Genomic DNA, 57671 nt, shown 5'->3' with positions numbered 1-57671 from the left:
AGGTGGCCGACAATCTGCCGAAGGTGGTCGCCTTCGCCGATTGGCTCCAAAACGTCGGGGCGACGCAAAAGCGCGGGGAGCTCAAGATCACCGCGGCGCGCGACAACCTGAACTCGGTCAATCACAACGTGGCCACCGAATGGGCCACGATTCCGCAGTACCAGCAGAAGAAGAACGACGGCACCATCGTGAATGCCACGCCGGCCGCGGCCGTACAGTTCGTCTCCTACAACGCGCCCGTCGGCGCCGCCGACGACAAAATCTGCGGCCGTGCGGTCTTTACGGATCTACACGTGTCCTCGGGGGCGCGCAAAGACCATGCAGGGGAGGGCAAGTCCTTCCCCGATGGATGCGAGAACGCCGATCTCTCGCCCCAGGAGAAGGCGCTCGAGTTCATGCTGTTCGACCTCGCGTCCTGCGTCTCCAACGACCGGGTGCCCCCACCGCCCATCGTCAATTGAGCTCGCCACGCGGTCGTTCATTGATGACGGATACGTCACTTGTTGCTTACGAGATTCCGAAGTAGCAAGTGGCGCATGCCGGAGCAAACATCGGAGCAGCAAGAGGTCCTGACCCTCGACGAGCTACGGGATGTCTGGGTCGTGCTGTCCGGCACCGAGCGTCAGGAAGGATTCCACCTTCTGTCCAAGATGGAGGCCGAGGACTTCTTCCTCGCGCTGCCCGCGCTCGATATGTCGGAGCTCGTTCTCGCGTTGCCCGCCGAGGAGCGGCGCTCCTGGATCCGGCTGGCCCCGCCGGACGACGTGGCCGATCTCGTGCAGGCCTCTCCGCCCGAGCAGCGCGAACACCTGCTCGCGTTGCTCGACGAGCCGACACGCAAGGAAGTCGCCGCGCTTCTCGCCTACCGCGAGGACGTTGCGGGCGGGCTGATGAATCCGCGCTATGCGCGCGTGCGGCCGAACATGACGGTGGACGAGGCGCTGGTCTACCTTCGGAACCAGGCGCGGGCCCACCTCGGCACCATCTATTACGTGTACGTGATGGACGAGACGCAGCGGCTCGTCGGCGTGGTGTCGCTCAAGCAGCTCTTTGCCGCCGCGCCGGACAAAACGGTGCGGGATGTGATGCGCACGGATCTCGTCCTCGTCGAGGAGCAAACCGACCAAGAAGCCGTCAGCCAGCTCTTCGCCGAGCACGATTTGCTGGCCATCCCCGTCGTCGACGGGGAAGGGCGGATGAAGGGCCTCGTCACCGTCGACGACATCGTCGACGTGGTTCAGGAAGAGGCCACCGAAGATGCGCAGAAGTTCGGCGGCATGGAATCGCTCGATGCGCCGTACATGAAAATCGCATTCCTCCGCATGGTCAAAAAGCGCGGCGGCTGGCTCGCGGCGCTTTTTCTCGGGGAGATGCTCACCGCCACGGCCATGGCCCATTTCGAAGACCAAATTGCCCGCGCGGTGGTTCTTGCGCTCTTCGTCCCGCTCATCATCTCGAGCGGCGGAAACTCGGGCTCCCAGGCGTCCACCTTGGTGATTCGCGCCATGGCGGTCGGCGAGGTGAGGCTGCGCGATTGGTGGCGGGTCATGCGCCGCGAGCTGGCGACGGGGCTGGTGCTCGGCATCGCACTCGGGTGCATCGGCTTTCTGCGCATCTTCCTTTGGCAACAGGTCGCGCCCACCTACGGCGAGCATTACATGCTCGTGGCCTTTACCGTATTCTTCAGCCTCATTGGCGTGGTGACGTTTGGGACCTTGGCGGGGTCGCTTTTGCCGTTCGTCCTTCGCCGCGTGGGGTTCGATCCGGCGAGTGCGTCGGCACCGTTCGTGGCCACGCTCGTCGACGTCACGGGTTTGATCATCTACTTCAGTGTCGCCGCGGTCATGCTTCGCGGGGCGTTGTTGTAGCACTCTCGGGAAGGGTCACCACGATGCAGGCGCCCGGGCCATCGGATACGGGCTCGCAGGCGATGGATCCGCCGTGCGCGTGAATGATCTCGCGGGCGATGTAGAGGCCGATGCCCGAGCCATGGACATCCGAGCCGAGGCGATAGTGTTCCACGCGAAAGAACTTGTCGAAAATGCGCTCGCGAAATTCCTCGGGCACCCCCGGACCGCGATCGGCGATGGTGACGCGGAGCTTCTCGTCCGCGCGCGCGACGCCCACGTCGATGGCGCTTCCGGAGGGCGTGTATTTTAGTGCATTTTGAAGGATGTTCGAGAATACGACGGTCAGCCGCGCCAGATCGCCGTGAAGTGCGAGCGGCGCAGTATCGGTTGGCAGATGCAGGCGAATGCCTCGGTTCGATTCATCGGCGCGGGGTTGGATGGCGGCGAGGGTTTGGCGAAGGACCAGCCCGAGATCGAGCTGCTCGGATTGCAGGCGAAGTTCGCCGGCCTCGATGCGCGTCAGATCCAAAAACTCCGCGACCGTGCCGGCGAGTTGCTCCACGCCCATGAGCGCGGTGAGCACGAGCTCTCGATTCGTTTCATCCAGCCGCCCGGCGCGCTCCTCGAGCATGAGCAGCGTCATGCGCAACGTGGTGAGCGGCGTGCGAAGCTCGTGGGAGGCCACGGCGACGAGCTCCAGCCGCAATTCGTCCAGGCGCGCGAGCTCGGTGACGTCGGAAAGAAGGAGCACCGCTCCATGGCGCCCGTTGGGGAGTCCCTCGATGGGCACGATGCGCGGCAGTACCCGTCGATGCTCTTCGCCCACCCGTACGACCAATGCGCGCGACAAATCGAGCGGCAGCGAGACCACTTCGCCGCGCAAGGAAGCATCCAGCGCGGTGCGCACGGCCTCCGGAAGCGACAGGTTGCGCATCACTTCCGTGGCGCGTGCATTCGCCGACGAGACGTTCCCTCCGGATTCGACCACGAGCACGGCATCGGGAAGCGCCGCCAGGGTGGCCTCGAGCGTCTCTTTCGCGGCGATGACTTCACCGATGTTCGCGCGGCGGAATTCCTCGAGGTCGTCGGCCATGCGGTTGAAGCCATCGGCAAGCTGCCCGAGTTCGTCGCCGTGGCGGGCCCGAACGCGCCCGGAGAAGTCTCCACGGCGGATGGCTTCGACGCCGCGCGAAAGCTCTCCGATGGGCAGGAGCACGACGCGGGCCAGATACAGCGCCACCAGGATCGAGAGCAGCAACGCGGCGCTGAAGACGACGGCGAGGATCTGCGTGGCCTGGCTCGCCTGATCGCGCGCCCATGCGGCCACGCTCTGCGTCGAACGAAAGTCGTCCTCGCGGAGGCGCGCGCTGTCCGATACCGCGCGCCGCAGGAGCGGGTTCACCTCCTCGTGGTAGCGAATGCGGGTATCGGCATCGTGGGCGTGGGCCAGAAGAGCGTCGCCCGCCTCGTGGTACGCGCGCACGTCGACACGGAGCGCGGCCGTCTTCTCGCGCTGCTCGGGGTGCTCGAGCAGCGCATCGAGGTGGGAAAGCGAGCGCTCCACCAACGCGCGCCGCTCGTGAAGCTCACGCCGCCCGCGCACGGCATCCGCCAAGGTCAAGAGAAGCGCGTCGTCTTCGCGCTCCAAATCGCTCGCGAGCGCGCCCGTGGCCGCCACCGTTTGCTCGCTCGCCCGCACGGCGGAATCGACGACCAGGCTGACCCGGCGAAAGGCCAGCGCGCTCCACGCGCTGGAGGCGGCCGAGGTTGCAACGAGGAGAACGCCCGCGACGAGAAAGCGCCCCCCGAGACCGAGCGCCTTCATGTGAGGCCGTAGCGCTTTCGTTTTCTCTGCAGCGTGGTGCTGTCGATGCCCAGGGTCCTCGCCGCGGTCTCCAGCGTCGGTGCGCGTGCGATGACCCGGGCGATGTGCTCGCGCTCGAGGGACTCGAGGCTGACGTCGGCGCCCAATGCGACCTCCGCGTCGGGGCGGCGTCCTTCGGGGTCTTCGGCGACCTCGGGAATGCCGAGATCCTCCGGCTCGATCCGCGGCCCGGGGCTGAGGATCACCGCGCGCTCGACGGCGTTGCGAATTTCCCGAAGATTGCCCGGCCAAGGGTGCGCACGAAGGCCGCGCACCGCGGCGTCCGAGAAGGTGAGCTCGGGCCGATGGAGCCGGATTTTCGCGCGCTCCAGGTAGTATCGCGTCAGGCCGGGCAGGTCCTCCCGCCGCTCGCGCATGGGCGGCAACGTGAGCGTGACCACGTTGAGGCGAAAGAGGAGATCTTCCCGGAAGCGCCCCGACTGGACTTCGGTCTCGAGGTCTCGATTGGTGGCCGCGATGATGCGCACGTCCGCGCGCCGCTCCTTGCTCTCGCCGACCCGCTCGTAGCTTTGGTCGTTCAAGAATCGCAAGAGGCGCACCTGGGCTTCCGGCGAAAGGTCGCCCACCTCGTCCAGAAAGATGGTTCCACCCTCGGCCTCTTGAACTTTGCCCCGCGCATCGGAGACGGCGCCGGTGAAGGAGCCCTTTCGGTGCCCGAAGAGGGTGCTGTTCATGAGCTCCTTCGAGAGCGACGGGCAATTGACCGAAATGAATGGACCGCCCGCGCGCAGGCTCCTCGTCCAGATCCATCGGGCCATCACGTTTTTGCCGGTGCCGCTCTCGCCGCGCAACAGAATGGGCGCGTCGGTCTTGGCCGCCCGCGAGGCGAGCTTCAGGATCGCGGAGGCCGCGGGGCTTTCCGTTTCGAAAAAGTCGTCGTCCGCGCCGGCCAGCTCGAGCCGCACCTCGGCCTCGGCGAGCTTGCGTTTGAGGCGCACGGATTCCCATGCGCGGGCCACCGCATGGCGCACCTGCTCCGGGGTGAAAGGCTTGGGCAGGTAGTCCACCGCGCCCCGCTTCATGGCCTCCACCGCCGTTTCGAAGGTGGCAAATGCGGTGATCACGATGATGGCGGCATCGGGTTGCCGACGCACGATGTCGGGGAGCGCTTCGAGCCCCGAGTCGGATCCCAGCCAGAGGTCGAGCAGCACGACATCGAAGTGACCGTGCTCGAGTGCGTCGAGTGCGGCCTTCGCGCTGCCGACACCAAGTACGCGTGCGCCGTCGGCGGCCAAGCAGAGTCGAAGGGACTGACGAACACCCGGATCGTCGTCGACGACCAATACCGACCAGGACGCTATCGAATCCATCTCCGACAAAGATACGAGCGATGAGGGGCCCCGCGCTGAGGAAAACATCACGGCAAATTGCCGGGTGCTCGGTGCGCGCATCGGGCGATTTGCGGCCACGACGAAGGCTCGACGCTTAGATCGTCGCCGCGATGCATGGGGCCCGGCCTTTGCCTAGGGCCGGCCGCCCCGATGTCTCTTTCAAAACTGCGCGCCTCTCTTCTCATGGCTTGTGCATTCCTCGGCCCGCTGATCGAGCCGACCGCGGCTGCTGCGCGGGATGCGCCGTTGCAGCCTCCGGCGGTGCCTCTCGCCCTCGCGGACGTCATACGCCTTTCCATACTTCGCGATCCGCAAATCCAAATCGCCCTCGCCCATGTCGAAATGGCGAAGGGCGCCTACACCACGGCATCGCTCCTTCCCAATCCAGGTTTCACCGTGGATCGCGTCTTCGGCGCCCTGCCGGGCCGGCCCTTTAGCGAACAAAGGCCCGGCGGGCCCACGCAATACGACGTCATCGTCAATTATCAACTAGACACACTCCTGTTCGGCGAACGGTCCACGGCCATGGAAAGGGCCATGCGGGCCGTGGACGTTGCGACGGCGAATCATGCCGACGTGATCCGCCAGCGCGTGCTCGATGCGATTGGCGCTTACTACGATGTGCTGCAAACGAAGCTGGAGCTCGATCTTGCCCGAGATGCCGAAACGCAGACGCAGCGGCTTCGCGATATCACGCGTTCACGCGTCGCCCTCGGCAGCGTGGGATCCATCGAGGCGGATCGGACCGAGCTCGCGGTTCTCGCCGCGAACCGTGAGGTGCTTCGAGCCACCGCGGAAGTGGACAAGGCGCGGGCGCGGTTGCGCGCCCGCGTGGCCGTGCGTCCCGACGAGCCGGACGTCGACGCCGTCGGAAACCTCGACGTGGTCGCACCGCGGCCACCGCCCACCCTTGCGTTCGTGCTCGAACGCGCCGAGCACGCACGCCCGGACTTTCTCGCTTCCCGACGCGGTGTGGATCTGGCTTCGGCCAACGTCGCCGCCGAGCGCGCGCAAGCCTTTCCGCAATTGGCCATTGGCACCGGCCTCAGTTACCAACGACAAATAGGCGTTCCGGACGCGCCAGGCTGGCAGATTGCACTCTCGGGAACCATACCGCTCTTCGATCGGAATCAGGGCAACATCGCGGGGGCTCGCGCCGGTTTGCAGCAGGCACGCGACCAACTTCGCGCCGACGGTCTGGCCCTTCGCGCCGACGCCGAGCAGGCGCTTCGCGAGTATCAAGTCAGCTACGACATCGTCTCGAGGGACGACGCCCCCACGCTGGCTGCCGCCGCCGCTGCGCGCGACAAAGTCCAAGAGTCGTATCGATTGGGGGGACGCACCTTGCTCGAGGTACTCGATGCCCAGCAAGCCTACCGGGACGCTTACCGCCTCAGTATCGAGGCGCGCGCCGGTTTCTTCAAGGCTCTCCATGCCCTCAATGCGGCGATTGGAAACCAGGTATTGCCATGACCGAACGAATCACCCATCTCGTAAGTTGGGTCATCACGGGCCTCGTGCTCGCCGCGCTCATCGCGTTCCTCGCACGAAGCAAGCCTCCCGTGCTCGATGGGACGGCGCCACCACCGAATGCGCTCGGTGCGGTTCGCGTCCTCGGGCCTGGGCGGCTCCACATCGAGGCCTCGAGCCCGCTGCGTGCCAAGCTCGCCGTGCGCGAGGTGACGGCCGAGCGCTCGACGGCGCCGTTGCTCGAGGTGACCGGCTCCGTGCTGGCGCGTCTGGAGCAGGGACACGGGCCGCCGGAAACGCGATGGCAATTCGCCAGCTCGGAGTTGCTTGGCGCTTACGCCGAGTGGAGCAAGTCGGGGCACGAGGTCGCGTTCGCCGGCAAGCAGCTCGACACCACGCGCCGCCTCGACGGTGCGAAGGTCGACGCCCAGACCAAGGTCGTCGATCGTCTGAGCAAGTTGGTCCAGGCCGGGTCCGACTCGCCGAAAGACTTGGCCGTCGAAGAGACCAACTTGATCCAGACGCGGCTTGAAGGACAGAAGGGCGTCCACGAGGCCGAAACGGCGCTGCGAACCGCCGAGCGTGGCCGGGCTGCCCTCGCGCGGCAGCTCGAACAGGCGGGGCTCGACCCCGAGCTTCTCGGCACCGTCGCGAACGGGAGCGCCGTCCTGGTGGCCGAGGTGCCGGAATCGAAGGCCGAGCGTGCGCGGGAGGGCCAGACGGCCACGGCAAGCTTCTACGGCGTCCCCGGCGTGTCGTTCACCGGCAAAGTGCGGCGCATCTCGCCCACGGTCTCGAAGGAGCAACGGACCCTGCGCGTTCTCGTGGAGCTCGACGATGCCCAAACGCGGCTTCGCCCCGGGATGTTCGCCGACGTGGGGCTCGGCACCGACGCGCGGACCGCCATCCGCGTGCCCGCCGACGCCGTCCTCCACGTGGGCCGCTCCGACTATGTGTTGATCGCCGCCGGCCCGGAGCAATGGACCGTGACCCGCGTCGTGGCCGGCGAGTCGCGGGGGGCCGACATCGAGATTCTCGACGGCGTTCCCGCGGGCGCGGGTGTGATGGGCGCCGGGGCCATTTTGCTCAAACCGTTCGTGGTCGAGGCGGCGAAGAACCTATGATTCCGTTCATCATCCGGCAGGCACTTCGCTTCCGGGCCCACGTCGTGACTCTGGCGATGGCCATCGCCGGTTGGGGCGTGTGGGCGACGACGCAGCAGAAAGTCGACGCGTATCCGGATATCTCCGCGCAAATGGTCCAGGTCATTACGACCTATCCTGGTCGGGCATCGGAGGACGTCGAGCGCCAGGTCACGATTCCCGTCGAAATCGCGATGCGCAACGTGCCGCGCGTAGCCACGGTTCGTTCGCGCACGATTTTCGGTTTGTCGGTGGTGCAGATGATCTTCGAGGAGGGAGTCGAGAATTATTGGGCGCGCCAGCGCGTCCAAGAAAAGCTCGGGACCCTGCAGCTCCCTGGCGACGCGTCACCGGATCTGGGGCCGATGGCCACCGCGTACGGCGAGATCTTTCGATATGAAATCGTCTCCGACGGGGGCCAGAATGCGATGGACCTGCGGACGCTGAACGACTGGGTGGTCATCCCGCGGCTGCTTCGCGTTCCCGGTGTGGCCGACGTCTCGAACTTCGGCGGCTACGCCAAAGAGTACTCCATCGTCTTCAAGCCGGCGCAGCTGCAGCGCTATGGTCTGTCGGTCCACGACGTGGTGGCCGCCGTGCAGTCGAACAATGCGAGCGCCGGAGGGAGCGTCATTCCCCGCGGCAGCATGTCCTTCGTCATCCGCGGCAAGGGCGCGCTGCAGAGCCTCGAGGAGATGCAGACCATCTTCGTGAAGTCCGTCGCCGGCACCCCGGTCTACGTGCGGGATGTCGCCGACGTGCAGCTCGGCTATCCGGTGCCCTCGGGCATGTTCAGCAAGGACCGCGTCGACGAATCCCTCGAAGGAATCGTGCTGATGCGCAAAGGCGAGAACCCCTCGGAGGTGCTCGCGAGCGTCAACGACGCGGTCGCCGAATTGAACGCGTCGCGCTTGCCCGAAGGAGCTCGCATCAAACCGTACTACGACCGCACCTTGCTCGTGCGCAGCACCATGTACACGGTCACGCACAGCGTGCTCACGGGCGTCACACTCGTCGTGCTGGTGCTCGTCTTTTTCCTCGGGCGCCCCGCGGTGGCTCTGCTGGTCGCGCTCACCATTCCATTTTCCTTGTTGGTGGCCATGGCGCTGATGCGCATGGCCGACATTCCCGTGGGCCTTCTGTCCATCGGGGCCATCGACTTTGGCATCATCGTCGACGGCTCGGTCATCATGGCGGAAAATATCGCGCGCAGGGTGGGGGAGCTGCCCAAGCCGGTGTCGCGGCGGAGCGTCCTTCGATGCATCCGCGAGGCCGCGCTCGAGGTCGAAAAGGCGCTCTTTTTGTCCATCTTTCTCATCATCGCCGCGTACTTGCCCTTGCTCACCCTGCGGAGCATCGAGGGCCTCTTGTTTCGCCCATTGGCGCTCACCATCATCTTCGCGTTGGCGGGCGCGCTGTTCTTTGCCCTGGTGGTCACCCCCGTGCTGGCGACATTCTTACTTCGGTTTGGATACGACGAATGGGAAAACCCTATTCTGAAATGGTTCAAGCCCATGTACGCGCACTGGGTCGAGGTGTTGCTCCGATGGCGCTACCAGGTGGCGGTGGGGACTGCGGGCGTATTCCTGGTGCTCATGGCCTTCGTGGCGCCGCGTCTCGGCACACAGTTCTTGCCGTACATGGACGAGGGGGTCATCTGGGTTCGGGTGAATTGCCCGGAGGGAACGTCCTTGACGCAAACCGCGTCGTACGGTGGCCGCTTACGCGAGATCGCGCTCGAGTTTCCGGAGGTGGACTTCATCGTCGTGCAGACGGGACGCAACGACAGCGGCACCGATCCGTTTCTCCCCAGCCGTATGGAAATGATGATCGGCCCCAAGCCCGTCTCGACACGCTTTCACACGAAGCGAGAGCTCCTCGCGGCCTTGAGAAATCGCTTTGGCGAGGAATTTCCCACCCTTCGATTCAATTTCACACAGCCGATCATCGACAGTGTCACCGAAGACACGAATGGCACGTCAGCCAACCTGGCCGTCGAACTCTTGGGCGACGATCCGGCCGTGCTCCTGGTTCTTGCCGGAAAAGTACGCGACCTCCTGAGAACTGTGCCCGGGGCCGCCGATGTGGCCATCGAGCAAGAGGGCCCGCAACCGCAGCTGGTCATCGAACCCGATCGCGCGCTCTGCGCCCGGTACGGCGTGAACGTCGACGACGTGAACCAGATGATCACCACCGCACTCGGCGGCAGCCCGATTGGCGCCCTCTACGAAGGCGAGCGGCGGTTCGACATCACGGCAAAGTTCGACCGGGAGGCGCTTCACTCGCCCCAGGCCATCGGGCGCCTGCCGGTCTACGCGGTGGGCGGCACCCCGATCCCGCTCGGGCAGATCGCCCGCATCGACATCCTCGACGGTCAGACAATCATCGCGCGCGAAAACGGCCGGCGCCGGATCACCGTGCGCACCGACATCGTGGGGCGCGATCAGGGGGGCTTCGTGAAGGAGGCTCAAGCGCGCTTCGCCAAGGAGATCGCCGTGCCCTCGCACTACTCCGTCGAATGGCTCGGCATGTTCGAAAATCTGGCGCGGGCGCGTGAGCACTTCACCTTGCTCATTCCCGTGACGGTGGGTGCCATTTTCGTCGTTCTGCTGATGTCCTTTCGCTCGATCCGGACGGCGTTGATTCTGCTGTTGCCCATTCCATTCGCGCTGATGGGCGCCACCGTGGCCCTCTACGTGCGCGGCATGAACATCGACGTATCGACCGGGGTCGGATTCGCCACCGTGTTTGCCGTCTCGATCATGGACGGCGTGCTCATGGTGCGGGGCATCCTCGCCTATCGGCAGCAAGGCCACTCCATCGACGAGGCGATTGTGCTGGGACGGCTGACACGCCTGCGCCCGATTTTGATGACGTCCACCGTGGCCATTCTGGGCCTGCTCCCCGCCTCGTTGGCGACCGGATTGGGATCCGATGTGCAGCGGCCGCTGGCCACGGTGATCATCTGGGGACTCTCCAGCTCCACGCTTCTCACGTTGTTCGTGGTCCCCGTCTTTTACCGAATCTTCGTGCCGGTCACGTTGCTGCGCATCGAACGACCGCCGCGGTGAGCTTTGCGAGGGCGGCTTCCAGATCGGGAATGCTCATGAGGCCGAACCCCACGCGAAACACGCGGGCCTCGTCCCCGAACCAGGTGCCGTTGGCCACGCGCACGCCCTCGGCCGAGAGCGTCTCGTAGAAGCGCCGCACGCGCGCCTCGTCGAAGGCCGCGGGGGAAAGGCGCGCGCAGCTGAGGGCACCGGCGCTCGGGCGAACCCAATCGACGAGGCCCGCATTGGCGCGAGCCCATGCGGCGGTGCGCTCGAGTCCCTCCGCCAGCACGCGCCGGCGTGCGCCGATGATGCGCTCGCGTTGCTCGAGGACCTTCACGGCCAGCGCTTCGTCCAGCGCCGAACACGAGATCACCGTGTTGAACTTGCCGGTGACCAAGCGTTGGCGCAGGTCGCGGTCGCGCGTGATGGCCCACCCGATGCGCAAGCCGGGCGCGCCGTGGCACTTGGAGAGCGCGGCGACGGTGACGACCTTGGGGCCGAGCGCGATGGCCGGCGGAGCCAGCGGATCGTCGCCATAGACGGCCTCGCGGTACGTCTCGTCGACGAGCAGGTGCGCGTCGGGGCATCGCTCGCGCATCGCGGCGAGAACGGCCTCCAGCGTGCTCCGTGCGATGGCCACGCCGGATGGATTGTGCGGGGAGGCGAGGCTGACCAGCTTCGTCTTTTCCGAGAGCTTTTTGCGAAGCTCCTCGACGTCGAGCACGTAGCCGCACTCGAACGACAGCCGCACCGTGTGAACGTTCGCGCCCACCGCCTCGAGGACATTGCGCGCCAGCGGAAAACAAGGCGTGTTGATCACAGCTTCGTCGCCGCGGTTCACGAGCAGAAATGCCAATAGAAAAAGCGCGTGGATGCTCCCCACCGTGATCACCACGTCGTCGGGGCTCACCCCGTGCAATTCGGCAATGCGTGCGCGAAGCCGCGCATCGCCTTCGGGCGTCGTGTATGCGAGCAAAAGCTCGCGCACGCCTTCGCCACCCTCGAGCAGCTCGCCCAGTCGCAAATCCGGCCCCACGCTTTCGGCGAGTTCGTACCGCGGTGCTTCACTGAGCAGGGAGATGAGATCGTTATCGGGAAATCGTGCCATCGGGATTTCTCCTCCTGCTCTCCGGTGTACGGCTTCGAGTGCCTCGATAACAGTTACAGTTTATTGAAATTGTACCCATAACAGTTATCCTGGGAACCGTGCGCGCCGATCCCGTTCATCGCTACGAAGAGTTGGCCAATTTCATCACCCGCCTCGTGGACACGGGCACCTTGCGGCCTGGTTCACGTGCGCCGTCGCTGCGGCAGATCAGCGAGCAACGCAAAACGAGTCTCTCCACCGCCCTGCAGGCGTATCGCCTGCTCGAAGATCGCGGCGTCCTCGAGGCGAGGCCGCAGTCGGGCTTTTACGTGGCGCGCCGAGGAACCGTCGTTTCCCTGAAAACGCCCGCGCCCTCCAAGCCACCGGGCAAGGCCGTCCGCGTGGCCGTCTCCGGCGTGCTGCTCAAGCTTCTCGAATACGCGTCCGATCCGCGCCTCGTCCCGTTGGGGTGCGCCATCCCCAGCAAGGAGCTGCTCGGGGCAGGCCGGCTCGATCGCTTCCTCGCGCGCGCGGCCCGCCGGAAGGGCGTCGAGTACAATGTGTATACTGCACCCAAAGGCGATGCCGACCTGCGGCGCGAAATTGCGCGCCGGGCGATGCGCTGGGGGCAGGCGCTCTCGCCGGACGATATCCTCATCACGAATGGCTGTACCGAGGCGCTCACCATCGCGCTGTCCACGGTGGCGCGCGCGGGAGACGCCGTGGCCATCGAGTCGCCGACGTATTTCGGCTTGCTCCACCTTCTCGAGGCGATGAACCTCAAAGCCCTTGAGCTCCCGACGGACGCGGTCAACGGGATCGATCTCGGCGCGTTGGAGAAGGCGCTGGCCAGCCAATCGATCAAAGCGTGCCTCTTTGCGTCGAGCTTCAACAACCCGCTCGGGTGCACCATGTCGGACGGCAAAAAGCGCGAGGTGCTCGAGCTGCTCGGCCGCTACGGCGTCCCGCTCATCGAGGACGACATTTACGGCGACGTGTACTTCGGCAAGGAGCGCCCGCGCCCGTTCATGGCGCTCGATAGCAAGGCCAATGTCATTTACTGCAGCTCCTTCTCCAAGACGGTTGCGCCGGGCTACCGCATCGGCTGGCTGGTGAGCAACCGGCACATGGAGAGGGCGCTCGAGCAGAAGTTCGCCATCTCGCTTTGCGGTCCGGCGTTGCCGCAGCTCGCCCTGGCGGATTTTCTCGCCTCGGGAGGGTACGACAGCCATCTGCGGCGGGTGCGGCGCACCTTCGAGGACAACGTCGACCAGATGATTCGGGGCGTCGAGCGCAGCTTTCCCAAAGGGACGAAGATCACGCGGCCCGCCGGCGGGTTCGTGCTCTGGTTGGAGCTGCCCAAGGGCCTCGTCGCGCGCGAGCTATTCGACGCGGCCCTCGCCAAGGGCATTTGCTTCGTGCCCGGGGACGTCTTCTCCGCGAGCACGCGCTTCTCCAATTGCCTTCGACTGAGCTGCGGCTACACGTGGTCCCCGCGCATGGAGAACGCCGTGAAGACGCTGGGTCAGCTCGCGCTCAGTCTTTTGGCGTAACGAAGACGACGTCGATGCGCGCATTGCGTGCGCGCAGCTTGGCGTCCGTGGGATCGACCACCGGGGTGCGGGTGCCGGCAACCTCGCCGCGAACCCGCGTGGAGCTGGCCGCCGAGGCGATGGTCTTGGCGGCGGTGTCGGCGCGCTGTTTGTCCTGGCCCGCCTCTTGTGCGCTCGGCGCCGTGGCATCGTGCACGACGACCTGCACCGCGAGGTTCGGATGCGCGCCGAGGACGCGGCCCAGCTCTTTGAGCTTGCCCTCGCCGTCGGCGTTGAGCGCGCTCTTCGAGAAAGCGTCGCGCAAGGTGACGACCACGCCGCGTTCGTCCCGTACGGGCGACCAAGTGCCGGATGCGGAGAGCTCGGAGAGCAGCGCATCCGCTTGCCCGGCGCCCGCGCGCTCGGCGGAGCGTCGCACCTTGGTGAGCACGGCCAGGCACGCGACCCGCGCATGCGTGGCGGCGTCGATGGGGACGGGGCGCGGAGTGCCCTCGAGCTTTTTCTCGATGTCCGACGCCTCTTTTTCGGCCTCCGCGAGGCCCTCCAAGGTCGGCGACAGGAGCCGCGCCGCCCCGCACAAGAGACGGGCTTGCGTGGCCAGCGAGCGCGCGGCCAAAAGACGCGCGGCCTCGCGCTGCGGATCGGCCGGGCGGCTCGAAGGGACCAGCGACTCCTGCGCGAGGGTCAGCCGTCGATCGAGCTCGGCGCCTTCGCGATCCACGTCGATGCGGGCCTGCGCCAGGCGGCGGGCATCGGCCTGCGCCGTCGTGCGTGCGGTTTGCGCTTTCGTCTCATCCGACTGCGCCCGTGCAAGTCGCGCCAGCACGGTCGCGTGCTCGTACGAGGCGAGGGCATGCTCGGCGTAAAGGCGCGCCGCCGTGTCGTCGCCGTCATCGTGCGCTTTCTTGGCCAGCGCCCGATCGCGCTCGGCAACACCGTATTCCTGAGGTGCAAGGGTCGCTGCTTCACGGGCGCCCGGGGTGCTGCGTGCACGCTCGACGGCATCGAGCACGCCCAGGGCACCGCGTTGGGAGCCGCTGCCACCGCACGCCGCCGAGAAAGCCAGCGGCCACGCCAGGAGAATCCATATCGATCGCTTCACGGCTGACGTCCTTTCGCCGGGGCCTGCGCCTTCGACGCTTTGGGAGCGCCCGCATCGCGCGTGGCGCTGGGGGACGTCTTTTCCGGCTCTTGCTTCTTCTCGCGTTCGGCGGCCTCGACCTGGGCACGCAGACGGCCGTTCTGCGCGATGCCCTCGTCGAGAAGGGCGCGTTCCCGTTCAACCTCGGCGCCCGCATCGTCGGCGGCACGGCGCGCCTCGATGGCACGCTTTTCGAGCTCGACCGTCCGGACCAGATCGCGTCCGACCTCCGCCCATTCGCGGGCCACGCTGTCGGCGAGCTTCGCGTGGGGCTCGTCGCCCTCGGCCCGCATTTTCTGGCCTTGTTCCAGGTATTGCCGGGCACGGCGGACGACGTCCGCGGTCAGCGCTTTGTTGGCGGCATTGCCCTCGAGCTCCGCGATGAGACTCTCGGCCCGCGCGCGGTCACTTTGTCCCGATGCAGCATGGGCCACCGCGGCCAGCAATACCAATAGGACCATAAGGCCTGCCCACGCCCACCAAGGGGGGGGCTTCCTTCCTCGTTTTCCTCGACCGCGTTGCTCGCGCATGGCTCCGGATGTGCCCTTCGTTCCGACATCCGTCAATGGGGTCATTGGGCGGAACTTGGACAATGCATCCGATGACCGGGAGACATCGCGCGTTTTTTACGAGAAATCTTGCGCCGATTAGGCCGATGCAAGCAATCCGTGGTATCCCATGAGGCAATGTCGGTTGGGGCCGAACAAGGCCAAGAGGGCGGAATGGAGGCGCTCGGGGTGGGCAGCCCCACCTCGACCTTCGGGAAATATCATCTGTTCGCGACCCTTGGCCGCGGCGGCATGGCCGATGTGTTTCTCTCGATCGCCCGCGGTCCGATGGGTTTCAACAAACTCGCGGTCATCAAGCGGCTGCGGTCGAACCTGGCCGACGATCCCGGCTTCCGCACCATGTTCCTCGACGAGGCCCGCCTCGCCGCGCGGCTGAATCACCCGAACATCGTCCACACGTACGAGGTCGGTGAGAAGGACGGCAATTACTTCATCGCGATGGAATACTTGGAGGGCCAGTCGCTCAACAAGATCATCCGCGAGGCCGTCAAGCGCAACGACGTGTTCGACCAGTCCTTCTGCGCCCGCATCATTTCGGACGCGCTGGCCGGCCTGCAATGCGCGCACGACTTGGCCGACTACGACGGCCGGCCGCTCAACATCATTCACCGCGACGTCAGCCCCCACAATGTGTTCGTCACGTACGGCGGGCAGGCCAAGCTGGTCGACTTTGGCATTGCCAAGGCGGCGCTGAGCTCCACCGAAACGGAGATTGGCGTTCTCAAGGGCAAGGTCGCGTACATGTCGCCCGAGCAGGCCGTGGGCGGCCACATCGATCGGCGGGCCGACATCTTCGCCATGGGCATCGTGCTCTGGGAGCTGCTCACGCGGCAGCGCCTCATGACCGGCGACTCGGCCGCGAGCACCTTGCACCGGCTACTCCATTTGCCCATTCCCGCCGTGTCGTCGGTGCGGCCGGACGTCGATCCGGAGCTCGACGCCATCGTGGCGCGCGCGCTGGAGAAAGAGCCCGAGTTTCGCTTTCAGAACGCCCAGGAAATGCGCGATGCGCTGGACAGCTTCCTGGTCTCGACGGGCAAGCAGGTCCGCCAGGACGAGATTGGCCGCAAGGTCAGCGCGATGTTTTCGCGGGTGCGCGAGGAAGTGCAGAAGCAGATCCAAGCGCACATGGCCAAGGTCACCGCAGCGACGACCACCGAGGAGCTCGCGGCGCTCAATGCCGAGGCGATTCGCCGCTCGGGCAACGGCGGAATGGGGGCCTCGCCGTCCACCGCGCACCTGATGAAGCTGAGCACGGGCGGCGGCAGCGGCAGCGGCATCGTGCCGAACTTCACCGGCAGCGGCTTCGGACACGAGCGCGCGAGCAATCCCTCGCAGCTTTCGCATCCGTCGCAGCTCTCGCATCCGTCGCATGCGCACTATTCGCGATCGTCGCACTCGCACCCCGCCTACGCGCAAGAGCAACTGCCGCAGAAGAAGAGCCGTGTGGTGGTGCTGCTGCTCACCGTGCTCGTGGCCGTTCTCAGCCTGGCCGTGGTCTTTCTCTACGTGCAGAAGGACAGCGGCTCGAAGGGGGCCAAAGAGGGCGACGCACCGGCGAAGACGGCAGAGACCACCGCAGCCGGTCCGGTGACCGCACCGAGCGCCGTCACCGCGGCCACGCCCGTCATCCCCGCGCCGGCGGCCACGCCCATCGTGCCGGGCATCGTGGCGCCGGACGCCAATTCTTCAGGTGCCAAGGGCGGCGAGGTCGCCCGCAAACCGGTTTACGGTGGCGGCGGGCGCAAGAGCAACCCGCAGCCGCAGAACAATCCGCAACCGCAGAGCAACCCGCGCGCGCCGCCAGCCCCGACGGCGCCAAGCGCGCCGGAAAAAGCGGACGACGGCTTTCTCTCGCTGGATACCATTCCGTGGACCAAGGTCAGCGACGGCGGGCGAACGTTGGGGACCACCCCCATCCTGCGCGTACCGCTCTCCGCAGGTTCGCACACGCTCACGTTGGAGAACCCTGACGAGGGCATCAAGCAGACGTTCACCGTCACCATCAAGGGCGGGGAGACGGTCAACAAGCGGCTCGGCTTGAAGTAACGTGGGCTTCATGTCCACGGAAAACACGAACAAGAAGCTGCGCGTTGCTGTCATCGAAGGAGGGCCCTCGTCGGAGGCCGGCGTGAGCCGTGCGTCCGCGGCGTCCGTGCGGGAGGCGCTCACGGAGGCCGGTCACGACGTGACCCGGCTCGAGCTCGACACCGGCATTTTCGAGGCGCTGCTTCGCGGCAAGTTCGATGTGGTGCACCCGGCGGTGCACGGCGCCGTGGGCGAAGACGGGTGTCTGCAGGGCGTGCTCGAGGTCCTGAACCTCGCGTACGTGGGCTCCGACGTGCGGGCGAGCTCCGTGGCCATGGACAAGGTCTTCGCGCGCAAGGTGTTCCAATTGGCCGAGCTGCCCGTGGCTCAGGGCATCGCGCTTCATCGCGATCAAGAGGAGTCACCGCTCGCCGCGGCCGAGTTTGCGCGCAAGCTCGTGGGGCAAGCCGTGGTGGTGAAGCCCGCGGCCAGCGGCTCGGCGGTGGGCGTCAACCGTCACGAGGCCGATGCTCCGCACGAGGAGGTGGCCGCGTCGATCGACGGCGTGTGGCAGCTCGGCGACGTGGCGCTGGTGGAGCACTTCGCGCGCGGGCGCGAGGTCACCTGCGGGGTGGTCGATCTGCATGGCGAAGAGGCGTATGCGCTCCCGCCGACCGAGATCATGGCCCCGAACGACGCGTTCTACACGTTCCAGGCGCGCTATGCGCCGGGGCGAAGCGTGCATGCCTGCCCGGCGCCGCTCGGCGACGAGCTCACGAAGCGCGTGCAGGATCTCGCGGTGCGCGCCCACAAGGCGCTGGGCTGCAGGGATCTGTCCCGGGTCGATTTCGTCGTGGGCGATGGCACCGATGCTTCGGCCGTCATCGTGCTCGAGGTGAACACCTTGCCAGGCTTCACCAAGACGAGCCTCTACCCGGAGGCGGCGGCGGTCGTCGGCATCCCGTTCCCGCGCTTGTGTGACGCCCTCGTCACCAGCGCCCACCGGCGTGGACCAAGCCGCCGCAACGCGCCCTTGGCCTTCCCCGGAGCATAAGGCGCTCGCTCCGTCGACGAAGCACCCAAGCGTTGGCGCGCTCCGTGCGTCTCAAGAGCGGAGCCGTTTTTCCCTGCTATATCGTAGGGTAGGCGGCGACTGCCTCGAGCTTCGCAGGCCTTGCCATGCAGCGCGACTCCCTTTTCAACGAAGCGATCCTCTGGCACGGGCGTCCACGCATCGTGCGGGCGCCCTTCGCCGCCCGGCTGCTCGCCGTGGTCAGCGCGGTCGTTTCGTTGGTGACGCTCTCCTTTGCCATCACGGCGGCGCTTTCCCTGCGGGCGCACGTCGGAGGGATGATCCTCTTCGCCGTGTGGTGCGCCTCGATTGCGCTGCTTGGCTGGAGGCTCCCGCTCGTGTGGCGCGGCGGCGTGGAGTACTTCATCACGGAAAAGCACATCATCTGGAAGCGCGGTCGCATGCGGCGCACCATGGATCGCTCGGCGATCAGCTACGCCGTCATCCGCTGGGATCCGCGCGAGCCCGACGTGGGCGATCTCATTTTGGTCCGCGCGGTGCCCACCGGTGCCTTGCGGCGCACCTTGAAATTGACCTTGTCGGGCGTGACGGCGCCGGATCGGCTCTGGGCCATCGTGCGCGGCATGACGCCGTGCGCGCCCCTGGGGCAGGGAACGCGCCCGCTGGGCCAGCGCCTCGATCCGGACGAGCGGGTCGTGTGGAGCGGCATTCCGCTGGCCTCACCCTGGACGGCCCGGCGGGTCGGAACGGCGATCATCTCGCTCGTCGTGTCCATCTCCGCGGTGCACGTGCTCGTGCGCGCCGTGCCCTCGATCGGGCGCGTGTTGCGCCTGCACACGTTGCCGCCGGCCATGGCCGCGCTGCTCATTTTCGGGGTGGGGCTCACCGTGCTCCTGCTCGCGGCGGTGGCCCTCGGCGTGGCCTACGCGTCGCTCGTGCGCCCCGTGCTCCTCGCGCGAAAGACGCTGTACGCCGTCACGGATCGCCGTGTGCTCATCCGCCGCGATCGCGAAGAGTTGCACCTGGAGCGCGGCCGCATTGCCTACGTCATCGCGGCGCCCGCGCGCGGGCTGCACGACGTATTTCTCGTGCTCGATGGCCCGCAGGCGCGCGCGCTCGCATCGAGTGGCGCATTTGCGAGCTTCGGCCGCGAGGAAGGCGAGGGCTCGCTGGTGCCCGTGTTCGCGCGCATCGAGGATGCGGAAACCGTGGGGGAAATCCTCACGCCGCCGCTGCCTGGCCTGCGCGACGCGGCGTGAGCCCGAGAAAAATGACCATCGCGGACGCGGCGGCGAGCAAGGCCATCTGCCACCCGAGCGCCTGCGGGCTCTCGCCGCCGACCTTGGCCACCACGTAGCCCGAGAGCGATCCGGCGGTCATCTGCAGAAAGCCAATGATCGCCGACGCCGTTCCCGCGATGTCGGGCACCGGATCCATCGCCATGGCCGCGGCGCTGGGGCCGACGAGCCCGAGGCCGAAAAAGCAGCCGAGGACCGGCGCCATCAGCCCGAGCACGCCTGACCATGGCGCGTGAACCAGCGCAAGCAGCAACAGCGCCGCCCCCAAGAGCACCGCGCCTCCGATCCGCACCACGCGGCGCGGCGTTCCGCCCTTCAGAAGGCGCGCCCCCGTGGCGGATCCGGCCATGAGCGCGAGTGCGGTTGCGCCGAAATAGAAGCCGTAGTGTGCGGGTTTCACCTGGTAGCCGCCAATGAGCACGAAGGGCGATCCCGAGATGAACGCGAACTGCGCGGCGAAGCCCAGGGCGATGACCAGCGCCGGCCGCGGCGCCTCCTTGGTGCGAACGAACCGCGCGAATCCCGGCGCAATCGCGGCGAAGGAGAAGGGCTTTCGCTCGGGCAGCGTCTCCTCCAGCGAGAGCACCGTCATGGAGGTCAGTCCGACCCCGAACACCGCGAGGGTCGTGAAAATGGCCCGCCACCCGAGGTGCGTGAGCAAAATTCCGCCGATGAGCGGCGCGACCATCGGCGCGATGGCCAGGACGGCCATCATCGTGGCGAAAAGGCGGGCCGCAGCCGACCCCTCGTGCGTATCACGGACCATGGCGCGTGCGATGACGGTGCCGGCGGCGGCGCCGGTACCCTGGACGAAGCGAAAGGCCACCAGAACGGTGAGGCTCGTCGTGGCGGCGCATGCGACACCGGCCAAGGAAAAAACGACCAACCCCGTCAAAAGCACCCGCCGGCGCGCCGGTCAGGTAGGCGCGTCGGAAATGTATCCCATGATGAGCTGGCCGACGGCATACCCGAGCAGGAAAAGGCTCAGCGTGAGCTGCGTCCGGTCCGAGGGCACCGAGAACTCCCGCATCAACGTCGGCTGCGCGGGAAGGCTCATGTCGATGGACATGGCCGTCGTGGCGGTCAACGCCGACAGCGAGCCGATCCAGCGCGGCGATCCGACGCGCGCTGGGAAACGCAAGGATGTCGTCATTCAGGAGCCTTTTGCCCGCTCCCGCTCCCCCTTCCGCTCCCGAGGTCGAGAAGATCGGGCGCGGGATCGGGATCGGGAGGGGGAGGGAACGGGGTCTGAGGTATAACGCGATGGTGGCCGGAGTTGGATACCTCGTCAGCTCGAAGTACCGCCTCGTTCGTCTCCTGGGCGACGGCGGAATGGGATCGGTTTACGAGGCGCTGCACGAAGTCCTGGGCACGCGCGTCGCGATCAAGTTGCTCCACCCGGAGCTTGCCCATCGGACCGGCCTCATCGACCGGTTCATGCAGGAGGCGCGGGTCGCCGCGCAGATCCAGAGCCCGCACATCGTCCAGGTGACCGACGTCGACCGCACGCCGGAGGGCGTGGCGTACATCGTCATGGAGCTGCTCCAGGGCGAGGCGCTGTCGAGCGTGCTCGAGCGCGAGCGCAAAGTCCCCATCGCGGTAGCTTGCGAGTACACGAAGCAGATCCTCGAGGCCCTGGAGGTCGCGCACGCGTTGGGGGTCACCCATCGCGATCTCAAGCCGGAGAACGTGTTCGTCACCTTCGTGGCCGGCAAGCCGGTGCTGAAGTTGATCGACTTCGGCATCGCGAAGTTCCGCACCAGTGAGCCAGGCGTGACGCCGAAAAACCTCACCGTGGCCGGCGTGGTGATGGGAACGGCGGAGTACATGGCGCCCGAGCAGGCGTATTCGGCAGACCGCGCGGATGCGCGTTCGGACATCTACGCCGTGGGCGTCATGCTGTACGAGATGATCGCGGGGGTTCGTCCGGTCGAGGGCGATGCGGACGCGCGCATCATCGCCGCCCGCGTGGAGCAGGGTGACGTGAAGCCCTTGGTGCACGCCGCGCCGGACGTGCCGCGCGAGCTGGCCGGCCTCGTGCACCGCGCGATGGCGGCACGCCCGGAGCTTCGTTTCGCGAGCGCGACGGAAATGCGCATCGCGTTGGAAAAGGTGTCCCTCGCGCCGGACGCGGGGCGCGTGCCCACGAAGAAGGTGGCGGCCGTGCCGGCGCCTGTTGCGATTCCCGCCGGCCCCGGGACCGTGCTGGGCGCCCCGGCCGAAGCCGTGTTCGCGGCCAGCGCAGGCACGAGCGCGCCGGGGTCGACGGTCCTCGGGCCGCCGCTGCCCGCTCCCTATCCGGCGCAGGCGGTGATGCAGGCTCCTCCGCCGTATTCGCCCCCGCAGGGTTACGAGCGGCAGGTGCCGGCGCCGCGGCATTCGGGAACCCGGGGCAGCCGTGCGTGGCTTTGGGTGCTCTTGCCGGTGGTTCTCGGGGTGGGCGGCGTCATCGCGTATGCGGCCACCTCGTGGCAGGAGGAGAGCGCCTCGCCCAGCGTGCCGACCACCCCGCCGACCTTGCCGGTCACCGCCCAGGCGTCGCTTTCGGCCACGGCGCCGGCGGCAACGACGACCCCGCCGTCGAACACCGTGGCCCCGTTGGTCAACGCCACCACCGCCGCACCTCGACCGACGCCGCATCCCTCGAGCAAACCCTCGTCCACGCCGCCGCCCTCGGCGTCGGGCAGCGGAGGCGCGGTCCCGTTTCCGTCGGTGTCGCTGCCGCCGATCACCTTGCCGAGTGGCTTCCCCACCACGCTGCCGAGTGGGTTCCCCACGACGTTGCCGAGCGGCTTTCCCACGGCCATTCCGAGCACGCTTCCGCCCATCCCGCCGGTGCCGCCGCCGTATCCGCCGCCGGCCTCTTCGTGACGGACATGAAGGCGCCCGAGTCACCGCCGTCGAACCTCTTTTCTCCCTTGCGCCCCCTCTCCGAGGCATGGCTTCGCGCCGTGCGCACGCCGCGCGAGCGCGCGGTGGTGGGCTTCGTGGTTCTCGCCGTCGTTGCGGGGATGCTCGTCGCGCGAAAAGGGACACTGGGATGGCGCGGGGCGGCGGCCGCGTTGATCGTCGGCGTGGTGGGCCTCGTCCTTGCGGCGCGCCAGCGCGAGAAGCGCATCTGGTCCGATCCCGCGCGCATCATCCGCCGCATTGCCGTACCCGTCGATCCAGACCGCGCCCAGCGCGCCCTGCGTGCCCTCTCGCTGGTCACCCGGGACGGTGACACGGCGAGCGGCACCTCCGCCCCCCTCGCGCGGCTGCACGTGGAGCGCACCATCGCGGCCTTGCCGAGCGATCGCATCGTCGTCGGGGCCGCTCGGCAGGCGCTTCATTTCGGCATCGCATCGGGCGTCTTCGGCGCGGTCGTGCTTGCGCTGGCCATCTTTCGCCCGTGGGCCATCCTCGAGGGGGCCGACGTCCTCGTGGCCAGGCGCGGCGTGGCCCCGGTGTCGATGCAGTGGCTCGACGATCTGCAAATGGTGGCGCGGCCGCCGGAGTACCTGCACCTCGAGGAGTACCACGAGCGCGCGTACGAGCAGGTCTCCCTGCACCGGGGCACGCTCGTCACGTTCATCGGCATGCCGGCACACGACGGGCGCCGCCTCTTTTTGACCGATGGCGCGAACGAGATCCCCTTCGCCGACGACGGTCACCATCGCCTGGTGGCACGCTGGCCGCTCGGCGAGAGCGTCACCCTGCGCGTGGTGGCGCGCTTCGGCGACGTCATCATCCAGGAACCCGACGCGACCGAAATCGTATCCATTGCGGATCGCGCGCCCGATGTGGTCCTCGAGGGCGCCCCGCGCAAGATCCTCCTCGCCTCCGAAGAGGTCAGCGAAATCCCCATTCGCTACACGGTCTCCGACGACCACGGCCTGCGCGAGGTGCACCTCGTGCTCCGCTCGGGCGCCCGCGAAGAGCGACGCGTGCTCGCGCGCCTCGATGGGGAGACCCGCAGCGATCGCGGTGGCCACGTGCTCAAGACGACCGATCCGTTCGTGAAAAAGAGCCACGCCCCCGTCGAGGTGCGGGTCGAGGCGAAGGACAACGATCCGGTCACCGGCCCCAAATGGGGCTCGAGCGCGGCCATCACCTTGATCCCGCCCGAGGTGGGCGAGCCCGAGGCACGCCGCATCGATTCGCTGCGCAAACTGCGCGACATCCTGGTCGACACGCTCGGGTGGCGCATCGGGCACGAAATCCCCAAGGCCCCGGCCGATCGCAAAGTGTACACGCGCGATCTGCTCAAGGGGGCCGACGACAGCGCGGATTTCCTGGAGGCCACGTTGAGCGGCTCGTACGCCGGGGCGCGCGTCCCGTCGCGCTTGCAGGCGATTCTGCGCGGGCAGATGCGCAAGGTGCGCTTGGCGGTGGACGCCGAGGTGCGCGCGCCCAACAAGGCGAAGCACGATGCAACGGTGAAGGCGACGGAGCGCATCGTCTTGGTGGTGGACGCCGTGCTGCGCGGCCTCGGGCAACGCGACGCGCGTGAAACCGCGCGCCAGTTGGCCGATGTCGCCGAGGAGCTTGCGCTGGGCATCGCCGAGATGGCGCGGCACACCGATCCGGCGCCGGGCAAGGTCCCCTCGGATCGGGTGGACGCGGCGGCGGAGGTGCTCGCGGGCGGAGGCCGGTCGCTCGTGCAACTGGGCACGCTGGGGCACGATCTCGGCGAGATCGTCGGCGCGTACCTGCTGCGCGTGGCGCGCGCCCGCAAAGAGGGCGATCTGCACCATGCCGAGCTGGCCGCGCGCGATTTGGCGGCGCGCTTGCGGCAGCCGGATCCGTCGTTCGGTGCGAAGGGGCGCTCGGGCCGTGCCGGCGGTGAGTCGGGCGGTGGGCGCGGCACGGAGGCCGGGGATCCGGGGGATTCACCCGATGATGCGGAACAAGCCTTCAACGAGGCGGCGCAGGAGCTCGAGCGGCTGGCGCAGGATCACGCGGGCGGGATCAACAACGTGGAGCAGGCGCTCGCCGGCGCAGGGAGCGACGAAGAGATGAAGCAGATGGCCGAGGAGGCGAAGAAGCACGCCCAGGCCGTGCGCGAGGCGACGAAATCGCTTCCGACCATCGGCGCGGGCAGCGACTCCTGGACGAGCAAAGGCGCGGCGGCGCGCGAGCACGGCGAGCAGATGGCGCGTTCGCTGGAGCACGGAAACCCCGCGGATGCGGTGGCGAGCGGCCGCAATGCGCTGCAAGCGCTGGAGGAGGCCAAACGCACCGCCGCGCGCGAGCGGTGGTCGATTTTCTCGCCGGCGGACAACGAGGCCGAGAAGAAGATCGACGAGGCGCAGAAGAAGCTGGAGCCCGAGGTGAAGTGGGCCGAGCAAAAGCTCGAGGCGATGCGTCAGCGCGCGGCCGAACGCGCGCGCGAGCAGCTCTCCAAGGAGGGCGACGAGGAAGACAAGCGCGCCGAGCGTGCGCAGAAACTGGGCGAAAAAGGCCGCGACCAAGGCGTGCCGCCGCCGGCGCTCGACTCGCTGGATGCCGCGGAAAAGGCCGCGCGCGAAGCCGCGCGTGCGCTCAAGCGCGGCGAGGCCGACAAGGCCCTCGAGCGACAGCGCGAAGCGCAGCGGATGCTCGAGATGGCCAAGGAGGCGCTCGGCAGCAACAGCGGGGAAGGGGAGCGCGAAGGCCAGGAGGGAGAGCCCGCGAACGATCACGCCGACATCCCCAAGGCGGACGCCCACAAGGGGCCGGAAGAGTTCCGCCGCCGGGTCATCAAAGGATTGGGCCAAACCGGCAGCGGCAAGAACCGCGACGCCGTTCGCCGCTACGCGGAGGGGCTCTTGCGATGAAACGAAGCGCAGCAGCTTTCTTCGTCTCGGTGGCCGTGCTCGCGGCCGGCAACGGTGTGCGGGCGGATGGGCCGGACGAGCACGCGGGGCGGGCGCAGGAGTACATCCTGGCCAACGACTTCGACGAAGCCCGCAAGGAGCTCGCACGCGGCAAGCCCGACGACGTGGGCATCGCCACCGAGCGCGCGCGCCTTGCGCTGTACGAGGCCGATTGCGACGGCGCCTTGGTCACCCTCAGCTCGCCCGACGTCGCCAAGACCGAGCAGGGGGCCATGCTCGCCGACATCGCGCGCGGCTGCGCCCGCGTCACGGCCGCCAACGTGCTCGAGGAGGACCACGACCAGGGCGTGTGGATCCGCTACCAAGACGAAAATGATCGCGCCCTCACGCCGCTGATCATCGAGACCGTGGTCAAAGCGCGCGAGGCCCTCACGCGCGATCTCGGTGCGACGTGGCCGAAGCCGACGCGCATCGTCGTCGTGCGCGATCTCTTGTCCCTCTCGGCGATGACCGGCCTCCCGTACGAGTCCGCGCAAACCACCGGCACCGTGGCCGTGGCCAAGTGGGGCCGCGTGACCTTGCTCTCGCCGCGCGCGAGCATCCATGGCTACTCGTGGCGCGACACCGTGGCGCACGAGCTCACGCACCTTGCGGTCACGCGCGCCACCGTCGATCGCGCACCGCTTTGGCTGCAGGAAGGCGTGGCCAAGCGCGAAGAGGTGCGCTGGCGCGAGCCGGGTCCTTTCGACGACCGCCCGTCACCCGATGCCATCGCCGCGCGCGGCATCGAGCTGAAACTCGATCTACCGCTGGACAAGCTCGGCCCATCCATCGCCATGCTCCCCAGCGCCGATGCCGCGCTCGTTGCGTTTTCCGAGGTCGCCAGCTTCGTCCGCTTCTTCGCCTCGAGCACGCCCCCCGGCTCGCTCGAGCGCCTCTTCGCGGCGCTGCGCGATGGAAAAGAGCCCGATAGTGCGCTTGAAATCGCGAGCTCCGGCAATTTGAAGCAGTGGGATACCAAGTGGCGCGCCTATCTCCAATCGAAGCCCAAGGAGCCGTTGCCGCCGCTTCTCTCGCTGGGCAAAGAGCCGGCGCCGAACCCGAAGGCGCCGTCCCTGCGCGAGGTGCGCGAGCGCATGCGCCTGGCCGAGCTGCTCCTCGCGCGCAAGCACCCGACCGAGGCCCTGAGCGAGCTCGAACGGCTGCAGCTCGTAGGGGCTGCTGGCGCTCCGCAGGACGATCCCAGCTACCGCTACCTCCGCGGGCGCGTGCTCATGGCGCTGGCCGACCCGGGTCGCACGAAGGAGGCAGAGGTGCTCTTTCAGGATCCAAAGGAGGTCCTCTCCTCCTACGGCCCGTGGTGGGCGCTGCGCGGAGTGCTGGCGCGATCGCGCAACGACGAGGCGATTGCGGAGCCTTCTTTTGCCGAGGCCGTGGCCACGGACCCTTTCGATGTCGAGGCAGCCTGTGAGACCCTCGATGCCGATTCTCCTACCCCCCCATCCAAGGACCCAAGCCCCTTATGTCAGAGCGCGCGCGCATGGAAAGTTCCAAGTGGAACAGAGGATTGAGGCATTTGACCGACTCGGTGACGGGAAGGTACCATCGTAAGCAAGTGGATTCTTCGCCGGCTCACTTCACGGGCGCGGTGCAAGGCTTCGCGGAAATACTGCGCGCCTGATGATGAGTGCACTCACCTTCGCCACCGCACAGCTTCTGCGAGTCCTACCGCGCGCTGGAATCAGCCGCGTGATGGGAAAGCTCGCAGAGCATAGCTGGTCCTCCCCCGTCGGCCGCGCCGTGGTTGGCCTGTATTCGCAGGCGTACGGCATCACGCTCGACGAATGCACGAAGACCGACGGCTGGTCCTCGTTCGACGAGTTTTTCACCCGCACCCTGCGCGACGGTGCTCGTCCGATCGACCCCGATCCGCGCACGGTGGTCAGCCCGGCCGACGGCCGGCTCGACTCCATCGCGCGCGTCGATCCCGGGCGGCGCTACCTCGTCAAAGGGCGTCCCTACAGCGTGGATGAGCTGGTGGGCGATGCCGACGAGGCCAAGCGTTTCGCGGGTGGCGGCGGATGTGTCGTCTATCTCTCTCCGCGCGACTACCACCGCGTGCACGCGCCCGTGGGCGGTGTCATCCGCGAGATCCGTTCACTGCCGGGCGATTATTACCCCGTAAACGCGATCGGCATGAAGCATGTGCCGAACCTGTTCGTCCGCAACCGCCGCGTGGCCATCGCCATCGACACCCCGCCCGAGACGGGGCTGGGCCGTGTGACGGTCGTGATGGTGGTCGCCATCGTCGTGGGCCGCATCACGGTCACGGGCATCGATGCGAAAGACGTTCCGCTGGGCGTTCACACGTTCGACCCACCGCTCGAGGTGAAGAAAGGTGACGAACTCGGTATTTTCCACCTGGGGTCGACGGTCGTGATGTTTTTGGAGCCTTCCGCATTTGGCTTCGTCGCCAAGGAAGGCCCGATACTCTATGGCCAGAGCTTGTCTCACGGGTCCTTGTCGCCCGAGAACGGCGCGACAGACGGCGTGCCGGCCATAAGGGAGTGACCTGAGAGTGAACGACGAACTTCCCCCCTCGATCAAGGCTGCTGCCGGCACCGGTGCGAGTGCATCGGAGGCGCTTGGCGACGGCATCGAAGTGGCGTTGGAGGACGATTCTTTGCCCACGCCGATCGCCCCGCCCGTGCGCGCTGCCGCTTCGGGTGCGAGGGCGAAGTTGCGCGATGTGGACGAGGATGCGCCGGCGAGTCGCCGGGTGCGTCCGCGCATGACGCTCCGCATCCCCGACGATGAGGTGGCGCGCCCGCTGAGCGCACCGCCGCCGGAGCCGAGCCCTCCTTCGAAGCCCGAGATCGCACCGCCTCGGCTCGAGCCGCCGCCTCCGCCGCCTCCGCGCCGCACGCTGGAGACGGATTCGCAGCGTCCACCTCCGCCGGTCGTCCCGCGAAGCGAGATCCCGCCGGCGCCGACCTCGGTGCCGCGGGTCGAAATCGCGCCCCAGCGCATCATCACCATCAATGCGCCGCAGCGCGCGGATCTGCTGGCCGGCGTCGTGCCGTCGGGGAGGATCATCGCGCGCGATGGTCGCCCTCCGTCGTCCACCCCGCCCGATACCGAACCGCTTCCGTCGAGCGAAATCGCCGCCGAGCTCACGTTGGACGACGAGGTGGAGCCCATCGCCGAGGACTTCGCGCCCACGCCGCGCGATGCGTCTGCGATCGCTTCGCTGCCGACCATCTCGTTGGGCGGCGCCCCGGAGAGTGCCCGGCGTGGGCCACCGTCGAGCGTTCCCTCGCCGCCGCCACCTCCTTCGCCGCCGCTCCCGGTCATCGTCATGGACGAGCCGCCCCGTGCCATGCGGGGCAACATGGTCACCATCCCGGACAGCGACGGCGCCGTGGACATCCCCGTCGTCGAGGACGAGGAGTTCGCGCGCCCGTCGGCACCGGAGCTCTTGCCCGATGATCTGGTGAGCGTCGAGTCGGAGCCCAGCATGGAGAGGGCGCGTCCACGCATCCCTCCGCCGGCGCCGCCGGTTCCGCCGCCGGGGTCGAACCCCGCGCCGACCATGACGCCCATCGTTTCGCTGGATCCTCCCATGGTGGACAGCGGCCGATCGGCTCCGACAGGTGCCTTGGCGCCGCCGGTTCCTCCGTCCTCGGGCCCCGTGGCACCGCCCGCCTCGCCGCCGGTTCCCGCGACGACGGTAAAGCCATCGCATCCGCCGCCGTCGGGGAACTCGCCGCCGCCCGTTCCGGTCATCCCGAACCGCGGCATGTCGTCGACCCCCGACCTCGACGAGCGCGGCATCGCCTCCGTCCCCTTCGTCATCGGCCCCGCGCAGAGCGAGCTCGCGCCGCCCCCGCTCAACGATGCCTCGGTGCTGCAGCGCAAGCGCTCGCGCCCGTGGTGGGAAGAGCTCTTCAACGACGACTTCATCCGCACCATGGCCAAGCTGACCGACGCGCAAATCGCGGCGGAGGCCGACTTCATCGAGGACAGCCTGGCCGTCGCCAAGGGCGCGATGGTGCTCGACCTGGCCTGTGGAACGGGCCGCCATGCCATCGAGCTCACCCGCCGCGGCTACCAGGTCGTGGGCTACGACTTGAGCCTGTCGATGCTCGCCCGCGCCGCCGACGAGGCGCAGGATCGAAACCAGAAGCTTAACTTCGTGCAAGGTGACATGCGCGAGATGACCTTCGAAGAGACCTTCGACGGCATCTATTCGTGGAACACCAGCTTCGGCTACTTCGACGAAGACCGGAACGCGCAAGTCATCTCGCGCGTGCACCGCGCCCTGCGAAAGGGCGGGCAATTCCTGCTCGACGTGGTCAACCGCGACTTCATCGGCCGCCAAGCACCGTCGCTCGCCTGGTTCGAGGGCGAAGGTTGCGTGTGCATGGATGAGATGACCATCGACTGGATCACCAGCCGCATGCGCATCAAGCGCACCATGATGATGGATGACGGTCGCTCGAAAGAAATCGAGTACTCGATCCGCATCTACTCGCTGCACGAGCTCGGAAAGATGCTGCACGACCACGGCTTCCGTGTCGCCGAGGTGAGCGGCCGCATCGCCACCCCGGGCGTCTTCTTCGGCACCGATTCCCCGCGCACGCTCATCCTGGCCGAAAAGCGGGGTTAGCGCCTAGAGTAGTCGGCGATGCATGCATTCTTCGTCGACGGGGAGGCCGTGTCGGAAACGTCGAGCATCGACGAGGTGCGGAAGCTTCGCGCCGACGGACGGATGCTCTGGATCGATCTCGGCGAGAGCGACCGAACGACGGATCGCGCGGCCGTGGACGAGATGCTCACGGCCGATTTCGGTCTGCATCCACTGGTCCTCGAGGACATCTGGGAGGATCGCGCGCTGCCGAAGATCGAGGACTTCGAGGCCTACCTCTACGTCCTCGTTCACGGCGTGCGCATTCGCTCCGCCAAAGACGTGCACTCGGAGCTCGAGTTGCTCGAGGTCGACATCGTCATCGGGCAATCGTGGGTCATCACGCATCATCACGGCGCGGAGTGCATCGGGCAGGTGCGCCAGAGCCTCCTGCGCTCGCCGAAGAGCCTGAAAAAAGGCCCCGCGTGGGTGCTGCACGGAGTGCTCGATCATTTGGTCGACGACTACATGCCCGTCCTCGATGCCCTCGATGCGCAGCTCGACAAACTCGACGAGGCGGTCGTCCACCACGCGGGCACGCCCACCGGGCATCGCATCCTGTCGCGGTTGCTCTCGCTCAAGCGCACCTTGCAGGGCCTGCGGCGCATCTGCGTGCAGCAGCGCGAAATCCTGCTGCGCCTATCGCGCGGTGAATTCGACGAGGTGCCGCAGCAGGCGATGCCGTTCTTCCGCGACGTGTACGACCACTTCGCGCACGTGACCGATTTGACCGACAGCCACCGTGAATTGGCCGGCAACGCCATCGAGTCCTATTTGAGCATGCAGTCGAACCGCATGAACGAGGTCATGAAGACCTTGACCATGATGTCGACGGTCATGCTGCCCCTCACGTTCGTGGCCGGCGTCTACGGCATGAACTTCGAGCACATGCCCGAGTTGAAATGGCAATACGGCTACGCATTTGCCGTTGCCAGCATGGCCGCCGTGGCCATCGGCATCGTGCTCTGGTTCCGCCACAAGAAGTGGTTGTAGTTCTCCAGCGTGCTAGATCGGCCGTCATGGCCATCCGCAAGATTGCGACCCTCGGGCACCCCGTGCTGCGCCAGGTGGCGCGCACCCTCACGCGCGACGAGCTTGCTTCTCCCAAGATGCAGGCGCTGGTCGACGACCTCATCGAGACCATGCGCGACGCGAACGGTGCGGGCATCGCGGCCAATCAGGTGTACGAGCCGGTGCAGCTCTGCGTCATCCACATCCAGAACAACCCGCGCTACCCGTACAAGCCCAACTACCCGCTCACGGTCCTCGTCAACCCCGAGGTCACGACGCTCACCGAGGAGACGTTCGACAACAACGAGGGATGCCTCTCCGTGCCCAACCTGCGCGGCCAGGTGCCCCGGTTCACGCACGTGCGCGTGCGTGCGTGGAACCGGCAGGGGGAAGATCTCGATTTCGAGGTGAAGGGTCTCACCGCGGGCACGTTCCAGCACGAGATCGATCACCTGCAGGGCAAGCTGTTCGTCGATCGCGTGACCGACACGCGCACCTTGTCCACGTGGGCCGACTTCGAGCGGTTCCACCTCGCGGGCTTCGCGGAGCGCGCCCGCGCCTTGGTCGCGCGCTACGGTAGCTAGGGCGCGACGTCGGTTTCGACGGGCGCGCAGGTCATTTCCACCGGGTGATGGTTGTCGAGCGGTCGCGGGATCTCGGATTTTTGGGTGACGAGGTCCCAGATCTTGCCGCGGAACGTGATGCGGTAATGGCCGGCCTTGGAGAAGTCGTACGCGCGCGACAGATCGACGTCGGCCTCCAGGGGCTTGTTGGCCTCCAAGGTGAGGTAACTCTCCGCGCCGGGATTGCCGCGCTTCATCATCGGGCCCTTGTACGGAATCTCCGTTCCGTCTCGGACGACGGAAAAGTCGTCCCCGCGCAATCCCTCGAGGGGCGTGCGCCAATTGAGCACGTAAATGGGGTGTGCGGAGCGCGACGCGAGGCGAAAGTGCACGGTCGCCGGCTGCCCCAGTTTGATCTTTGGCTCGACGCGGATGGAGCAATCGAGCGCGTCGATGCCCGAGGGGGCTGCGGGCGCCGCGGACTCGGCGGCCGTGGGCGCGGGTGCGGACGAAACAGGGGCTTCGGCGGAGGGGGCGGCTTCCGGTGGCGTCTTGGCGCAGGACACTGTGGCCACTATACCGAACCATGCGAGAACACCGAAGGACCGCTGCCCGCTTCCGTTGGCTTTCATGCCGGAATGTTTACCAAGGATAGGAACGGCATGACGCGCGAAGATGGTGCAACTTGGTATTTCGCGTACGGCGCGAACATGAACCGGCGCATCTTCGTCGAGCGCCGGGGCATGCGACCGCTCGAGAGCGAGACCGCACATCTCGACGGCTACCGGCTCGCATTTGCCATCAAGGGCTTTGCCGTGGTGGAGCCCGCGTTTGCGACGCTTCTTCCGGATGCTGCCGGCACCGTGCATGGCGTGCTGCATCGGCTCGGCGCGGGCGACCTCGAGCGGCTCGAGAAGCTCGAGGACGAGTACGCGCGCCATGAGCTTTCCGTGGTGGGGGCCCGCTCGGGTCGCACGGTCGCGCAGGTGTACCTGGCGTCGCGTACGACCTTGGGCCTGCGCCCGTCGCGGCGGTACCTGGCGCTCCTCTGCCAGGGCGCCCGGGAGGCGGGGCTGCCCGAGGCGTACGTGGCCTGGCTCGCAGCGCATCCGTCGGTGCACGTGCCGGTGCTCTCGAACCTAGCGGGCGCGAGCGCAAAGCTCTACGAGACGTATCTCGCCGTACGGAAGCGCCAGGGCTGAAGACGCGCTTGACGTTACGGTAGGGGCCCGTATGATGCGCGGCCTTTCCCCTGCCTGACGGCGTCGGGGCCCACCTCGGTGGTTCCCCACGGTCACCCGGCACTTCGCACCGGGTTTCGACCGCTCCGAACGGAACGCCAACGGGTTTTTCTCACGGTCCTTTCGCGCGAAGAAGGAAATCTGTCTCGCATGAATACGAACCCCGGCATTTTCGGGATTAAGCTCGGCAACACGCAGCTCTTCAAAGAGGACGGCACCGTCCAGCGCGTCACCGTCGTCGAGGCGGGCCCGGTCACCGTGGTCGCCAAGCGCACGATCGAGAAGGACGGCTACTCGGCCCTGGTTCTCGGCCTGGGTGAGCGCAAGGAGCGCCACACCAACAAGCCGCTCGCGGGCTACTACAAGAAGGCCAACACGACCGCGAAGCGCACCCTCAAGGAGCTGCGCGTGAGCGAGGAGTGGGCGGCCAAGTTCGAAGTCGGCACGGTCATCAACCTCGACGAGCTCTTCAAGGCCGGTCAATTCGTCGACGCGCGCGGCACCACGCGCGGCCGAGGCTTCACGGGCGTCATGCGCCGTTGGAGCTTCGCCGGCGGCGTCGCCTCCCACGGTACGCACGAGTACTTCCGTCACGGCGGTTCGATCGGTACGAACATGACCCCGGGTCGCACGCTCCCCAACGTCAAGATGGCCGGCCAGTACGGCAACGAGACGGTGAGCATCCTCAACCTGAAGGTCGCCCGCGTCGACAACGAGAAGGGCCTCCTCCTCATCGAGGGCGCCGTCCCGGGCCCGAAGAACGGTCTCGTCCTGATCCGCCACGCGGTGAAGAAGACCATCGACGGCGGCCGCGCGCGCAAGAAGGCGTGAGTTAGCTCTCTGCAGCAGCCGAAAAACGAAGCGGGGCTCGCGCCGAAGCGGGCCCCGTTTTCGTTTGTTCAGCGATTCAGTCGCCGCAAGTGCACCACCGAGCCCTCGTACCAGGCCAAAATGGGGGCGCCACGTCCGTCGACCGTGCCCGACACCCTCGTTGAGAACCGGGGCAATGCATCAACAGGGGGCGCAATCGCGGTCCATCCGTCTCGTGTGACGTCGAGCGTGAGAAACTTGTCCGGGACTTCCGCACTGTAGTTTCGGACCGTCATGGCCGCAAAGATGTGTCCGTCCAACGCGGGCCCGAAGTATGCGGGGACGGTACGGTCCTCCATTTCCAATCGCTCGCCGCAATTGATCCAGCGGTCTCCATCGAATCGGCGAATTTGCGACCGATGTTCGTGCTTCGGCGCGCCTTCCGAAATGTCCACCAGCACGAATGGGGTTCCTGCATCGTCGACCGTGATCTGCCGGATTGTCGTGTTATCGCCAGGGGAAGTCACCGTAGGAGCAAGCAACGCCCAGCGGCCTTGCGACCAGTAACGAAGTCTGCCGCTAAACGAATCCGCGGAGTACGCAACGTACGGTGTCCCCTGGCGATCCATCGCGAGGGATATGAGTCCCACACTGGTTACTACCTCATCATCTCCATTGACGGGGCCTCCCAGCCGACTCGAATCGCTCCCATGTACCACGACGATGTCTGTGCCGCTCTCCGGTTCGGGGCGGGGGGCGGTATACGCTACAAAGCGTTCCCCGTCCTTCGTCTGCTTGACGCTGGGCGCGGTCAGGAGGTCCACCGAATATCCGGGACCGTATTTTTGCCATTTCGTGTCGAGCCATTGATCGAGTACGACATGGTTCTCCTGATCGCTAATCAGCGCAGTGAGACCTAGTTCCTTATCCAAGAAGAGACTGGGTGCGTTTCGGCTATCGATTTTTAAACGATTGTCCAGCAGTGACCACTTGCCGTTCGACTGCTGGAGTGTGTGTACAAGCAGACGCTGGTCCGGGAAGTTGACGGTGACGGTCGAACCTACGGTCACTTGCTCGCCGGGGCCCGCTACGATCATGGACGACGAGATGTCTCCTGCATCCTCCAGAGGTTGTCCTACGCGCAGCCAGAGCGGTGCCTTCCACTCCCACGGCGCAGCAACCAACCCGTTTCCCGCTTCATCACGAATATCGCCAAACCTCACGGAATAGGCGGCTGGGGCGGCAAGAGGCGCAGTCGGCTCGATGGTCAGGACGGTGCCATCCGGCGATAGGCGGACGGTCGTGGGAACCGGCACGTCGGTCTCTCCGGTATTCGCGAAAAGCGTCGCGGGAGCGGAGTCGGAAAGCCGCACACGCTCGGAGAATTTGACCTCGATGGGCTGATGCACCGAGACCTCGGGATCGCGATGCAAGGGGGTCTGCGAAAGAATCTCCGGTGGGATCACGTCGAGATCTCGTTCCGGTCCGCCTGGAGCGGCCCCCGACGATTCACACGCGATTATGGTGGCCAATGTCGCTAGGGCCAAGGTCGTACGGCTATTCCAGATGACGCTCATCACGTTCTGTCTTCTTCTCACGGTCGCGATTACCGGTTCAATCGTGCGACATGCACCTTGCGACTATTGTCGCGCCAGGTGACCACGGGGTTTCCATTCGGGTCCACGGTGGCATTTCCGGGACCCTCTGCCGAGGGCTCGGGGAACGGGATCTCGACCCATCCCGTACTGGATACCTCGAACAGGTGGTGAGAACCCCTTCCGGGCATCCAGGAATAGAGATAGGCAAGCACACGATCGTCGCGTGTTGGAGCGAAGAATGCTCGTTCAACCTTATTCGTGCTCAGCGGCGGACCGCATTCGACCCAACGAGATCCATCGAATTTCACCACGACAGTACGCTGGCGAGGCAGATGCCGATTCGAAAGTTGCACGAGCGCATAAGGCATTCCCGCGTCGTCCACGGAAACCTGGGTGACTTCGGCGTTCTCATCGAATGGATTCACTTCCGAGCCCACGGGTAGCCACCGGTCCTTGGTCCATGCCCGCACGCGCCCGTCGCCCGCCGTGGTGCGGTAGCTCACGTAAGGATTGCCGGCACGTTCGAGCGCCAGCGACTGCAACCGCGCGTCCTTTTCGGTCGTGGGATCGTTGACGGCTTCACCGACGGTGCGTTGGTCGCCGTCCCTCTGCGCTTTGACAACGATATGTGAGCCTCCGTCAGCATTAGGCGTGTCAAATGCCGCGAAGTAAACGTTGTCGCTGGCTCGGGCGGCAAAGGCACTGCCCTGATCCACCGTAATGAAGTCGTCGCCACCCATGGTGGGATACCAACTAAACTTGTCCCGCCACTCGACGATGACGACTTCATTGATCTCGGTGACGAAGACCATCGTCGGTCGACCCTTTTCGCTGATGAAGAGAGTCAATGGATCGCGGGCGGGCGTCTCGTCGATGTCCCGATACTCGCGCCAGATTCCATGTCGTGGATCGACTGTGCGTGCCCTCGGTGCCGGTGAGGTCGGGACGGGCGCGAATGCGAGCGCGACTCCGTCTCCGGGGCCCGCGGCGATGACAGGGGAGCGCCCATCGGGTTCCTCGAGAAGTTCGCCAACGGGAAGCCAACGGTCCATGGTCCAGTTCCACGGCGGCCTGACCAGCGGATTGGACTCATAGTCTCGAATATCACCGAAGTCCACCGATGCGCGTGCCGGCCCCGCGAGGGGTTGGCTCGGCTTGATGGTCATGGTGTAGGTGGCTTCTTCGTAATCGACCGTGACGGGTACGGACTTGCCTTCCACGGTAAGCTGGACCGGTTTGTCCCCCAAGACGACGGGTTCGGAGAAGGTGACTCGGATGGGTGCCCGCACCCACGCATTTTTCTCCCCGTTGGCAGGGGAGGTCCATGCGACCGTAGGGGACACCTTGTCGTACTTCGGAATTTGTCCGGGGCGGACGCTATCCGGACGTGCAGGATTCTCGTCCGAGCTGCATGCCGAAATCGCCGCAAAAATGAGGCACGAGCTGCTCACGAGCTTAAGCCAGCTTTCGATTCCCCGCACCTTTCTCACCGATTCGCTCCTCCCGTTAAGCTACGGGAGGAAGTCTTTGCAGACCTTTGAGCGAACGGCAACTCGCGACGCGACAAGCTCAATCGGTGACGCTCGAAACCGAGTGCCTTACCTGACGCTCTTGACCGCGGCGTAGGCGTCGATGATGCCGTAGCCCCAGGTGTTGTTCGGGCGCGCGGAGCCGCTTGTTCCGCAGTTTTGGGTCGACGTCTTGGGCTTGGCGGTGCTGGTCACGATGTTGGTGATCTCGGCAATGTTTCCGCGCAGTGATGGGTTGGCCGAAAGGAGTAGGGCGACTTCGCCGACGACGTGCGGTCCAGCCATCGACGTACCACTCATCACGCCGTAACCTCCACCCGTGACTGCCGAAGTGATGCTTGCGCCGGGCGCAGCCACATCCGGCCCGGAATGTCCGCTCGCCGGCTGTCCGGGGTAGGTGGCCGGGCCGCGGCTGGAGAAGCTAGAAATAGCGCCGTTTCGATGATTGTACGATCCAACGGAGAGGGTGGCATCCCAGATGGTTGCCGGTTGGTCCGTGATGGTGTTGCACCCAGAGCCCGCATTTCCCGCCGAGGCTACGAACAGAATACCTGCCGAGCCGAGTGTGCGGATGACCTTTATCAGCTCTTCTCCGTGGCATCCCTCGCTCGAAGGGCAGCCCCACGAATTGTTGATCACATCGGGCGCCTTGGACGGGTCGCCCGTGCTTGGATCGGCGCCTTGCGGGTACGGGGCGAGGAACCATTCCGAGCACTCGATGTACCTGGAGGCCGTGCCAACACCCGCGTCCATGTTGCGGCACGCGATCCATTTCGCGCCGGGTGCCATGCCAATCTGATTGCCGCCGCCATCGTCTCCGACGACGGAGCCGATGGTGTGCGTCCCATGACCGTAGTCGTCGCAAGGTGCCGCGAGGTCGGGGTTGCCGCATGGATTTCCCGAGCCCTCATGGATGGCGTCGTGCCAGCTATAGCGATGGTCAGCCGTGGTCCCGTTCCACCCGCGGTAGTGCGATTTGAGGGCGGGGTGGTTCCACTCCACGCCGGTGTCTTGACCTCCAATCACGACGCCCTCGCCTTTGATGCCGAATTCGGTCCACACGCGGTTTGCGCCGGTGGCGGTGATGTTCGAACCAATCGCCTCGACGGCTTCGGTCTGCAGCGCCTCGTCATTGGGGACGAGCTTGAGAGGGACGGGCTTGTCGATCATGATGCGATCGACATCCGAGCGGGTGGCGAGCTTGCGGAGAAGGCGAGGGGAGGCATCGTTCACCAGCACCGCATTGACGATGTGGAAGGGCCGCACCTTGGCGCCCTCTTTTGCGAGCGCATCGAGGAGAGATGACTGGGAAGCTTTCGCGTGATCGACAAGGCGTGTCTTGACGAACGCGCCACGCTCGGCGCGTGTCGCAAAACCGGCTAGGGGCGCGGTGAGATCGGCGGAGCCTTTGAGAAAGACGAGGACCGACGTGGGCGCGTGGCCTTCGACCATGGCCTCGGCGACGCCTTCCCGCAGGATCGCTTGGCCCGTTGCCGAAGTGTCGCTAGTGTCCGACGAGTCGGAAGGGGAGGAGGAGCTGCATCCGGCAAAACCTACGACGAAGGAGACTACGGTTACACCGAGGCCGAGTCGTTTCATGGTCACCACCTCCAGAATTTGGAAGCGGCCATTGTCATGAGGTATTCTTGATTGTCAATTATAGCTTGTAATGGAATTGGGCGAATCCGCGATAGGCGGATTAATCATTGGCTGATCCGTTATCAACGCGCCATCGCGAAACATGAGTGACGCACCGTGATGCGAGGGAATGCGTGCACCGGGAAGGAGAATCCCCACGAGATTGAGCGGATCGGAGGCGCGAATGCGCACCATGTCGCCTGTCCGCTCCTGGCGACGCACGCGTCGCAATGCGTCGACGGCTTCCGGAAGTGCATATTGCTCTCCAATGAATCCGGCCACGAATCGGCCGCCGCGCACCAAACCGCGCGCCTCGCGCAATCGAAGTGCGCGCACCACATGGCGCCAGGGAACGGAGAAGCTTTCGCGGGCTACGAGTTCGCGAAAGACGACGCCATAGCGGAGAAGAAGCTGCCCTGCGACGCGGTCGGCGAGTTCGTCGATCGGGGTGGTGTCGGGGGACATGCGCTCGAGGAGGGACCAGCGTCCTTGAAAGGCCCGTTTTTTACGGCGCGCGGCCGCTTGGCCCGATAGGAGCAGTTCGCGCAAGGGAAGGAAGCCGTCGCCGGCCACGAGGCCGGAACCGACGAGATCCCAGAGGGCGCCGGTGAGATCGGTGCGATCGAGCTGGGTGACTTTGGCGAGATCCTCGAGAAAGAGCGCGCCGCGGCGGCGAAGGGCTTCGAGAACGGGGGAGCCGTCGGGATGGGGCGCGGGATCGCTGCCGCGGACGGCTTCGAGCAGCCAATCGAGGTCTGCGCGCAGGGCCATGGTGATGGGGGTGGCGCGGGAAGCCCGGCGTTGAAAGTCGGGCGCGGCAAGCCGCGCACCTCCGCCGGTCCCATTGCTCGATGTCGATTTGCGCAGGGAGAGGCGCGCCCACGCGACCTCACCTTCGAGGCACAATTGATCGAGCCACTCGGTCCGGTAGCCGGCCACGCGCGGGGTGAGGACATCCTTTTCCCACGATGCCGCGGCGAGCTCGAAGCCCTGCAGCATGGCAATGGCTTCGCGCAGGCCCGCGCGTCCGCCGGAACGCGTCCGCACGGACAAGTGATGACGCTCGAAGAGGTAGCGCATGAAATCCTGCGCGCTCACCGGTTCGATCTCGCTGCGAAGCCGGTCGAGCGTGTAACGATGAATGCGCGCGAGAAGTCGGCGATCGCAGACCTCGGGCTCCGCGTCGTGCGAAGCGCCGGGCGTGAAGTGGCCGCGAAGCACCAACCCTTCCGATTCGAGCTGCCCGAGCGCAATGGCCACGTCCGACGCCTCGAGTGCCAATTGCTCGGCGAGCGCCGTAGGCCGAAAGGGGCCCATGCTCTCGATGTGACCGCGCACGGTGCGCAGGACGGCCTCGTCGTGCGTGGGCGTTTCCGTGGCGATGTGTGGCGGCAGGGCGATGTCGGGGATCGGCGCATGGGCGCCGTAAAGGGCACGGATGGCACCGATTTGTTCTGTCGCGAAGGCCAACGCGCCCGCGCGGGTCGTCACGAGTGCGGCCCTTCCGGTGCGCACGAGCTCATCGAGCCAGGCGCGGGCCTCGCCTTCGATGGGCGCGACGACGAGCCCGAGGAGGACGTCGTGCAGTTCGTCGGCGTTGCGCGGGGAGGGGCGCGCTTCCGCCACCACGCGCGCGATGGCGTCGGCATCGAGGGCGGCGAGATCGCGTTGGTTTTCCGGCAGCGTGCGGCGCAAAGAAATGGCGCGGGCACGGCGTTCCTCGAGCGGGGCGTCGTCGAGAAAGGCGTAAGGCTTCGCGTTGAGGACCTCGTGCGAGAATGGCGAGGGCTCCGTCGTGTCGCGCGCGTGCATGCGGATCTCGCCCCGGTCCATGCGCGCGAGCAGATCGTGCAGGCGCACCGTATCCATGGCCTCGAAGAGGCAGTCGTGCACGGTTTGGCGCACCAATGGGTGCTCGGGGATCTCCAATGGACCCGTGGCATTTTCCTGGCAGGCAACCTGCGCGGGGAACACCGCGGCGAGCAAATCGTCGGCGCGCATCCTTTGAATGAACGGGGGAACCTTCTTGCCATGGGAATGGCGCAAAACGGCGAGCGCGCGGCCGGCGTTCCAGCGCCACCGCGCCCCGAACATGGGGGCCACGAGGATGGCCTGCTCGAGGGTCGTGTCGAGCTGCTCGTTGCGCACGAAGTGGAAGGCATCCTGCAGCGGAAAGCTATGCATGGTGCCCATCGAGAGCACGATGGCATCGTCGGTGGCGGCGGCCTGAAGTTCGAAATCGAAGGTTTGGCAAAATCGTTTGCGCAGCGCGAGCCCGAAGGCGCGGTTCACGCGTCCGCCGAAGGGAGCGTGCACGACGAGTTGCATACCGCCCGCCTCGTCGAAGAACCGCTCGAAGACGATGTCGTCCATCGTGGGGACGACGCCGAGCGCATCGCGCTGTGCAGTGACGTATTCGGCGACCTGCGCCGCGCCTTCCTCCGTGAGTGCGCATTCGGTGGCCAGCCACGGCGGGACGTCGCGCCGGCCGTCGCGGCCGTCCAGATAGGCGACGACGTCGGCGCGAAGGCGGCTCACCTCGGCGGAGAGCTCCCAGGTGCGCGAGGGTGCTTCGCCGAGCCAAAAAGGAACCGACGGCGGGAGGCCCTGGGCATCCTCGACGCGCATGATGCCCTTGCGCGATTCGACGCGGCGGATGCGCCACGAATGCGTGCCCAGGACGAAGACATCGCCGGCCATGCTTTCGATGGCCCAATCTTCATTGACCGTGCCGACCAGGGTCTCGTCCGGATCGAGGATGACGCGGTAGTCGGCGACGTCCGGAATGGCGCCGCCATTGGTGAGCGCGATGATGCGTGCCGCGCGCCGGCCACGAAGCTGGTTGGCGACCCGATCGCGATGGAGGAGTGCGGCATTGCGCCCGAGCCGCGGTGCGACGCCCGTGGAGAGCATGTCGACGACTTCGTCGAAGGCTTGGCGCGGCAGGTCGGCGTAGGGTGCGCTCTGGCGAACGAGCTCGTAGAGCGCCGTTTCGTCCCATTCGCGCGCGGAGCATTCGGCGACGATGTGCTGGGCGAGGACGTCGACCGGAGCCTTCGGCGGCTCGATGCGATCGAGGTGCCCCGAGGCGACGCCGCGGATGACGGCGGCGCATTCGAGGAGCTCGTCGCGGGAGGTGGCGAAGAGGCGGCCGCGCGAGATGCGGCCGAGCCCGTGGCCTGCACGCCCGATGCGCTGCAGAAACGTGGTAATGGCGCGCGGCGAGCCGATTTGGCAGACGAGGTCGACGGAGCCAATGTCGATGCCCAGTTCGAGGGATGCGGTGGCCACGAGCGCGCGCATGTCGCCGGCCTTGAGGCGCTGCTCGGTGCGCAGCCGGCGCTCTTTGGAGAGGCTTCCGTGGTGGGCCGCGACGCGGTCCTCGCCGAGCCGCTCACCGAGATGGTGCGCGACCCGCTCCGCCATGCGCCGCGTGTTGACGAAGACCAAGGTGGTGCGCGTTTCCCCAACGAGCGCGGCGATGCGGTCGTAAATCTCCTTCCACTGTTCGTGGGTGGGGACGGCCTGGAGATCCGTCTGGGGTACTTCGATGCGCAGCTCGACATCGCGCCGGTGCCCTCGGTTGACGATGGCGCACGGCCGGTTCGGGCCGGTGAGAAAGCGGGCCGCCTCCTCGATGGGGTGGATGGTGGCCGACAAGCCGATGCGCTGCGGGCGCCGTCTCGTGACGGCGTCGAGGCGCGCCAGTGAGAGCGCGAGGTGGCTGCCGCGCTTGTCGCGCATGAGGGCGTGAAGCTCATCGACGATGACCGTGCTCACGTCGGTCAGCAGCGCACGCGTGCGCTCGGCGGTGAGCATCAAGTAAAGCGACTCGGGCGTCGTAATGAGAATATGCGGCGCGTCACGCACGATGGCCGCGCGTGCCGCCGGGGTGGTGTCGCCCGTACGAAGCGCGGTGCGAATGGCGGGCGGCTCGAGCCCGAGGGTGACGGCGGCCTCACGAATGCCTTCGAGCGGCATTTCGAGATTGCGCTGAACGTCGCTGCTCAGCGCCTTGAGCGGTGAGACGTAGACGACCTCGATTTTGCGCTGGCCTTTAGGGGTGGGGAGATCCTTCGTATAGGATTTTTGCACCAGCGCATCGAGGCTGGCGAGAAACGCGGCGAGCGTCTTTCCCGAGCCCGTGGGCGCGGCGATCAACGTGTCGCGGCCCGCGGCGATTTCCCGCCACCCATTGGATTGGGCTTCGGTTGGCGCATCGAACGTGTGCTCGAACCAATGGCGAACGGCGGGATGAAAGGAATCGGGCAGCGGCATGGTTGTCTTTTTTTTCGTAATGAAATCCATCACGTTATGCCGCCGCCCTCCAAAGTGCGCAACCGGCGCCGGCCGTAATCCGATGAATGTCTCGGAGGGACGTGGACATGGAAGACAAGCCGACATTGACCATTTCAGAAGGCCCGAGCAGCGGTTCGTGGGTGCTCGAGGTATGTGACAGCGCGGGGGTTCAGTATCTGCCTCTTGCCCCGGGCCGCTTCGTTGTCGGTTCGTCTCCGCAGGCTGAAATCAAGGTGTGCGATCCCGCGGTGAGCGCCCGCCATTGTTCCATCGTGGTGAGTCGAGACGGCATTTCGCTTTGCGATCTCGGTTCGAAGAACGGCACCTTCGTTGGCGGCGCTCGGGTGAAAGATGCGTGGTGTGCCGTAGGGACGAGCATCACGATTGGGCGTTCGACCCTGACATTGAGCGAGGGAGCTCGCGAGGTGGTGCTCAGCGACGGAGGCACATTTCAACCGCTCCCCGGCGTTGCGGGGAGTTCGCTGCCGATGCGCCGCATGACGGAATTCGTCCGGCGAATCGCCGCCTATCCCAATGCCGTTCTCATTTCGGGGGAGACCGGCACGGGCAAAGAACTGATCGCCCGTGCACTGCACACGGAGGGGCCGCGCAAGGAGCGACCTTTCATCGCCCTGAACGTGTCGACGCTTCCGCGCGAGCTCGTCGAATCGGAGTTGTTCGGGCATGAACGGGGCGCGTTTACCAGCGCCACGTCGCGCCGTACCGGAGCCTTCGCCGATGCCGAAGGCGGTACGCTGTTTCTCGACGAAATCGGTGAGCTGCCCGTCGAAGCGCAGCCGAAGCTGCTCCGCGCGCTCGATGGATACGAGGTGCGCCGGGTCGGAGCGACCGGCAGCGGTTACCGCCCCAATGTACGCGTGGTGGCCGCGTCCCACGTCTCGCTCGACGAGCGGATCGACCAGGGGCTCTTCCGGCGCGACCTTTACCATCGCCTCGAGGGCTTCATCGTCGACATACCGGCTCTGCGCGATCGAAAAGGAGACATCGCGGTGATTGCGCGCACGCTGCTGGCCTCCTCGTGCGCGGGCATTGGTGCGCGCACGCTCGCTCCTGGCGCGGTGGATCGTCTTTCCTCGCACGATTGGCCCGGCAACGTTCGAGAGTTGCGCAACGTGCTCCTTCGTTCGGCCGATCTGGCGTGCGACAATGCGGGCGTCATCGAGGCGGTTCACGTGGAGCGCGCCCTGAATCCACGGGCGGACTCGCGCCCCCCGCTTTCCCTCACGCCTCAGACGGCCAAAGCTTTGTTGGAGAAGCATGACAACAACATGAGCGCCGCCGCCCGCGAGGCCGGCTACCCGCGTACCTCGTTCCGCAAGGTGCTCATGGGCATTCTCTTGGAGCGCCGCAAGCGCTAACGCGCGGGGCGGGGACGGGACAACTGTCCGGGACAGGTTGCGAATCGTCCCGGACAGGCCAAGGCGCGGACCGTGTGCCGGGTTTTGCTGGGCAAGTGGGCCAATTGTCGTTTGGCACCGTCTTGGCAGAGGGCAGGGTAGGCCTCGGCGTCGCGGTGTTCCGGACGCCGCTCCCGTCGGGGCCGCAGACGATGGGTCGACATTTGGTAAGGTTGGGAGTCGACAGCTCGTCGCATGCCCGTGAACGTCGGAACCCGGCTCCTGAGGGAGCCCCGAATAAGCGGGAACAACATGTGGCGTGTGAAGGGAAGCGCCGCGGGCGCCGACCGGTGGCGGTATTCCACGTTGGGGAAGCGGCTCGTACAGAACTGACCGTATCCACCGGAACTCTTGCCCCCCTTTCGTCTGGCAAATAAGAAAAGCCAGCAGCAGAACGTGTGCGAACGCGCGGAGCGCTCGTTGACGCACGCGTTTGTCCGCCTCCCCCCGTTACCCTGTGCGTCGCAAGTCACGGACGCTGGTACGGAGTTTGCGGCGTATGAGAACGCGCAGCGTGGCGCCGTCTTCGTAGCCCACCAGGCGGGCGACGTTGTCGACGTTGTCGCGCGTGGTCCGCAACAAGTGGGCGGCCCGCTCGAGACGCAGATCCTGCACGAAGGCAATCGGCGACCGTCCGAGCACCATGCGGATGCGCCGTTGGAGCGTGCGCTCGCTTGCTCCCACGGCGCGCGCCGCCCGCGCGAGATCGAACGACTCGGCGATGTTCCGGCGCGTCCACGTTTCGAATCGCTTCACGAGCTCGTCGTCGTGGGCAATGTGCCCCGGCGCAATGAAGGGCGCCTGAGAAGCTCGATCCTCGACCAAAAGGTGGCGCGCCACCAGATCGGCCAGGCTCGGACTGCGCTCGCGAATCACCGTGAGCGCGAGATCGACGTGCGCAAGCGCTGCCCCCGCCGTAAGCGTCCCGCGGTCTGCGACGACCATCTGATCGTGATCGAGCTCCACCGAAGGAAACTCCCGCCGAAACGCCGGACCGAGCCACCAGCTCGTCGTCGCGCGATGGCCATCGAGCAGCCCCGCGCGCCCGAGCACGAACGTCCCCGTGCACGCCGCCGCAATGCGCACCCCATGCGCGTGCCATCGGTTGAGCAGCACGATCGCGTCGGCCACATCGGGGCGCGCCAACGCCGCCACGATGGTTTCCGGCTGCTTGCACGCCAAGGCCGGCAGCACCACGAGATCGGGAGCGCGGTGCGGCTTCGGCGCCAATGGCACCCCGAAGCCCTGGTGCGTGCGCACGCCGGCCCGCACGCCCACGCATCGGACATCGTGCCGCGAACACTCGCCGGCCAACTCGTTTGCCGTCTCGAGGGTATCGAGCACCGCCGACAGCCCCGTGTCGAACACGTCCTCCAGAACGAGCACCGAAATCTTCATGGCGTAAATGATACGATATGTGGCGTTTCCGCCACTGCCGCTTTTGGCCCGCGCAGCCTACTTTCTCGCCCGTCCCCGCAACCAAAGGAGTTTTCCCATGTTGAAAGTCGGATTTCTCGCGACGCTCGAAGCCAAGCCCGGAAAAGAAGCAGAACTGTCGGCCTTTCTCAAAAGCGCACAGGCCCTCGCCGCCGCGGAACATGGAACCGTGGTCTGGTACGCGTTTCAGTCGGGCCCGCGCACCTTCGGCATCTTCGACGCGTTTGCCGACGAAACCGGCCGCACCGCGCACATCGAAGGGCCCATTGCCAAGGCCCTCCTCGGTAAAGCCGACGAACTGCTCGCTTCACCCCCGAGCATCGTGAAGGTCGACGTCCTCGCCGCCAAGTAGCATCCCGCACAGCGCGTTTCCGGCGCGGACTCCCGACCTCCAGGCCTCGAGCCACGTACGCGGCCGATCGGCCACGAGATCGCCGCAGGCGAGGAGTCCGCCCGGTGCGCCCTTCACACGCATCGCACCGTCCACGAGCAGCCCCACCCGGTCCATCAGCGGATCCCTTGCAAAAGGCCACGCGATGGACTCGGGCGGCACACCAAACAGCGAGCCCGGTAGCTCCAGCGGCCGCCCGCCCGCGCCCAGCATCCCCGGCGCCTCGATGCCCGTACGGAACACGGGCCGTGCCTGTGCGGGCACCTCACTGGCCACCTGCGCCTCGCTCGGATCGTAGGCGATACCTCCGCCCACCAACCCGCCCGCGGCGAGCACCACGGCCGACGCGGCGAGGGGCTCCCCGTCCTCCAACTCCACCGTCCACGGCGACGACGCCACGACACGACGCACCCAGCCGCGCCGCACCGAAACACCGGCCCGCGCCAGCGCGCGATCGCGCGCAAACTCGAAACGGCGGCCCGCGGCCGAGGCCAACGCCGACAGCGCCTCCCCGCAAGGAAGCCCGACCCGCTCGGACAAGGCTTCCGCACGCGGGGCCTCGACCCCCAGCCACGGGGGAAGAATTACCCCAACGCAACGCCCGTGGCGGGCGAGCGCCTCGCGCAGCCGTTCGGCAAGCCAGCCGAGTCGTGCGGCGTCATCGTGCCGCGCGGCAATGTCCGCATCGCAGAGAGCCCGCTCCTCCCGAAAACGCAACAGCGTCGCATCCACCGCCGTGAACGTCAGCCCGCGCGCCCGGGCGGTCTCCGTATCGCTCCACGATCGCGCGAGCACCCCGCCATCCCAACCGGGATGGTCCGTGCGCGGCACCAACACCGTCCCGCCACGCCACGCACCCACATCCAGCAGCGCCCGATCGGCACCACCCGCCCCGCGCAGGATGCCCGCCGTCGTGGCCAACAGCGCGCCGGCCACCCGATGCAACCCGAGCCCTTCCAACAGCTGCAGCGCCTCGTCTTCGACGCGCTCGCCCGCATCCCCATCTTCCCACGGCGTCACGTCCACCGCACCGCACGACAGCGCCGTCGCCCCCGCCGCGCCATCGATCACCTGCACCGGGCAGCCCCCATGCGCCAGACGAAGCGCCGCCCCCAACCCCGCCGCGCCAGCCCCCACCACGACCACGGGCTTCACGTCCGACCCTTCGACCCGATCGTCGCGCGCAGATGCGCCATCGCCAGCGCCTCCTGGCGCGCCTGGCCGGGCCCCATCGCCACGATGCGCGTCTTCGCGCGCCCCTCGAGAAACGTGCGCGCCTGCTCGATGCCTTCGTGCGGCGCCAGCCCGAGCTCGTCCGCCACGATCTGCCCGCAGCGCGCCGCGCAGCGCATTCCTCCGCAGGCTCCTAGCCCCAAACGCGTCCGACGCGCGACATCGTCCACCGAGCGCGCCATCTCTTCTTGCAGCACGTGCCGCACCTCGGCCTCGAACACCGGCTCGCACGGGCACACCACCGCGCGCTCGCGCGGCCGCCGCACCATGCGTTGCAAAATGCGCTTCGCCCGCGACCCGTGCCGATAGACCAGCCGCCGCGCCGCCACCGGCGTCAGCTCGTTCTGCTCGGCCACCGCCAACGCGTCTGGCACCGCATCGCCCCCGGGTAGCGCCTTCACGTGCGTCGAGCACGTCGTCCCGGGCGCGAGCCGATCCGCCATCTCCTCCGCGAAGAGACGGTAGCTCGCCAGCTTGCCCCCGATCATCGAGTACACGCCGGGCGCCCCGTCTTGCGCGTGGTCCACGATGGCATGCTCCCGCGACAGCGCATCCTCGTTGGGCCCATATTCGTACAGCGTCGGGCGCACCGCCGCGGTCGTCCCAATCGCGCGCGCTTCCCGAATCGCGGGAAACACCCGGGCCACGCCTTGGACCAGGTAGCGAACCTCCTCGCTGGTCGCCACCACGTCGTCCAGGTCCCCGAAAAAGTCGTCGTCGGTCGTTCCGATGACGCTCATGTTTTCCCACGGCTCGAGGAAAATCTGCCGACCGTCGATGGCCTCCGTCAAAATCGCGTAGTTCGACAGCCGCCGATCGAACACCACGTGAATCCCTTTGGCCGGCCGCACCCGCACGCGTTCGCCCGGAAGCTTTCCCAACGTCGCCGTGATGGGCCCCCAGGCCCCCGTTGCATTGACGACGTTCGTCGCCTCCACCGCAAATGCCTTTTGCGTCAGACGATCGCGCGCACGAATCACGTAGCGCCGCGGCTCACCCGGTCCTCGGGCCAGCGACTCCACCGTCGTATGCACGTGCACCGCCGCCCCGCGCTCCTTCGCGTCGAGCGCATTGAGCACGCACAGCCGCGTCCCGTCGACGCCCCACTCGTCGAACGTCACCCCGCCGACCAGATCGCCGTGCAGCCCCGGCTCCAGGTGCGCGAGCTCCTGACCATCGAGCCGCGTGTGAAGCTCCCCGCGCTTGAGCGGTTGGTATCGATCGTACGCTCGAAAAAAGGCATCGAGCAGCTCGATCATGATCCGCCCGCGCGCCCCCGCACGCACCGGCATCAGGAACGGAATGCGAAACAAAAGATGCGGTGCAATCTGCTGGATGTACCCCGAGTCCTGGCACGACTGCCGCGTCACCTTCGGATTCGTCGGCAGGTACCGCGCCCCGCCGTGGATCATCCCACTCGAATTGCCGCTCGCCCCAAAGGCCAAATCGTGCCGTTCGAAAAGCACCACGCGCAGCCCGCGCAGGGAAAGATCGCGCGCGACGCCGGTGCCATTGACGCCGCCTCCGATGACCGCCACATCGTACGACGCATCCACCGCCGCATCATCCACCCCCATGCCGTTCCGGCCGTTCGCGTCGGACACGCGATACGATTATCACGAGTGCGGCGGGAGCAAGACCAATGCGTGGACCAGCGGAACGAGAAGCAACGTCGTTACCGCCAGCATGGTGAATGACACCCACGTCCACTCGTTGAACGGCCCCACGCGAAGGAGCGAAGAAAGCATCACCGCCATCCCCGCGACGAGCGCAAGCCGCGATGGCCAACGCCACACGATGGCGCTGGCCACGACCCCGAGCACGCAGCTCACCGTGGCGAGCACGCTGTTGTACGTCCACGGTTGCGTCGTCCGCGCGAAGTAGGCGGCCAAGGCCACCGCGGTCAGCGTGCTGTAGGCGAGCAGCGCCAGCGAGGCAGCGAACAGGCTCTTGTAGGGAACACGCGGATCGGCTTCCAAAGGACCGGGCGAAGTGTATCCGACCTACCCCCGGATGCGGATGGCGTACGTGAGCTTGGCCACGTTTTTCAACACGTTGGGCACGCGCTTGAAGAGGTTGATCGACGGCGGCCGCTTTTCGATGACCCGGACCGGGATCTCCCGAATCTTCACGCCGCCTCGATCCGCGCGGATGACGAACTCACTCGCGAAAACGTCCTTGTCGACCAAGCAGGCCCGCACGGTGTCGAGGAGTGCCACGCGCCGAAAGGCCTTGAGCCCGTGCGTGTCCGTCCCGCGGAAGCCGAGAAGAAGCTTGAGCATCGTCGAATAGGCCTGGCTAGCCACGTGACGGACCATGGGACGGTCGTCCTCCGAACCGTCGGCCAGTTTGGAGCCGATGACCAGGTCGGCCTCGCCGGTTTCGAGGATGTCGATGGCGCGGCGATGAAAATCCGCATCGCAAAGGTCGATTTCCTCGCAGATGACGAGTTCGCCCCGCGCTAGCAAGATGCCCTGCTTCATGGCCTTGCCGTAATTGGGCTCCCCCAGGCTCATGATGCGGATCTGCCCCGTGGCGGGATCGTTGTACTTTTTCGATAGCTCCTCGCCGATTTCCACCGTGTGGTCGCGCGAGCCGTTTTCGGCCAAGATGACCTCGTAGCTCCAGCCGAACGACTTGAGACGCTCGCGAAGGTCCACGATGGCCGCGTGCAGGATGCCCTGCTCGTTGTAAACGGGTATGACGATCGAAATACGCGGCTTGGTCATGGTCTCAGCCGGGCTACATATCATCCTTTTGGCTGGGCTTTTGACCGTTGACTCAGGGGCGATCCCGTTCGAAAGATTCACTTCGGCGTTGTCGGTGTCGTTCATGTCGATGAATGCCGGTTCAAGCTTCGGCTCATTGGAGAAAATCATGGCGGAAGGTCTCAATAAGGTACTCTTGCTCGGAAACTTGGGGGCGGATCCGGAGCTGCGCGTCACGCCCGGCGGCCAGGCCATCCTCAAGCTTCGTCTGGCCACGACCGAGACTTATCTCGATCGAAACAACGCCCGCCAAGAACGAACCGAGTGGCATCAAGTCACCGTTTGGGGCAAGCGCGGAGAGGCGCTGGCAAAGATCCTAAGTAAGGGCTCGAGCATATTCGTAGAGGGATCCCTCCGCACGAGCAGCTACGAAAAAGATGGCGAGAAACGATACCGCACGGACATCGTCGCCAACAACATCATCCTTGCGGGCGGGCGCCGTGGCGGCGGAGACCAGCCCTTCGAAGGTGGCGGCGGCCGTCCCGAGCGCTCCTCTTACAGCAACCGCGGTGGCGGCGGCGGGGGAGGGGGCGAGTCCGGGGGTGGCGGCGGAGGCTGGGGTGGCGGTGGCGGGGGAGGCGGTCGCCCCCAGCAGCCAGCTCAGGCCCCGGCCCAGGATCCGGGCGACGACTACGGCAGCGGCTTCGGCGGCGGCGACGACGACATCCCGTTCTGATTCGCCAGGGCACCCTCCCCCTCGGGGGAGGGTAGGGGGGCAGCAGTTTCAACTCGACAGTTGCAAGTCCGTTCAGTCGAGACTAGGTTCCCGCGTCCCTTCCTATACCCGGAGGGGTGGAGCTCGTCATGAAAGAAGGCATTCATCCGAATTATCCCGCCGCCCGCGTATCCTGCGCCTGCGGCAACTCCTTCGTCACCCGCTCGACGCGTGGCGATTTCCAGGTCGACGTCTGCGCAGCCTGCCATCCCTTCTACACGGGTACGCAGAAGCTGATCGACACGGCCGGCCGCGTCGATCGCTTCCGTAAGCGCTACGAGGGCAAGACCGTCGCCGGCAAGAAGGCCGCCGAGGCGCCCAAGGCCGAGACGCCGAAGGCCTAGTCGTCCGAGGGAGCAGCTCTGCGAGCGCAGGGCTGCTCCACACCGTATAGTACCGTGACTATGACGGACGCCCGCACCGACTTGCAGCAGACTCGACAGCAGCCCGCGCCTTCGGCCACCGCCCGACCGTACATTGGCGGCCAGGCCGTCCTCGAGGGCGTCATGATGCGAGCGCCCCACTCGTTTTCCATCGTCGTGCGCCGGCGTGATGGCTCGCTGCTCGTTCGCGAGCGCGCCGTCGCCGACGAGAGGGTCGGCATCCGCCGCTGGCCGCTCGTGCGCGGGGTAAGCTCCTTGGTCGAGTCGCTCCGTTTGGGGAGCGAGTCCCTGCGGTTTTCCGTCGAGCAGCTCGAGAAAGACCTCGCCGCCGAAGAAGCCGCCGAGCTCGCCAAAAGCAAAGCCAGCACCGCAGGCCTCTCCGCGCTCCTTCTGCTGCGCGCGTTTGGCCTTTCGCTGTTTTCGCTGCTCAGCACGGACGATGGTCAGGCTGTCGCCTCCGGCACGGACGCCAAAAAAGGCGCCCGCGGTGCCATGGGCGTCATGCTCGTTTTCGCGATCGCCTTCCTCATTGCGTTGCCGCAGGCCGCCGCCGCGGGCATCAACCGCCTTTTCAACCTCGGACTCGAGGTGCAGTCGCCGCTGTTTCAGGTGATCACCGGCGCACTCAAGCTCACCGTCGTCGTCGGCTACATGCTCCTCATCCGGCGCGTGCCCGACATCCGCCGCGTGTTCCAGTACCACGGCGCCGAGCACAAGACGATCAGCACCTACGAAGCGGGCGAAGAGCTCGTCGTCGCCAATGCGCGCGCGAAGACCACGCTCCATCCCCGGTGCGGCACCACCTTCCTCGTCATGGTGGCCCTCGTCTCCATCCTCGTCTTCACCGCGGTGGGTGGCCTTCTGCCGCGCATCCACACCGGCAGCGCCATCGCGGACAACGTCCTCTTCTTCCTCGAGAAGCTCCCGTTCCTCCCGCTCATCGCGGCCGCAACCTTCGAAATCCAGCGCGTCTTCGCGCGCTACTGCACCACCGGCCCGCTCCGTGCGCTCCTTTGGCCCGGCTTCCTCGTGCAGAAGATCACCACCATCGAGCCGGACGACGATCAGCTCGAAGTGGCCCTCGCTTCCCTGCGTGCGACGCTCTTTCGCGAACACGGTGAGGTTCCCGAGGTGGCCGACGACGTGTCGTTCGCCAACTACGAGGCGCTCGCGACCGCGTCGCATCTTCGATCATGATCCCCGTCGAAAAGCTCGAACAACTCTCCCGCCGTTACCGTGAGCTGGACGACTTGATGTGCCAGCCGGACGTCCTTTCCGACCGGCTAAAGCTCGCGAAGCTCACCAAAGAGCGCTCGGACATCGAGCCGGTCGTGGGCCAATTCCAGCGTTACCGCGATGTCGAGAAGAACATCCGCGACAACGAGGAAGCCCTGACGGATCCGGAGCTGCGCCCCCTCGCCGAGCAGGAGCTTCCCGTCCTGCAGGACGAGCGCAACACCCTCGAGCGCACCATCAAGTTGCTCCTTCTCCCGCAAGATCCGAACGACAAGAAGAACACCATCGTCGAGATCCGGAGCGGTGAGGGCGGGGAAGAAGCCGCCCTCTTCGCGGCCGACTTGTTCCGCATGTTCGCGCGCTACGCCGAGCGGCAAGCTTGGACCTTGGAGGTCCTCTCGCTCAGCGAGGCGGCCGCGGGTGGCTACAAGGAGTGCATCGTCCTCATCACCGGCAAGGACGTGTACTCCCAGCTTCGCTTCGAAGGCGGCGTCCACCGCGTCCAGCGCGTGCCCGCCACGGAGACCCAGGGACGCATTCACACCTCCACCGCCACCGTGGCCGTCCTGCCCGAGGCCGACGACGTGGACGTTCAGATCGACGAGAAAGATCTCGAGATCAGCATCGCTGCCAGCGGCGGGCCCGGAGGCCAGGGCGTCAACACCACCAACAGCGCCGTCCAAATTTTGCACAAGCCCACGGGCATGATCGTCAAGTGCCAGGACGAGCGCTCGCAGCTGAAAAATAAAGCCAAGGCGCTCAAGGTCCTCAAGAGTCGTCTGCTCGACATCGAGCGCGAGAAGCAAGATGCCGCGGTCTCGGCCGAGCGCCGGGGCATGGTGGGCACGGGCGAGCGGAGCCAGAAGATTCGCACCTACAACTATCCGCAGAACCGCGTGACGGATCATCGCATCCGCCTCACGCTGAACAAGCTCGACCGAATCATCGATGGCGATCTCGACGAGCTCATCACGGCCTTGCGCAACGAGCGGCAGGCCGCGCTCCTTCAAGAAGCGAGCGGGGAGCCACGTCGAGTCGAAGACCGAGGTGGTGATGAGTCAGACGAGCGGTGAGCGGCTCTCGCCCAGCGCCATCGATCGCGAAGCCCTGACCGTCGGCATGACGGTGGTGCCGGGTCTGTACTCCCGGAACAAGATGTTTGCGCTCTTCACGGATCCCGACGTGCGGTTGGCTCGCACGCGCTCGGCCACCCTGCGCGGCGTGGTAAGGCAGCTTGCCGGTAGCACCGGCCCCGTGACCCGCGTCGAGGTCGTGCGCGGCGGTGGGAGCGGCCGCACGTGCCTTTTGCGCTACCGCCTCCCGAGCATGCGCCTCGATCGACGGCTCGAGCTCAGCGAGACCGAGGTGGCGTGCGTGATCTACCTGGTCGGAAGGGCTGGCAACACCACGCTCCACGCAAGCGAACGCGATCGCGCCCTCATCGATGCGGCACTAGCCCGTCTTTCCATGGGTCTTCGCCTCAGTGGCTTGGAAGACGGTTAGCCTTTCCGGCTCCGCTATGACGTTTCAATTCAATGGAACGTCGGCTGCAGTAGTAGGTAGGCAGGCTGGGGGTCGGCTGCATCGGTACATCCGAACCGACTCCATTAGAAACGTATTCGAAATGCGAATACGCACGACATGATGTTCGTGGGGTGACAATCCCGTTGCGCGAAATTGGTATTCTTTTCAGGCCTTAGCGCCACCATTCGCTAAAGCTGAACCAAATTTGACCGCGTGCGTCGAAATAGCGAGACGGAATTGGTGATGCTGTGCCATTACGAATAAGAGACCTTCTGCTCGCGTGTGGCGGAGGCTATGGGGGTGTTTCACTTAAGTTTCTGGGGGCTGCCGAAAATAATTAATCGATTGAAATATCGATTCCGTGTCTCGACTTGCCTGATCGGCTGACCCTTACGGGACTTCTTATTGCTGCGTTTGTTCCTGCAGGCTGGAGCATCGACTAGTGGGAGGGGAGAAAGAAGTCACAAACATGCTTGCCGCCAAGGCAGTCGTGGGGCTCAGCCCATTCGAGAGTCCGGATGTGACACTGGTTGCAGCACTCGCGCGGTCCTCCGCGCTGGGCGTGCTCGATCTAGGACATGACGAGAAAATCGCGCGGGAATCGCTCGATCTCCTCGTCCGTCGTCGCATCGGTGCGTTCGGTGTGCGCATTCCAGAGCACTCCGAGCTTTCCAGCTTGGACCTACCCGAGGAGGCGCGCGTCGTCGTGTTGCCGGCCTCGATGCTCGAGCCGGCGCACGCGTTGCTAACCGGTCTTCGGGGAGAGCGCGCGCTGATCGTTCAAGTGCGCAATCTCGAGGAAACGCGCACGGCGATCGCCGCAGGCGCCCACGGGCTTATCGTCAAAGGCCAAGAAGCCGGCGGGATGGTGGGGGACGAAACTTCGTTTATCCTCGTCCAGCGGGTGCTCGCCGAAGTTGCCAGTTGCGGGGAGCCACTCCCGGTGTGGGTGCAAGGCGGAATAGGCCTGCACACAGCCCCCGCGTGCATCGCGGCAGGTGCGACCGGCGTCGTGCTCGACTCGCAACTTGCGTTGCTCGACGAGGCGGAGACGTCCGCCGAGGTTCGGCGCGCACTCGGTGCCTTCGACGGCAGCGAGACCATCGTCGCGGGCGGCTACCGCCTCTACGCCCGGCCCAATGCGCGCGTACCCCAAGCTGGCTCGACATCAACGGAGATCGCCTCGCAACTGGGGGCGAAAAATCCGGCCGAGCACTTCATCACCCTCGGGCAGGACGCCGCCATGGCCGCGTCCTTCGCCAAGCGCTTCGGCACGGTCGAGCGCCTCGTGCGCGCGCTTCACACCGCCATCGACGGACATGTGAAGCAAGCCCGTACCAATCGCCCGCTCGCACGGCTCTCCGCCTTCGCGAAGGAGTACGGCACCCTCTTCCCGATCGCCCAGGGCCCGATGACCCGGGTCAGCGATCGCCCCGAGTTCGCCGAGGACGTTGCTCGCGGCGGTGGCCTACCGTTCCTGGCCCTTTCCCTGATGCGCGGCCCCGAAGCGCGCAAGCTCGTCCTGGAGACGCGCGATCGCCTGGCCGAACGGGCCTGGGGCGTGGGCATCCTCGGCTTTTTGCCGCCGGACGTGCGGGACGAACAGCTCGCCCTGTTGATGGAGGTCCGCCCGCCGGTCGTGCTCATCGCCGGTGGCCGGCCTTCGCAGGCCAAGCCGCTGGAGCAGGTCGGCATCAAGACGTTCCTGCACGTTCCCTCGCCGGGCCTGCTGGATCTTTTCATCAAAGAGGGGGCGCGCCGCTTCGTCTTCGAAGGACGCGAATGCGGCGGTCACGTCGGCCCGCGTTCGAGCTTCGTGCTGTGGGAGGCGGCCATCGAGCGCCTCCTCGCGTGCGAGCGTTTGAACGACGTCAGCGTTCTTTTCGCGGGTGGCATCCACGACGCCATGTCCGCGAAGATGGTCGCCACACTGGCCGCTCCACTGGCTGCGCGTGGTGCCAAGGTCGGCGTTCTCATGGGCACGGCGTATCTCTTCACGGAGGAGGCCGTTCGCGGCGGCGCCATCGGCGAAGTTTTCCAGCAGGCCGCGATCGACTGCGATCGCACCGTGCTGCTGGAGACGGCGCCCGGGCACGCCACGCGTTGCGCGGAGAGCGGCTACGTCACCTTGTTCGAGAGCGAACGCGCGCGCCTCGCGGCCGAAGGCAACGATGCGCAGGCCACCTGGGCGGCGCTCGAGCAGCTCAACGTCGGCCGCTTGCGGCTTGCCTCCAAGGGCCTGGTGCGCGAAGGCGACACCCTCGTCACGGTCGACGAAGGTGCGCAGCAGCGCGACGGTATGTTTATGATCGGGCAGGTCGCTTCGATGCGAAATGCGCGCTGCACGATAAGTGCATTGCACAGCGACGTGAGCGACCGTTCGACCGAAGAGCTCTCTGACATCAACCTGCCGGACCCGCTTCCCTCGCGCGGCCGAATCGACGTGGCCATCGTGGGCATGGCCTGCATCTTTCCGGACTCGCCGGACCTGGCATCCTTCTGGACCAATGTGGTCACCGGACGGAATGCCATCCGCGAGGTTCCGCACGAGCGCTGGAACCCGGCGCACTACTACGACCCGAACGGCACCGGTGAGAAGACGCCCTCCAAGTGGGGCGGCTTCATCCCCGAGACGGTGTTCGATCCCGGCAAGTACGGAATTCCGCCGCGGTCGCTCGCCGCCATCGACCCGGTGCAGATTCTGGCGCTGGAAGTCGCTCGGCGGGCCCTCGACGATGCCGGGCTCGCGACCAAGTCGTTCGACCGCGAGCGGGCCAGCGTCGTGTTCGGCGCGGAGTCGGGCAACGACCTGTCGAGCGCGTACGGCTTCCGGGCGAGCTACCCGCAGTACATCAGCGGCGAGATGCCCAAGGAGCTCGACGAGAGCCTTCCCAAGCTCACCGAGGACTCGTTCCCCGGCGTGCTCTCCAACGTCATCGCCGGCCGCATCGCCAACCGGCTCGACTTGCGCGGCGTGAACTACACCGTCGATGCGGCGTGCGCTTCGTCGCTCGCCGCGCTCGATGTCGCGTGCAAAGAGCTGGCGAGTGGCTCGAGCGATCTCGTGGTCGCCGGTGGTGCCGACCTGCACAACGGCATCCAGGATTATCTCATGTTCGCCAGCGTGCATGCGCTGTCGAAGAGCGGCCAGTGCAAGCCGTTCGACGCGTCGGCCGATGGCATCGCCCTCGGCGAGGGTGTGGCGGCGGTCGTCCTCAAGCGCCTCGCGGACGCCGAGCGTGACGGCGATCGCGTCTACGCCGTCATCAAGGGCGTCGGAGGCTCGAGCGATGGCAAGAGCCTCGGGCTCACCGCCCCGCGCAAAGAAGGTCAGATTCGCGCCCTCGAGCGCGCGTACTCGCGTGCGGGCGTTTCGCCCACACGGGTCGGCCTGGTCGAGGCCCACGGCACGGGCACGGTGGTCGGCGATCGCACCGAGCTGTCCGCACTCACCGAGCTTTTCACGGCGGCGGGCACCCCCAGCGGGCGTTGCACCCTGGGCTCGGTCAAGTCGCAGATCGGCCATACCAAGTGCACCGCCGGCATGGCGGGGCTCATCAAGGCGGCGCTGTCGATTTACCACGGCGTGTTGCCGCCCACGAAGAACGTCACCTCGCCCAATCCGGGCTACGACGCGGAGACCAGCCCCTTCGTGCTGCGCGATGCGGCGGCACCTTGGACGGATGACGAGTTGGTGGCGGCGGTGAGCGCGTTCGGCTTCGGCGGAACGAACTTCCACACCGTGCTCTCGTCGGCCGGTGCAACGTCGGCTCCGAAGACGGCGCTCACCGAGTGGCCCGCGGAGTTGTTCGTGCTGCGCGGCGAGACGGCGGCGGATCTCACGCGGCTCGTGGATGCCATCGACGCCGTCGCCAAGACGGACTTCCCGCCGAAGCTTCGCGATCTCGCGGGTTCGGTGGCGCGCGAGAATGCCGGGTCGAAGGTGCAGGTC

At 66.4% G+C, this 57671-nt stretch carries 43 protein-coding genes (2 of these 43 running past the window's edge); 26 read left to right on the top strand and 17 right to left on the bottom strand.

The window, feature by feature from the left end; translation table 11 throughout:
* Both LVJ94_24480 and mgtE read left to right on the top strand, forming a co-directional pair.
* Nucleotides 1-461: the 3' end of a carboxypeptidase-like regulatory domain-containing protein gene (locus LVJ94_24480; GenBank protein ID WXB10371.1), read on the top strand. It extends 982 nt beyond the left edge of the window; only the last 461 of its 1443 coding nucleotides appear in the window; its start codon lies off the left edge, out of view; its stop codon occupies nucleotides 459-461.
* 75 nt (nucleotides 462-536) lie between these two features.
* Nucleotides 537-1868 carry a magnesium transporter gene (mgtE, locus tag LVJ94_24475; GenBank protein WXB10370.1) on the top strand — a complete coding sequence of 444 codons (1332 nt, stop codon included), beginning with the start codon at nucleotides 537-539 and terminating at the stop codon, nucleotides 1866-1868.
* Here the strand turns inward: mgtE and LVJ94_24470 are convergent.
* Together LVJ94_24470 and LVJ94_24465 are read right to left on the bottom strand one after the other, a co-directional pair.
* A complete protein-coding gene (locus tag LVJ94_24470) occupies nucleotides 1843-3675 on the bottom strand; it encodes an ATP-binding protein (GenBank protein WXB10369.1) in 1833 nt (610 codons plus the stop codon). The genes mgtE and LVJ94_24470 overlap by 26 nt on opposite strands.
* The gene (locus tag LVJ94_24465; GenBank protein ID WXB10368.1) at nucleotides 3672-5045 is read right to left on the bottom strand and encodes a sigma-54 dependent transcriptional regulator; all 1374 of its coding nucleotides are present in this window, start codon (nucleotides 5043-5045) and stop codon (nucleotides 3672-3674) included. The genes LVJ94_24470 and LVJ94_24465 overlap by 4 nt, the downstream gene beginning before the upstream one ends.
* A 204-nt stretch (nucleotides 5046-5249) precedes the next feature.
* Between LVJ94_24465 and LVJ94_24460 the strand changes: the two genes are divergently transcribed.
* The 3 genes from LVJ94_24460 to LVJ94_24450 are packed head-to-tail and all read left to right on the top strand — an operon-like array spanning nucleotide 5250 to nucleotide 10749.
* Nucleotides 5250-6539, top strand: coding sequence for a TolC family protein (locus tag LVJ94_24460; GenBank protein ID WXB10367.1), 1290 nt, complete (start codon nucleotides 5250-5252; stop codon nucleotides 6537-6539).
* On the top strand, nucleotides 6536-7660 hold the full coding sequence (locus LVJ94_24455; protein WXB10366.1) for an efflux RND transporter periplasmic adaptor subunit: 1125 nt from the start codon (nucleotides 6536-6538) through the stop codon (nucleotides 7658-7660). The genes LVJ94_24460 and LVJ94_24455 overlap by 4 nt, the downstream gene beginning before the upstream one ends.
* Nucleotides 7657-10749 (top strand): CusA/CzcA family heavy metal efflux RND transporter, encoded by a 3093-nt coding sequence (locus LVJ94_24450; GenBank protein ID WXB10365.1) that lies wholly within the window; start codon nucleotides 7657-7659, stop codon nucleotides 10747-10749. The genes LVJ94_24455 and LVJ94_24450 overlap by 4 nt, the downstream gene beginning before the upstream one ends.
* Here LVJ94_24450 and LVJ94_24445 read toward each other — a convergent pair.
* A complete protein-coding gene (locus LVJ94_24445; protein WXB10364.1) occupies nucleotides 10715-11839 on the bottom strand; it encodes a pyridoxal phosphate-dependent aminotransferase in 1125 nt (374 codons plus the stop codon). The two genes, LVJ94_24450 and LVJ94_24445, sit on opposite strands and share 35 nt — an antisense overlap.
* A gap of 98 nt (nucleotides 11840-11937) precedes the next feature.
* Here LVJ94_24445 and LVJ94_24440 point away from each other — a divergent pair, with 98 nt between their 5' ends.
* A complete protein-coding gene (locus tag LVJ94_24440; protein WXB10363.1) occupies nucleotides 11938-13371 on the top strand; it encodes a PLP-dependent aminotransferase family protein in 1434 nt (477 codons plus the stop codon).
* Here LVJ94_24440 and LVJ94_24435 read toward each other — a convergent pair.
* Complete coding sequence (locus LVJ94_24435) at nucleotides 13355-14473, bottom strand: hypothetical protein (protein ID WXB10362.1); 1119 nt, start codon at nucleotides 14471-14473, stop codon at nucleotides 13355-13357. The two genes, LVJ94_24440 and LVJ94_24435, sit on opposite strands and share 17 nt — an antisense overlap.
* A complete protein-coding gene (locus LVJ94_24430; GenBank protein ID WXB10361.1) occupies nucleotides 14470-14973 on the bottom strand; it encodes a hypothetical protein in 504 nt (167 codons plus the stop codon). Before LVJ94_24430 ends, LVJ94_24435 begins: the two co-directional genes overlap by 4 nt.
* 225 nt (nucleotides 14974-15198) lie before the next feature.
* Between LVJ94_24430 and LVJ94_24425 the strand changes: the two genes are divergently transcribed.
* The 3 genes from LVJ94_24425 (at nucleotide 15199) to LVJ94_24415 (ending at nucleotide 19401) form a co-directional block, all read left to right on the top strand.
* Entirely contained in the window at nucleotides 15199-17130 is a 1932-nt protein-coding gene (locus LVJ94_24425; GenBank protein WXB10360.1) for a protein kinase, read from the top strand.
* Between the two features lie 10 nt (nucleotides 17131-17140).
* Nucleotides 17141-18163, top strand: a complete 1023-nt coding sequence (locus LVJ94_24420) for a D-alanine--D-alanine ligase (protein ID WXB10359.1) — start codon at nucleotides 17141-17143, stop codon at nucleotides 18161-18163.
* 125 nt (nucleotides 18164-18288) lie between these two features.
* Nucleotides 18289-19401, top strand: a complete 1113-nt coding sequence (locus tag LVJ94_24415; GenBank protein ID WXB10358.1) for a hypothetical protein — start codon at nucleotides 18289-18291, stop codon at nucleotides 19399-19401.
* Here LVJ94_24415 and LVJ94_24410 read toward each other — a convergent pair.
* Together LVJ94_24410 and LVJ94_24405 are read right to left on the bottom strand one after the other, a co-directional pair.
* Nucleotides 19364-20311: an MFS transporter gene (locus LVJ94_24410; GenBank protein ID WXB10357.1), complete on the bottom strand. Its 948-nt coding sequence runs from the start codon at nucleotides 20309-20311 to the stop codon at nucleotides 19364-19366. The genes LVJ94_24415 and LVJ94_24410 overlap by 38 nt on opposite strands.
* 45 nt (nucleotides 20312-20356) lie before the next feature.
* A complete protein-coding gene (locus tag LVJ94_24405; protein WXB10356.1) occupies nucleotides 20357-20593 on the bottom strand; it encodes a hypothetical protein in 237 nt (78 codons plus the stop codon).
* A 110-nt stretch (nucleotides 20594-20703) separates the two neighbouring features.
* Here LVJ94_24405 and LVJ94_24400 point away from each other — a divergent pair, with 110 nt between their 5' ends.
* The 7 genes from LVJ94_24400 to def all read left to right on the top strand — a co-directional run bounded on the left by LVJ94_24400 (nucleotide 20704) and on the right by def (nucleotide 31520).
* Entirely contained in the window at nucleotides 20704-22311 is a 1608-nt protein-coding gene (locus LVJ94_24400; GenBank protein WXB10355.1) for a protein kinase, read from the top strand.
* 5 nt (nucleotides 22312-22316) lie between these two features.
* On the top strand, nucleotides 22317-25238 hold the full coding sequence (locus tag LVJ94_24395) for a DUF4175 domain-containing protein (protein ID WXB10354.1): 2922 nt from the start codon (nucleotides 22317-22319) through the stop codon (nucleotides 25236-25238).
* On the top strand, nucleotides 25235-26809 hold the full coding sequence (locus tag LVJ94_24390) for a hypothetical protein (protein ID WXB10353.1): 1575 nt from the start codon (nucleotides 25235-25237) through the stop codon (nucleotides 26807-26809). Before LVJ94_24395 ends, LVJ94_24390 begins: the two co-directional genes overlap by 4 nt.
* A 109-nt stretch (nucleotides 26810-26918) precedes the next feature.
* Nucleotides 26919-27809 (top strand): archaetidylserine decarboxylase, encoded by an 891-nt coding sequence (gene asd / locus LVJ94_24385; protein ID WXB10352.1) that lies wholly within the window; start codon nucleotides 26919-26921, stop codon nucleotides 27807-27809.
* A gap of 7 nt (nucleotides 27810-27816) precedes the next feature.
* Entirely contained in the window at nucleotides 27817-29907 is a 2091-nt protein-coding gene (locus LVJ94_24380) for a methyltransferase domain-containing protein (protein ID WXB10351.1), read from the top strand.
* 18 nt (nucleotides 29908-29925) lie between these two features.
* Nucleotides 29926-30918 (top strand): magnesium/cobalt transporter CorA, encoded by a 993-nt coding sequence (gene corA, locus LVJ94_24375; protein WXB10350.1) that lies wholly within the window; start codon nucleotides 29926-29928, stop codon nucleotides 30916-30918.
* A 26-nt stretch (nucleotides 30919-30944) separates the two neighbouring features.
* A complete protein-coding gene (gene def, locus LVJ94_24370; protein WXB10349.1) occupies nucleotides 30945-31520 on the top strand; it encodes a peptide deformylase in 576 nt (191 codons plus the stop codon).
* Here def and LVJ94_24365 read toward each other — a convergent pair.
* Complete coding sequence (locus tag LVJ94_24365) at nucleotides 31517-32131, bottom strand: protease (GenBank protein WXB10348.1); 615 nt, start codon at nucleotides 32129-32131, stop codon at nucleotides 31517-31519. The genes def and LVJ94_24365 overlap by 4 nt on opposite strands.
* A 30-nt stretch (nucleotides 32132-32161) precedes the next feature.
* On the opposite strand from LVJ94_24365, the gene LVJ94_24360 reads away from it, so the two are divergent.
* Nucleotides 32162-32701, top strand: a complete 540-nt coding sequence (locus tag LVJ94_24360) for a gamma-glutamylcyclotransferase (GenBank protein ID WXB10347.1) — start codon at nucleotides 32162-32164, stop codon at nucleotides 32699-32701.
* A 189-nt stretch (nucleotides 32702-32890) separates the two neighbouring features.
* A complete protein-coding gene (gene rplC, locus LVJ94_24355) occupies nucleotides 32891-33571 on the top strand; it encodes a 50S ribosomal protein L3 (GenBank protein ID WXB10346.1) in 681 nt (226 codons plus the stop codon).
* Between the two features lie 68 nt (nucleotides 33572-33639).
* Here rplC and LVJ94_24350 read toward each other — a convergent pair whose 3' ends face one another.
* The 4 genes from LVJ94_24350 to LVJ94_24335 form a co-directional block, all read right to left on the bottom strand.
* On the bottom strand, nucleotides 33640-35127 hold the full coding sequence (locus LVJ94_24350) for an Ig-like domain-containing protein (GenBank protein ID WXB10750.1): 1488 nt from the start codon (nucleotides 35125-35127) through the stop codon (nucleotides 33640-33642).
* A gap of 29 nt (nucleotides 35128-35156) precedes the next feature.
* Entirely contained in the window at nucleotides 35157-36437 is a 1281-nt protein-coding gene (locus tag LVJ94_24345) for an Ig-like domain-containing protein (GenBank protein WXB10749.1), read from the bottom strand.
* 309 nt (nucleotides 36438-36746) lie between these two features.
* Nucleotides 36747-38276, bottom strand: coding sequence for a S8 family serine peptidase (locus LVJ94_24340; GenBank protein ID WXB10345.1), 1530 nt, complete (start codon nucleotides 38274-38276; stop codon nucleotides 36747-36749).
* Nucleotides 38277-38330: 54 nt separating this feature from the next.
* Complete coding sequence (locus LVJ94_24335; protein WXB10344.1) at nucleotides 38331-42593, bottom strand: DEAD/DEAH box helicase; 4263 nt, start codon at nucleotides 42591-42593, stop codon at nucleotides 38331-38333.
* A 107-nt stretch (nucleotides 42594-42700) separates the two neighbouring features.
* On the opposite strand from LVJ94_24335, the gene LVJ94_24330 reads away from it, so the two are divergent.
* Nucleotides 42701-43993, top strand: a complete 1293-nt coding sequence (locus LVJ94_24330; GenBank protein ID WXB10343.1) for a sigma 54-interacting transcriptional regulator — start codon at nucleotides 42701-42703, stop codon at nucleotides 43991-43993.
* A 489-nt stretch (nucleotides 43994-44482) separates the two neighbouring features.
* Here the strand turns inward: LVJ94_24330 and LVJ94_24325 are convergent, their stop codons facing one another.
* Complete coding sequence (locus tag LVJ94_24325) at nucleotides 44483-45430, bottom strand: helix-turn-helix domain-containing protein (GenBank protein ID WXB10342.1); 948 nt, start codon at nucleotides 45428-45430, stop codon at nucleotides 44483-44485.
* Nucleotides 45431-45527: 97 nt separating this feature from the next.
* On the opposite strand from LVJ94_24325, the gene LVJ94_24320 reads away from it, so the two are divergent.
* On the top strand, nucleotides 45528-45821 hold the full coding sequence (locus tag LVJ94_24320; protein WXB10341.1) for an antibiotic biosynthesis monooxygenase: 294 nt from the start codon (nucleotides 45528-45530) through the stop codon (nucleotides 45819-45821).
* Here the strand turns inward: LVJ94_24320 and LVJ94_24315 are convergent.
* Genes LVJ94_24315 through LVJ94_24300 form a run of 4 tightly spaced genes read right to left on the bottom strand, consistent with a single transcriptional unit; the run spans nucleotide 45777 to nucleotide 49822 of the window.
* A complete protein-coding gene (locus LVJ94_24315; GenBank protein WXB10340.1) occupies nucleotides 45777-47015 on the bottom strand; it encodes an FAD-binding protein in 1239 nt (412 codons plus the stop codon). The genes LVJ94_24320 and LVJ94_24315 overlap by 45 nt on opposite strands.
* Nucleotides 47012-48697: a glycerol-3-phosphate dehydrogenase/oxidase gene (locus LVJ94_24310; GenBank protein ID WXB10339.1), complete on the bottom strand. Its 1686-nt coding sequence runs from the start codon at nucleotides 48695-48697 to the stop codon at nucleotides 47012-47014. The genes LVJ94_24315 and LVJ94_24310 overlap by 4 nt, the downstream gene beginning before the upstream one ends.
* Before the next feature lie 12 nt (nucleotides 48698-48709).
* Nucleotides 48710-49072 (bottom strand): hypothetical protein, encoded by a 363-nt coding sequence (locus tag LVJ94_24305; GenBank protein ID WXB10338.1) that lies wholly within the window; start codon nucleotides 49070-49072, stop codon nucleotides 48710-48712.
* Nucleotides 49073-49096: 24 nt separating this feature from the next.
* Nucleotides 49097-49822, bottom strand: a complete 726-nt coding sequence (locus LVJ94_24300; GenBank protein ID WXB10337.1) for a glycosyltransferase — start codon at nucleotides 49820-49822, stop codon at nucleotides 49097-49099.
* Nucleotides 49823-49970: 148 nt separating this feature from the next.
* Between LVJ94_24300 and ssb the strand changes: the two genes are divergently transcribed.
* The 6 genes from ssb to LVJ94_24270 form a co-directional block, all read left to right on the top strand.
* Nucleotides 49971-50537, top strand: coding sequence for a single-stranded DNA-binding protein (gene ssb / locus LVJ94_24295; GenBank protein WXB10336.1), 567 nt, complete (start codon nucleotides 49971-49973; stop codon nucleotides 50535-50537).
* A gap of 128 nt (nucleotides 50538-50665) precedes the next feature.
* Nucleotides 50666-50920 (top strand): 50S ribosomal protein L31, encoded by a 255-nt coding sequence (gene rpmE, locus LVJ94_24290; protein ID WXB10335.1) that lies wholly within the window; start codon nucleotides 50666-50668, stop codon nucleotides 50918-50920.
* A gap of 60 nt (nucleotides 50921-50980) precedes the next feature.
* Nucleotides 50981-52156, top strand: coding sequence for a DUF1385 domain-containing protein (locus LVJ94_24285; protein ID WXB10334.1), 1176 nt, complete (start codon nucleotides 50981-50983; stop codon nucleotides 52154-52156).
* Nucleotides 52150-53268 carry a peptide chain release factor 1 gene (gene prfA, locus LVJ94_24280; GenBank protein WXB10748.1) on the top strand — a complete coding sequence of 373 codons (1119 nt, stop codon included), beginning with the start codon at nucleotides 52150-52152 and terminating at the stop codon, nucleotides 53266-53268. Before LVJ94_24285 ends, prfA begins: the two co-directional genes overlap by 7 nt.
* On the top strand, nucleotides 53249-53698 hold the full coding sequence (locus LVJ94_24275) for a hypothetical protein (GenBank protein WXB10333.1): 450 nt from the start codon (nucleotides 53249-53251) through the stop codon (nucleotides 53696-53698). The genes prfA and LVJ94_24275 overlap by 20 nt, the downstream gene beginning before the upstream one ends.
* A 490-nt stretch (nucleotides 53699-54188) precedes the next feature.
* Nucleotides 54189-57671, top strand: partial view of an SDR family NAD(P)-dependent oxidoreductase gene (locus tag LVJ94_24270; GenBank protein ID WXB10332.1) — the 5' end (the start) only. Its footprint extends 3600 nt past the window's final position; the window shows 3483 of its 7083 coding nt (coding positions 1-3483); the start codon lies at nucleotides 54189-54191; its stop codon lies off the right edge, out of view.

The organism is Sorangiineae bacterium MSr11367 (genome assembly GCA_037157805.1).
Taxonomy (GTDB): domain Bacteria; phylum Myxococcota_A; class Polyangia; order Polyangiales; family Polyangiaceae; genus Pendulispora; species Pendulispora rubella.
The sequence above is the reverse complement of the archived record's forward strand: the minus strand, read 5'-3'. Positions and strand labels throughout refer to the sequence as shown.

Bases quoted from the DNA above. Each gene is read 5' to 3' on its own strand.
- mgtE (WXB10370.1), top strand. From the start codon at position 537: ATGCCGGAGCAAACATCGGAGCAGCAAGAGGTCCTGACCCTCGACGAG.
- LVJ94_24470 (WXB10369.1), bottom strand. From the start codon at position 3,675: ATGAAGGCGCTCGGTCTCGGGGGGCGCTTTCTCGTCGCGGGCGTTCTC.
- LVJ94_24465 (WXB10368.1), bottom strand. From the start codon at position 5,045: ATGGATTCGATAGCGTCCTGGTCGGTATTGGTCGTCGACGACGATCCG.
- LVJ94_24460 (WXB10367.1), top strand. From the start codon at position 5,250: ATGGCTTGTGCATTCCTCGGCCCGCTGATCGAGCCGACCGCGGCTGCT.
- LVJ94_24455 (WXB10366.1), top strand. From the start codon at position 6,536: ATGACCGAACGAATCACCCATCTCGTAAGTTGGGTCATCACGGGCCTC.
- LVJ94_24450 (WXB10365.1), top strand. From the start codon at position 7,657: ATGATTCCGTTCATCATCCGGCAGGCACTTCGCTTCCGGGCCCACGTC.
- LVJ94_24445 (WXB10364.1), bottom strand. From the start codon at position 11,839: ATGGCACGATTTCCCGATAACGATCTCATCTCCCTGCTCAGTGAAGCA.
- LVJ94_24430 (WXB10361.1), bottom strand. From the start codon at position 14,973: ATGGTCCTATTGGTATTGCTGGCCGCGGTGGCCCATGCTGCATCGGGA.
- LVJ94_24425 (WXB10360.1), top strand. From the start codon at position 15,199: ATGTCGGTTGGGGCCGAACAAGGCCAAGAGGGCGGAATGGAGGCGCTC.
- LVJ94_24420 (WXB10359.1), top strand. From the start codon at position 17,141: ATGTCCACGGAAAACACGAACAAGAAGCTGCGCGTTGCTGTCATCGAA.
- LVJ94_24415 (WXB10358.1), top strand. From the start codon at position 18,289: ATGCAGCGCGACTCCCTTTTCAACGAAGCGATCCTCTGGCACGGGCGT.
- LVJ94_24405 (WXB10356.1), bottom strand. From the start codon at position 20,593: ATGACGACATCCTTGCGTTTCCCAGCGCGCGTCGGATCGCCGCGCTGG.
- LVJ94_24400 (WXB10355.1), top strand. From the start codon at position 20,704: ATGGTGGCCGGAGTTGGATACCTCGTCAGCTCGAAGTACCGCCTCGTT.
- LVJ94_24395 (WXB10354.1), top strand. From the start codon at position 22,317: ATGAAGGCGCCCGAGTCACCGCCGTCGAACCTCTTTTCTCCCTTGCGC.
- LVJ94_24390 (WXB10353.1), top strand. From the start codon at position 25,235: ATGAAACGAAGCGCAGCAGCTTTCTTCGTCTCGGTGGCCGTGCTCGCG.
- asd (WXB10352.1), top strand. From the start codon at position 26,919: ATGATGAGTGCACTCACCTTCGCCACCGCACAGCTTCTGCGAGTCCTA.
- corA (WXB10350.1), top strand. From the start codon at position 29,926: ATGCATGCATTCTTCGTCGACGGGGAGGCCGTGTCGGAAACGTCGAGC.
- def (WXB10349.1), top strand. From the start codon at position 30,945: ATGGCCATCCGCAAGATTGCGACCCTCGGGCACCCCGTGCTGCGCCAG.
- LVJ94_24365 (WXB10348.1), bottom strand. From the start codon at position 32,131: ATGAAAGCCAACGGAAGCGGGCAGCGGTCCTTCGGTGTTCTCGCATGG.
- LVJ94_24360 (WXB10347.1), top strand. From the start codon at position 32,162: ATGACGCGCGAAGATGGTGCAACTTGGTATTTCGCGTACGGCGCGAAC.
- rplC (WXB10346.1), top strand. From the start codon at position 32,891: ATGAATACGAACCCCGGCATTTTCGGGATTAAGCTCGGCAACACGCAG.
- LVJ94_24350 (WXB10750.1), bottom strand. From the start codon at position 35,127: ATGAGCGTCATCTGGAATAGCCGTACGACCTTGGCCCTAGCGACATTG.
- LVJ94_24340 (WXB10345.1), bottom strand. From the start codon at position 38,276: ATGAAACGACTCGGCCTCGGTGTAACCGTAGTCTCCTTCGTCGTAGGT.
- LVJ94_24335 (WXB10344.1), bottom strand. From the start codon at position 42,593: ATGCCGCTGCCCGATTCCTTTCATCCCGCCGTTCGCCATTGGTTCGAG.
- LVJ94_24330 (WXB10343.1), top strand. From the start codon at position 42,701: ATGGAAGACAAGCCGACATTGACCATTTCAGAAGGCCCGAGCAGCGGT.
- LVJ94_24325 (WXB10342.1), bottom strand. From the start codon at position 45,430: ATGAAGATTTCGGTGCTCGTTCTGGAGGACGTGTTCGACACGGGGCTG.
- LVJ94_24320 (WXB10341.1), top strand. From the start codon at position 45,528: ATGTTGAAAGTCGGATTTCTCGCGACGCTCGAAGCCAAGCCCGGAAAA.
- LVJ94_24300 (WXB10337.1), bottom strand. From the start codon at position 49,822: ATGACCAAGCCGCGTATTTCGATCGTCATACCCGTTTACAACGAGCAG.
- ssb (WXB10336.1), top strand. From the start codon at position 49,971: ATGGCGGAAGGTCTCAATAAGGTACTCTTGCTCGGAAACTTGGGGGCG.
- rpmE (WXB10335.1), top strand. From the start codon at position 50,666: ATGAAAGAAGGCATTCATCCGAATTATCCCGCCGCCCGCGTATCCTGC.
- LVJ94_24285 (WXB10334.1), top strand. From the start codon at position 50,981: ATGACGGACGCCCGCACCGACTTGCAGCAGACTCGACAGCAGCCCGCG.
- LVJ94_24275 (WXB10333.1), top strand. From the start codon at position 53,249: ATGAGTCAGACGAGCGGTGAGCGGCTCTCGCCCAGCGCCATCGATCGC.